Source organism: Pseudomonas sp. MG-9 (assembly GCF_018729515.1).
Taxonomy (GTDB): domain Bacteria; phylum Pseudomonadota; class Gammaproteobacteria; order Pseudomonadales; family Pseudomonadaceae; genus Aquipseudomonas; species Aquipseudomonas serboccidentalis.
The window spans coordinates 336,486-391,741 of the sequence record NZ_JAHHZH010000005.1; the positions used below are offsets into that span (position 1 = coordinate 336,486).

The window sequence follows — 55,256 nt, forward strand, 5'->3', positions numbered from 1 at the left end:
TGTCGTTGGCCCAGGTCATGCTGCCGTCGCAGTCTTCGAACTCCAGTTCGCTGACCTTGTCGTTGGCCAGTTCCTTGACGAACAGCGTGTAGATCTCGTCGCCCGAAGCGTCGACGCTGTACGCCAGGCGCTGGTGATCGGGGCTGATGCTGAACGCGCCGAGGGAGAAAAAGCCGCCATTGGCCAGCACGTTCGGGTCGAGCAGCAGTTGCTCGCGGCTCTCGTCGAGGGTCAGGCTGTCGTCAGCCGGACGCGGGCAGCGGTAATGCCGGGCGTATTCGTCGCCAGCGGTGGTGCGTGTGTAATAGAGATACGGGCCCCACGGCGAGGGCAGGGACAGGTCGGTTTCGAGGATCCGGCCCTTGATCTCCTCGAACAGGCTTTCGCGCAGGCCGGCCTGATCGGCGGTCTGTGCTTCCTGATAAGCGTTTTCGGCCTTGAGGTAGTCGAGCACCGCGTCGGTGTCGCGTTCCTGCAGCCAGGCATACGGGTCGGCACCGGCAGCCTTGCGGGCGATCGGGGCACTGATGACGTGGGCGGTTTGGGGCATGGAAGGCTCTCGGACAATGTTCGGAAATGGGTTTTTCGCAGATCTTGAAACCGCTGCGTTCCCCTGTAGGAGCGAGCCTGCTCGCGAAAGCGGTGGGTCAGACAACAATGTTTCAACTGACAGTCCGTATTCGCGAGCAGGCTCACTCCTACAGGTTGTGTGTCTATTGGGACAAGCCTGGCGGGCGAAAAGTCGTTACTATAAGCGCCTCTTTGCCTGCCTTGCCATGGACACCATGACCGAGAACGACTATCTGATCGCCTGGGGCCTCTACGCCTTTGCCGCTGTGGGCTGCCTGTTGGTATGGATGCGCCTGACCCGCTGGATGTGGCGCTGGCTGCGCGAGCCGCTGCGAGTGCTGATGGCAGTGTTGCTGTTCAGCCCGACCATCATTGACCCGGTGAAAGCCAAGGTTGCACCGTCCATCGCCATCACCGCGCTGGATCTGGCCTTCAAGGTCGGCAACAACGCCTGGCGGGCGATTTCCGACCTGTTCATGTACGGCATGATCGCCTTCGGCATCTACCTGATCTTCGTGTTGATCCGCTTCCCGATCGAACGCGCTTCCCGCGCCCGTCGCGAGCAGGCCGAAGCCGCCAAGGCGGCGGCCCGTGCCGATGACCGTGACGACGATCAGCCGTTCGGCGCTGCCGGCGATGACCGCTATGGACGCCCGCCAGTGCCGAATAATCCGCAGCGCATGCGGGTCGAGCCGCGTCTGTAATCCCGAGAGTCCGCACATGTGTGAATTACTGGGCATGAGTGCCAACGTGCCGACCGATATCGTGTTCAGCTTCACCGGCCTGATGCAGCGCGGCGGGCGTACCGGCCCGCACCGCGACGGCTGGGGCATCGCCTTCTATGAAGGTCGCGGCTTGCGCCTGTTTCAGGACCCGGCCGCCAGCAGCGAGTCGGAAGTCGCCAATCTGGTGCAGCGCTATCCGATCAAGAGCGAAGTGGTCATCGGCCATATCCGCCAGGCCAACGTCGGCAAGGTCTGCCTGTCCAACACCCACCCGTTCGTTCGCGAACTGTGGGGTCGCAACTGGTGCTTCGCGCACAACGGCCAGCTCGCCGATTTCACCCCGATCAAGAGTTTCTACCGCCCGGTCGGCGACACCGACAGCGAAGCGGCGTTCTGCGATTTGCTCAACCGCGTGCGTGCAGCCTTCCCGGAACCGGTCGATATAGAAGTGCTGCTGCCGGATCTGGTCGCCGCGTGCGCCGAATACCGCAGCAAAGGCGTGTTCAACTGCCTGCTCAGCGACGGCGACTGGCTGTTCTGCTATTGCTCGACCAAACTGGCACAGATCACCCGGCGCGCACCGTTCGGTCCGGCGCGGCTCAAGGATGTCGATGTGATCGTCGATTTCCAGGCGGAAACCACGCCCAACGATGTGGTCACGGTGATCGCCACCGAGCCTTTGACCGAAAATGAAACCTGGACCCGTTACCAACCGGGCCAATGGAGCCTGTGGCGACGCGGTGAATGCGTCAGCCAGGGCACGACCGAATAAAGGATCTTTCCTCGATGTTGCTCAGTTATCTACGGCTGGTGTTGTTTGCGGCGGGCCTGTTGATCGGTGTTCAGGTACCGGGTTTCATCAACGATTACGCCAAACGCGTCGAAGCCCATCTGATCGAAGCGCAGACCGGTCTGCGTGGTTTCCAGGGTACGGCCGAGCAGTTCTTCAAGGGCGACCTGCAGGCACTGGTCGCGCATTACCGCGCCAGCGAAGACCCGGTGTTTCGCAGCGATGCCGACAGCCTGAGCACCTTGCTCAACCGGCAGATTGCGCTGGATAAACAGTTCCAGGCCATGCAGGGCCCGTGGTACATCCGCTTCCTGCAAGTGGTGCTGGCCGCCGACCCGGACATTCGCAAGGAAACCTGGAACGGCTACAGCTACCAGATCCTGCTGACCCCGGAAGCGATGATCTGGGGCATGAGCGGCGCGCTGCTGCTGTCGTTCGGCATCGAGTGCCTGATTCGCCTGATCGACTGGGTGGTGCTGGGCGGCCGGCGTTTGCGCCAGAGCCGGCCGATTGAAGACCGCGACGTGCGCGGCCTTTAAAAGCTCAAGAGCAAAAGATCGCAGCCTTCGGCTGCTCCTGCATTGATCTCTGTAGGAGCTGCCGAAGGCTGCGATCTTTTGCTGTTCAGTTACTCAAGACGATGTAATTCTCACCCACCTTGCGCGCATATTCCCCCAGCACCTGCTGACACAACGTCACAATCTCCTCGACCCATTCCACACCAACCCGCCAAGACACCACCACCTGCAGGTTCGGCGGCCGCTGGTCGATGTCGAGCAAGGTCAGTTCGCCTCGTGCCAGTTCCTCGGCCACCAGCACCGGCGGCAGGACGCCGATGCCAAAGCCATCGCGCAGCAGCCGGGTAATCGCCGACACCGAGTTCACGCAGTTCAAGCGCGGCGCCAGCACACCGTTGGCCTGCATCAGTGCCAGCAGATCCTGGTGCGGTCGGGAGTTTTTCGAGTAAGTGATGATCCGCTCCTGCGCCAGTTCGCCGAGGTCGGCGTAATCGCGGTTGTAGATCGATTGGCTGGCGACGATCCAGCCCAGCGGATGGCTGGCCAGTTCCAGGCTGCGCACGCTCTCGTGGCGCACCAGATCGGTTTGCAGGATCAGATCGAGAAAGCCTTTTTGCAACTGATCGCAGAGGTTGAGCGACGTATCGGCCACCAGCTCGATTTCCACGCGTGGATACAGATCGGTCATCTGCGCCACCAACGGGCTGAGCCAGGTGTGAATCACCGTGTCCATCACGCCGATGCGTACCCGGCCGACCTTGCTTGAGCGGGTCTCGATCGATTGCTTCAGCGCCTGCATGGTGTCGAGCATCTGCTCGGCATAATCCAGCACTTTCAGGCCTTCGGGCGTCAGGCTGACACCGCGTGAATCGCGCAGAAACAGCTTCACCCCCAGTTCGCCTTCGAGCACCGCGATGCGGCTGGAAATCGAGGCCTGGGTGGTGAACAGCTTGTCCGCGGTCAGGCGAAAACTCTTCAGCCGGGCGACCCAGACAAAGGTCTCGAGAAACTTCAGGTTCATGGCAACGGCTCGAGTGACAAATTTTTCTTATGCCTAAGGCGGGTTTTTATTCGTTGGACGCAGCAGGGCGGCGCGCCCAAAAATCGGCGCATCCGGTTCCCACGATAGGCGTCGTCGGGGCTACGAACAAGACCAATAAAAAACCTGCGGAGATAAGCCATGAGTGCTCCCGACACCCTAGAAGCATCCACGGCAACGGCGCGTCCGGGGCCGTTCGACTGGTATCGCAACATCAATCAACAGGAGCGCCGCACGTTCTGGAGCTGCAAGATCGGCTACGGTCTGGACGGCATGGACACGCAGATGCTCAGCTTCGTGGTGCCGACCCTGATTGCCATGTGGGGTATCACCACCGGGCAGGCCGGGCTGATTCACACCAGCACCCTGATCGCCTCGGCCATCGGCGGCTGGGTGGCGGGGATACTCTCCGACCGCATCGGCCGCGTGCGCACCCTGCAACTGACGGTGCTGTGGTTCGCCTTCTTCACCTTCCTCTGCGGCTTCGCCCAGAACTACGAACAGCTGTTGATTGCTCGCACCCTGATGGGCTTCGGTTTCGGCGGCGAATGGACCGCCGGCGCGGTGCTGATCGGTGAGGTGATCCGCGCCAAGGACCGCGGTAAAGCGGTGGGCATGGTGCAATCCGGCTGGGCGCTGGGTTGGGGCCTGACGGCGATTCTGTATGCGCTGCTGTTCTCGGTGTTGCCACCGGAAGACGCCTGGCGTGCGCTGTTCATTCTCGGCATCGTCCCGGCGATCTTCGTGATTTTCGTCCGTCGGCTGGTGAAAGACCCGGAGATCTATCGCGAAGCCAAGGCTGCGCAAACCCCGCAGAACCCGGCGAAGTTCTACGAGATCTTCGCTCCCGGCATGCTCTTCACCACGTTCCGCGCCTCCTTGCTGACCACCGGCGCACTGGGCGGGTATTACGCGATCACCTCGTGGCTGCCGACCTTTCTCAAGAACGAACGTGGTTTGAGTGTGCTTGGCACCGGCGGTTATCTGGCGATGGTGATCGTCGGCTCCTATGTCGGCTATGTGATCAGCGCTTATCTCACCGACCTGCTGGGACGTAAAAAGAACTTCATCCTGTTCGCGGTCGGCTCGTTCACTATCGTGCTGCTGTACACGCAGATGCCGGTCAGCAACGGCGTGATGCTGTGGCTGGGCTTTCCGCTGGGCTTCTTCGCCTCGGGGATTTTCAGCGGCATGGGCGCGTTTCTTACCGAGCTGTTTCCGACGCGGATTCGCGGTTCGGGCCAGGGCTTCTGCTACAACATCGGGCGGGCGCTGGCGGCGCTGTTTCCATTGCTGATCGGCCTGCTCAGCCAGACAGTGCCGTTGAGCGTGGGCATCGGCGCGTTTGCTGCGGTGTCTTACGGGGTGGTGATTCTCGCGGCGTTGAGCCTGCCGGAAACCCGTGGCAAGCAACTGGATGCGCAGTAACTGATAACCTGCGGGGGCAGTGCCCAACGGGCATTTGTCCTACGGATAGAAAGACAAGAAGCTACAGGAGTGTTTACCGTGAGCCGCCTGTTATTGAATTGCGACATTGGCGAGAGTTTCGGCAGCTGGACCATGGGTCTGGACGCCGAGGTCATGCCCTTCATCGATTGCGCCAATGTGGCCTGCGGGTTCCACGCCGGCGACCCGAGCATCATGCGCAAAACCGTGAGCCTGGCCCTGAGCCATGGCGTGCAGATCGGTGCGCATCCGGCCTATCAGGATCTGGTCGGCTTCGGTCGTCGTTCCATGGCCTATTCCGCGCAAGAGCTGCAAGACATCCTGCATTACCAGATCGGCGCGCTCGACGGCATTTGCCGGGCGCAGGGTGGGCGGGTCAGCTACGTCAAACCCCACGGCGCGATGTACAACGACATGATGGCCAACCCGGCGCAGTTGCGCGCGGTAATTCAGGCCGTGGCTGCCTACGATCGCACGTTGCCGCTGATGCTGATGGCCACCCGCGACAACGCGGCGGCGCAACAGCTCGGTGACGAATACGGTGTGACCCTGTGGTTCGAAGCCTTCGCCGACCGCGCCTACGACAGCGCCGGTAAACTGCTGTCGCGGCAACTGCCGGGCGCGGTGCATCACGATGCGCAAACCATCATCGAACAGGCCCTGACCATCGCCCGTGGCGGCGACCTCGTCGCCAGCGACGGCAGCGCGCTGCATCTGCAGGCCAACACCCTCTGCGTACACGGCGACAACGCCAGTTCGGTGGCCGCTGTGCAACGCATTCGCGAGGCCCTGAATCAGCAGAGTGCGCCATGAACCCACGCATTGAAGTGGTGGCCCTGGACTGCCTGATGCTGCGCCTGTTCGATGAAATCGCCGAAGCCAACATGCCGTGGATGCTCGCCGCCAGTGAGCGCCTGCGCTCAGTGTTTGGCGCGCAATTGATTGATCTGGTGCCGTCCTACACCACGCTGATGGTGCATTACGACCTGACCACGCTGAGCCCGAACCAGGCCCGTGAATTGATCGCCGAAGCGTTAATTGACCTGTCGCCAAATGCGCGCACCGGTGGTCAGTGTCATGTGTTGCCGGTCTGGTACGACCTCAGTGTCGGCCCCGAATTGAGTTTGTTGGCACAACGCAGCGGCTTGTCTGTGGAGGAGGTGATCCGCCGCCACAGCGCTCGCGAATACCAGGTGTTCGCTCTCGGCTTTGCCCCGGGGTTCGCCTTCATGGGACTGGTGGAAGAGGTGCTGGCAGCGCCGCGTCTGGACACCCCGCGCAAGAAAGTCGCTGCCGGCAGCGTCGGCATCGCCGAACGACAGACCGCCGCTTACCCGGTGGTATCCCCCGGCGGCTGGAACCTGATCGGCCGCACCCCGGCGAAACTGTTCGACCGCCATCGCGACGGCTACAGCCTGATGCAACCGGGCGACACAGTTCGATTCGAAGCGGTCAGTCATGCCGAGTTCATCAATCTGGGTGGCGATGACACGCCACTGGAGGCGCAGGCATGAGCCGACTGATGATCGAAGCAAGTACACCGCTGTGTTTATTGCAGGATGCCGGACGCTTCGGCGTTCGCCATTTGGGCGTGACCCAGGGCGGCGCGGCGGATGGGTGTTCGATGAGCTGGGCCAACTGGTTGCTCGGCAATGCGCTGGATGTACCGGTGATTGAGGTCACGCTTGGCGGGTTTGCCGTAATCGCTGAAGACGATTGCTTGCTGGCGCTGGCCGGCGCGGATCTCGGTGCGCAGATCGATGGGCAGGCGCTGGCGCCGTGGCGCAGTTTCAAACTGGGCAAGGGGCAGAAATTGCAGTTCACCCAACCGTTGCTCGGGGCCCGGGCCTATCTGGCGGCCCCCGGTGGTTTTGACGCGCCGAAGGTGCTCGGCAGCAGCGCTACGGTGGTGCGTGAAGAGCTCGGTGGGCTAGATGGTATGGGGTTGCCGTTGGCCAAAGGGGCGACGCTGAGTTACCACGGTGAAGTCCTGCAGATGCGTGAAGTGCCGCTGGAGCATCGACCTGATTTTCGGCTGAATACGCCGCTGGATCTGGTGCTTGGTGCACAGATCGGCCAGTTCAGCGGGCAGAGTCTGTTTGATGTGTTCAACAGTCCATGGACACTCGACAGTCGCGCTGACCGCATGGGCATTCGGTTATTGGGCAAGGCGCTGCAGTATCAGGGCCGGCCGATGATTTCCGAGGGGATTCCGTTGGGTGCGGTGCAGGTTCCGCCGGACGGGCAGCCGATTGTGCTGCTCAATGATCGGCAGACCATTGGCGGCTATCCGCGGTTGGGGGCGTTGACGCCGGTGGCACTGGCGCGGCTGGCGCAGTGTCTGCCGGGGGCGCAGGTGCGGTTGCGGCCGGTGGTGCAGGAAGTGGCACACCGTGAGCATGTCGAATATTTGCAGCGTTTTGGTTGAAGATCAAAAGATCGCAGCGTGCGGCAGCTCCTACAGAAAGTTTCGCGTTTCCCTGTAGGCGCTGCGGCACGCTGCGATCTTTTGCTTTTATTTGGACAGAAACCGCATCCCTTCTTCCAATCCACGAAGGGTCAGCGGATACATCTGATCCTCGATCAAATCGCGCACGATATTGGTCGATGAGGTGTAGCCCCACGTGTCCTTCGGATACGGATTGATCCAGATGAGCTTCTTGTACTTCTCCATGAAACGCTGCATCCACACGTAACCCGGCTCTTCGTTCCAGTGCTCGACGCTGCCGCCAGCCTGGGTGATTTCGTAGGGCGCCATGGCGGCGTCGCCGATGAAGATCACTTTGTAGTCGGCGCCGTACTTGTGCAGCAGGTCCTGGGTTGAGGTGCGCTCGGAGGTACGGCGCATGTTGTTCTTCCACACCGATTCATAAATGAAGTTGTGGAAGTAGAAATACTCCAGATGCTTGAACTCGGTCTTGCAGGCCGAGAACAGCTCCTCGCAGATCTTCACGTGCGCATCCATCGAGCCGCCGATGTCGAACAGCAGCAACAGCTTGACCGTGTTACGCCGCTCCGGGCGCATCTGGATGTTCAGCAGGCCGGCGTCCTTGGCGGTGTGGTCGATGGTGCCGTCGATGTCCAGCTCTTCCGCTGCACCCTGACGAGCGAATTTGCGCAGGCGGCGCAGGGCGACCTTGATGTTGCGCGTGCCCAGCTCCACCGAGTCGTCGAGGTTCTTGTACTCGCGTTGATCCCAGACTTTCACCGCTTTGCCCTGACGCTTGCCGGCATCGCCAACCCGGATGCCTTCCGGGTTGAACCCGCCGGAGCCGAACGGGCTGGTGCCGCCGGTGCCGATCCATTTGTTACCGCCGGCGTGGCGTTCCTTCTGTTCTTCCAGACGCTTCTTGAACTCTTCGATCAGCTTGTCGAGGCCACCGAGCGACTGGATCTGCGCGCGTTCCTCGTCAGTCAGCGAGCGCTCGAATTCCTTGCGCAACCAGTCTTCGGGAATCAGCGCCTGCAGGTGATCGTCGAGTTTTTCCAGGCCATTGAAGTAGGCACCGAACGCACGGTCGAACTTGTCGAAATGCCGTTCGTCCTTCACCAGAATTGCCCGCGACAAGTAGTAGAACTCGTCCATGTCGGCGAAGGTCACGCGCTGTTTCAGCGCGTTGATCAGGTCGAGCAGCTCGCGCACCGACACCGGCACCTTGGCTGCACGCATTTCATTGAACAGGTTGAGCAGCATGGCATCAGCCTCTTAGCGAGAGCCGCGACGGCTCATGAACGCCAGACGCTCAAGCAACTGCACGTCCTGCTCGTTCTTCACCAGGGCACCGGCCAGCGGCGGAATGGCTTTGGTCGGATCGCGCTCGCGCAGCACCGCTTCGCCGATGTTGTCGGCCATCAGCAGCTTCAGCCAGTCCACCAGTTCCGAGGTCGACGGCTTCTTCTTCAGGCCCGGCACCTTGCGCACATCGAAGAACACGTCCAGCGCCTCGCTGACCAGATCCTTCTTGATGTCCGGGTAGTGCACGTCGACGATTTTCTGCAGGGTGGTGCGGTCCGGGAAGGCGATGTAGTGGAAGAAGCAACGGCGCAGGAAGGCGTCCGGCAGCTCTTTCTCGTTGTTCGAGGTAATGATGATGATCGGGCGCTTCTTGGCCTTGATGGTCTCGTCGATCTCGTAAACGTAGAACTCCATCTTGTCGAGTTCTTGCAGCAGGTCATTCGGGAATTCGATGTCGGCCTTGTCGATCTCGTCGATCAGCAGAATGACGCGTTCTTCTGACTCGAACGCCTCCCAGAGCTTGCCTTTCTTCAGGTAGTTGCGCACATCGTGGACTTTTTCGTTGCCCAGCTGCGAGTCGCGCAGACGGCTGACCGCGTCGTACTCGTACAGGCCCTGATGGGCCTTGGTGGTGGACTTGATGTGCCAGGTGATCAACTTGGCGCCGAACGATTCGGCCAGTTGCTCGGCGAGCATGGTCTTGCCGGTGCCCGGTTCGCCCTTGACCAGCAGCGGCCGCTCCAGGGTGATGGCGGCGTTGACCGCCAGCTTCAGGTCATCGGTGGCGACGTAGGCCTGGGTGCCTTCGAACTTCATCTGCTAATCCTCGAACGGTAACGCCGACCTGCACGGGCAGGGCGGGGGCGAAAAAACGGATGCCCCGACTATAACGCGCAGCCCGGTCGACTGTGAACGCAGACGGCTTATTCAGTCTCTGAATGGGGCGTCACATGTTGACTCGGTTTCGGCCCAGGGCCAGCATTCAGGTATCGCCGATTTGGCGATAGCCTTTCGGGCATGACGACTAAATACCGATTTCGCGACAAATACCGCATTCAGTTGCGTGAGAAGGATCATCCTCCGCCCCATGTTCACCCGACCGGTGGTGGTGTGGACGTGATGCTGAGCCTGGAAACCATTGAGGTCATGATAGGCAAGGCTCGGCCGCTGATTATCAAGGAAGCGCAGGCCTCGTCTGTCGGCTGTGCAGGCACTGTCAGATTTTCGATTGAAACTGACTTTTATTGACGTACCGGACTCTCTCTGAATCAGGCAGCCGAGGCGCTGGGTATCAGTGCCCGCAGCATCAGCCGCTACAGTAGCGGGCGGGAGGCGGTGCCAAGGTCATTGGCCTTGGCTTGTCTTGGTTGGGACTCATTGCAGCAAAGATCCACGCGAGCAGCTGAAGAGTCTGGTCGATATATCGTTAATCGTAAGTCTTAGCCCGCATCCGGCTTCGGCCGCTCATACCGAGCATTGAAGGCCTGGATGAAGCCATTGCGCAAAATCTGCAAAAACGCTTCGAACGCGCTGATATTTTGCTGATGCACGCTGCCGCTGAGCTCGACCCGGGTGGCGAACTGGTTTTTGGCCTGGTTCTTCAGCACGGTTTCCGTGCCGCCCACCAACGCCTCCCAGACCGAGCGGAAGATGCTCTTGTTCTTGTTTTCCACGTCCTGCTGCCAGTTGAACACTTCGACGTCGCGCAGCAGTGGCTTGATGTAACCACTGACCTGGGCTTTTTTCGCCTGGGCTTCGATCACGACATCACCGTGGCCGGCGTTGAAGTCGAACTTGCCGTAGGCCGAGGCGAAGTCGTTCATGCTCTTGAGTTCGATGTCACGGGCGCGCAGGCGGAACTGGAAATCTTCGAAATTGCTCAGCGGATCAAAGGTCGCGCTGGTTTCCAGGGGCGCATGCCCCAGCAGCAGGGCCTTGCCTTCGAAGCGGGCATCGCGTTTGCCCTGTTTGTCGACCACGTTGGTCAGGTTGTAGATGCTGGCCTCGACCTGGGTGGCATTCATATTCACCGGTGGATGGGAGCTGAAGTTGCGGAAGCTGATCTTGCCGTCGTGAATCTGTACCTCGTCGAGGGTGATCGGCAGCAGTTTACTGAGCTGCGCGCGCCAGTCGGTGCCTTTACCGGTCTGGGAGTTCTGCTTGTTGGCCCCGCCATCGACGAAGTTGACCTCGGGATTGAGGAACTGCACCTGCGCCACCACCGCATGGTCGTACCACAGCGAGTGCCAACTGACCGACAGATCGATCAGCGGTGCGTTGACGAACGGCACCGGTACCTTGCCATCGACCTTTACGATTTTCAGTCCGTTGATTTTGTAAGCGCCGCGCCACAGGGCCAGATCGACGTCGGTGATCTGGCCCCGGTAATCGCCCATGTCCGCCAGTTTGTTGTTCAGGTAGTCGCGCACCATGTAGGGCAGGGCAATGTGCAGCGCGATCAGCAACACAACGACGACGGCGAAAATCCCGAGTGGCCAACTGTAGCGACGCTTCATGACGGCAATTCCTTGACGATGTAAGCGATTGACTGTTGTGTAACGCAGACGTTCGACCTGACTGGACTGCGCCAGGCAACAGGCATACCTTGAAAGGCTGAATTCAACGCTGCATAAGGACCCAGCCATGAGCCGCATTTTCGCTGACAACGCCCATTCCATCGGCAATACGCCACTGGTGCAGATCAACCGCATCGCGCCGCGTGGCGTGACCATTCTGGCCAAGATCGAGGGGCGCAACCCCGGTTATTCGGTCAAGTGCCGGATCGGCGCGAACATGATCTGGGATGCCGAAAGCAGCGGCAAACTCAAACCGGGCATGACCATCGTCGAGCCGACCTCCGGCAATACCGGCATTGGCCTGGCTTTTGTCGCGGCGGCACGCGGTTACAAGTTGATGCTGACCATGCCGGCCTCGATGAGTATCGAGCGCCGCAAGGTGCTCAAGGCGCTGGGTGCAGAGTTGGTCCTGACCGAACCGGCCAAGGGCATGAAAGGCGCGATCGAGAAGGCCGCTGAGATTGTTGCCAGCGATGCCGACAAGTACTTCATGCCGTCGCAGTTCGACAATCCGGCGAACCCGGCGATTCACGAGAAAACCACCGGTCCGGAAATCTGGAACGACACCGATGGTGCCGTGGATGTACTGGTGGCTGGCGTCGGCACCGGCGGAACCATCACCGGCGTTTCGCGGTATATCAAGAATACCCAGGGCAAACCGATCCTGTCGGTGGCGGTGGAACCGGTGTCCTCGCCGGTGATCAGCCAGACGCTGGCGGGCGAAGAGATCAAGCCGAGCCCCCACAAGATTCAGGGCATTGGCGCCGGTTTCGTGCCGAAGAACCTCGACTTGTCGATCGTCGACCGGGTGGAACAGGTCACCGACGACGAATCCAAGGCCATGGCGCTGCGATTGATGCAGGAAGAAGGGATCTTGTGCGGTATCTCTTGCGGCGCGGCCATGGCGGTTGCGGTGCGACTGGCAGAGACCCCGGAGATGCAGGGCAAGACCATCGTGGTGATCCTGCCGGACTCCGGCGAGCGCTATCTGTCGAGCATGTTGTTCAGCGATCTGTTCACCGAGCAGGAGAATCAGCAGTAAGCGAATTGATTCAGATCAGCCGGGGTTCAGGATCGTTATGCTAATAAATGCTTTGTTGCGCAATTCTTAACACTGAATCTTGGGTGGTGCGGGTTTTTCCCGAGGCCGGTAGTGTTTATCATGGCCGGCTGCCATGCCGGGTAAAGGGCATTGCGCAGCGTTGTCTTTATTCAAGGAGTCGTTGATGACCTTTTCGTTAGCCGCCAAGGTGTTGGTGTTGCTGCTGTTTGTGGGCAGCATCCTCTATGTGCATTTGCGCGGCAAGGCGCGTTTGCCGGTCCTGCGTCAGTTCGTCAACCACTCGGCGCTGTTCGCTCCTTATAACGCTCTGATGTACCTGTTCTCCGGCGTGCCATCCAAGCCGTATCTGGATCGCAGCAAGTTTCCGGAGCTGGATGTGCTGCGCGACAACTGGGAAACCATTCGCGACGAGGCCATGCACCTGTTCGACGAGGGCTACATCCGCGCCGCCGAGAAGAACAATGACGCCGGTTTCGGCTCGTTCTTCAAGAAGGGCTGGAAGCGTTTCTACCTCAAGTGGTACGACAAACCGTTGCCGTCGGCCGAAACCCTGTGCCCGAAAACCGTGGCGCTGGTCAGTGCGATTCCCAACGTCAAAGGCGCAATGTTTGCGCTGTTGCCGGGTGGCAGCCACCTGAACCCGCACCGTGATCCGTTTGCCGGCTCCCTGCGTTATCACCTGGGTCTGTCGACGCCGAACTCCGACGATTGCCGGATCTTCGTGGACGGTCAGGTCTACGCTTGGCGCGACGGTGAAGACGTGATGTTCGACGAGACCTACGTGCACTGGGTCAAGAACGAAACCGAACAGACCCGCGTCATCCTGTTCTGCGACGTCGAACGTCCGCTGAGCAACCGCCTGATGACCCGCATCAACCGCGCCATCAGTGCCTGGCTGGGCCGTGCCACCGCGCCGCAGAACCTTGACGACGAACGTGTCGGCGGGATCAACCAGGCCTATGCCTGGAGCAAGCACTTCAGCGACAAATTCAGTGGCGTGGTCAAACAGTGGAAGCGTCGCAATCCCAAGGCCTACCGCATCATGCGCCCGGTTTTGGCGGTGGTGGTGCTGACATTGCTGGGGTATTGGCTGTTTGGTTGAGGCTGGATGTTGTAATGAAAAAACCGCTCCTTGTGAGCGGTTTTTTTTGTCTGTAGATAAGTCTACAGTCGGCCAGCGGCGAGTACGTTTGGCTCTTCGGTTTCAGTGCCCGTTATAAGTAACTGCAGCAGACGCCTCTGACTCGCGGTGAGCGTTACCTCGCCGGATTTTCTCCCGCGAGAAAGTATGTCTTTTCTGGAGGAAGGCTTCTTTGTTGATTTGCTCATTTTTCCACCAGTGTTGATCGTTAATTGAACAGTTTTCACGATACTAGGTTCTCCAAGGTTTTGACAAGGCGGCACCCAGCGTCGAAGCCGAAACCAAGCTCTTGATAGTGGGAAATTGCGCCCCTTAAAGGTTCTTGAATCTCGAGAACCTTGCTGCCAATGAGCTGGGCGTATTGTTCAATCACAATCATCGCCAGTGCCCCGATACGTTTTTTTAACGGATGGGGTTCGTAGGGACGTCCCTCCAAACGCACAATTCGTATTCTGTTTTTGCTGGCATTTGGATTTGCGAAACACAGCCCGCAAAGTTCTTCTTCAAACCAGATAGCGATGTCCAGAGATGAGGGCTCCCGACCCTTCCACTCAATGACCTCGTTCCAGCAAAAGTGCTGGTCTCTCCAGAGAGTAGATGCTTGCAGTGCTTGCTGGTCGATAGGTTCGAAACGAACTTTCGATAAATCGATGGCAGCAGGACCATAGCGTTCCAGTTGAAGCTGAAGTTGGTGGGTGACGATAGCCGCCCGCTTCCTCGCCGCTGACCGATACAACTGATACCGCAAATTTGTCCGTTCCCTTGGCATGTGATCTCGAGCATTCCCTGTCTCCCCATCAATGGGCCTATCCGTTGCTCGTCAGCCTATGCGCCAGCCATCGACCTTGTCCCTGCTGGCCCTTTGTCCAAATCATTGCAATCCATGTCCCGCGCTGGTTATAGTCGGCGCTCGTGAATCAGGCGATTCACTTCCAAGTCCCTCAAAAAAGATCAGCCCCAATGCCTGCATCCCTCATCAACGCGGTAGTCGATTCAGCGGTCAACGCTGGCGTCGTGCCGTGCGGGAATCAGCAGCCTGGGCAGATCAGTCATTACCCTCCACCTGTCAGTAGCACGCCGGTGTGCGCAGTCGTATCACCGCCGGGCGTTGGCGTTTCGGGCTGATCGGCATTTTTTGCTGACCCCTGCGCCCGCCAGAAAAACCTACTGAATTTCAGCCTCGGCTGAGTTGGCTATGTGCCTGACTACAGGTGGTATTCATGTTTGTCCTTTCGAAAAAAACCGCGCTCGCGGCGACGTCCACGAGCCTGTTCGTTCTGCTGTGGAGCAGCGGGGCGATTTTCTCCAAATGGGGCCTGGCCCACGCTTCGCCCTTTGCCTTTCTGCTGATTCGCTTTGTGATCGCCCTCTGCGGGCTGTTGCTGTTGGCGCCATTGCTCAAATTGAAGCTGCCCAAGGGCGGCAGGCCGATGCTGTATGCGATCGCCACCGGCGTGGTGCTGTTGGGGGCTTATCAGATTTTCTATCTGCTGGCGCTCAACACCCGAATCACCCCCGGCGTGATGGCGACCATTATGGGCGTGCAGCCGATCCTCACTGTGGTCTTGATGGAGCGTCAGCGCTCGGTGAGCCGGATGTTCGGTCTGGCTCTGGGCCTGGCCGGTCTGGTCATGGTGGTTTATCAGGGGATCGGTCTGGCGGGGATGTCCTGGGCGGGCATGTTGTTTGGCCTGCTCGCGTTGGCGAGCATGACCCTCGGGTCGATCATGCAGAAACGCATCACCGAAAATCCCCTCGGCACGCTGCCGGTGCAATACCTGGCCGGGCTGTTGTTGTGCGGGATCTTCGTGCCGTTTCAACCGTTCCACTTTGAACACAGCGCAGGTTTCATCGTGCCGGTGTTGTGGATGGGGCTGGTGGTGTCGGTGCTGGCGACGCTGTTGCTGTACCGCCTGATCGCCCGGGGCAATCTGGTGAATGTCACCAGCCTGTTCTATCTGGTGCCGGCGGTGACGGCGGTGATGGACTATCTGATTTTCGGCAATCGTCTGGCGGTATTGAGCGTGCTGGGGATGCTGTTGATCATTGTTGGTCTGGCGTTTGTGTTCCGTAAATCTGCGGGATAACCGCAAGCCGGGCCAGGCATTTTCGGTGTCTGGTCCGGCCTCTTCACGAGCAGGCTCGCTCCCTTCAAGTACCGGCATACAAGCGGGCTCGCTCGCGAATACGGCCTTATTAACGCCGCAAAATCATCGAACGGCCGCGGCAGAAGGCTTCACCACCGCAGGCTTCAACACCAGCCACAACGCCAGCGCAATCAACACCCCGCCATACAGATGCGCCATCGACAACGGCTCATCCAGCAACAACGCGCCCCACAGCACGCCGAATGCCGGGATCAAGAACGTCACGGTCATCGATTTGACCGGGCCGATGGAGCTGAGCAGGCGGAAATAGATGATGTAGGCGAACGCTGTGCAGCCCAGACCCAGACCCAGCAGCGACAGCCAGACATTCCATCCGCCCCAGCTTGCCGGTGGAGCGGTGATCACGCTGTAGCCGAACAGTGGCAAGAGAAACAGCGAGGCGCCGAGCATGCTGCCCACGGCCGAGAGGCGACTGTCGAGCCCACCGCTGTGATCCAGCCAGCGTCGCGTGAGAAATCCGGCGAAACCATAGCAAGTGGTAGCGAGCAGGCAGGCGAGGGCGCCCATCAGCAATTGCAGATCGAAGGCCACCGGCCCAGCGCGCGTCAGCACACCGACACCGAGCAAGCCGAGAAACACCCCCGTCAGTTTGGCGACCGTGAGTTTTTCACTGAAAAACAGCCCGCCAATCAATACACCCATCAACGGCGTGGTGGCATTGAAGATTGCGGAATAACCGGCCGGCAACACTTGCGCCGCGACTGAATACAGCGTCGCCGGAATCCCCGAGTTGATCACGCCCAGCAGCATCACGGTTTTCAGTTTGCCCTTGAAATCCCAGCTGATGCGCATCAACCCGAGAATCACCAGCAGCCCGACGGCAGCAATCGACACCCGAAAGAACGCGGTCGGAATGGTGCCGATCACCGGCGCAATAATGCGCATGAACAGGAAACTTGCGCCCCAGATGGCTGCCAGCGACAGCATGCGGAAAATATCGACAGCGCTCACGATGGCACTCCTTCCTTGATCGGGACGAGAGTGTTGCCGAGCCTCCGGACGATGGCAACCGCTAATCGGGCATTTAAGTGCGCGAACTGCTCTGCACAGGAAAAACTCCAGCGCCGGACGCCTGCGCTTGGTTTTTGGCAGAAATTGCACTTCACCTGCGCCCGGTTCCGTGGCTAAGCTCTGGCACAGATTTCCACTTGCACGCCGAGGTCTCATCTATGCCGCAGCAATGGCCAGCCACCGACATCGCCCGCATGATCCTCGATGGCTTTGACGATTACCGCGAGCACTTCCGGCAGATCACCGACGGCGCGCGCGAGCGCTTCGAGCAGGCGCGCTGGCAGGAGACGCAGACCGCATCGGCCGCGCGGATCAATCTCTACGAGGAAAAGGTCGGCGAAACCATCGCCCGGCTGCGCGAGCAGTTCGACGACGAGACGCTGATGAATGTCAGCAGTTGGCCGTTGGTGAAAAGCGCCTACATCAGCGTGATCGACCTGCGCTTTGACGATGAACTGTCCGAGACCTGGTACAACTCGATCTTCTGCGGGCTGTTCAGCCATGACCTGATCAGCGACGGCTGCATGTTCATCCACACCACCCGGCCCAGCCTGCGCCGCGCCCGGGCTGCGCAAACCCGCACCTACAAACCGCAAGGCCAGCTGTCGTCGATGCTCGCCAGCATCTTTGCCGATTACCGCTTCAGCGAGGATTACGCCGACCTGCCCGGCGACCTGCAACGCCTCGAGGCGCAGCTGCGCGAGAACCTGCCGGACTGGGTGTGCAAGGACCCGGAACTGAGCGTCGAGCTGTTTTCCTCGGTGCTGTACCGCAACAAAGGCGCGTACCTGGTCGGGCGCATCTACACCCGCGACGAGCAGTGGCCGCTGGTGATTCCACTGTTGCACCGCGAGGGTCGCGGGATTCAGATCGATGCGCTGATCACCGACGAAGCCGATGTGTCGATCATCTTTTCCTTCACCCGTTCGTATTTCATGGTCGATGTGCCGGTGCCGGCGGAATTCATCGGGTTCCTGCGGCGTATCCTGCCGGGCAAGCACATCGCCGAGCTGTACACCTCGATCGGTTTCTACAAGCACGGCAAATCCGAGTTCTACCGTGCGCTGATCAATCACCTGGCCAACACCGACGACCAGTTCATCATGGCCCCGGGCGTGCGAGGCATGGTCATGAGCGTGTTCACCCTGCCGGGTTTCAATACCGTGTTCAAGATCATCAAGGACCGCTTCTCGCCGTCGAAAAACGTCGACCGGGCGACGGTGATCGAGAAGTATCGGCTGGTGAAAAGCGTCGACCGGGTCGGGCGCATGGCCGATACCCAGGAGTTCGCCGATTTCCGTTTTCCGCTGAGCAAGTTCGATCCGGCGTGCCTTGAAGAACTGCTGGAAGTGGCGCCGTCCACGGTCTCGGTCGAAGGTGACACGGTGCTGATCCGCCACTGCTGGACCGAGCGCCGGATGACCCCGCTCAACCTCTACCTGGAAAACGCCAATGACGCGCAGGTGCGCGAGGCGCTGGAGGATTATGGGCTGGCGATCAAGCAGTTGGCGGCGGCCAACATCTTTCCCGGCGACATGTTGCTGAAGAATTTCGGTGTCACTCGACACGGGCGGGTGGTGTTCTACGACTATGACGAAATCTGTTTCCTGACCGAAGCCAACTTCCGCCACATCCCCGCGCCGCGTACCCCCGAGGACGAAATGGCTTCCGAGCCGTGGTACTCGATCGGGCCGCTGGATGTGTTCCCGGAAGAGTTTCCACCGTTCCTGTTCGCCGATGCCGGGCAGCGCAAGCTGTTCGATCAACTGCATGGCGAGCTGTACAACGCCGATTACTGGAAGGGTTTGCAGGAGGCGATTCGGGCGGGGAAGGTCATCGACGTGTTCCCGTATCGGCGCAAGGGCCTGGATAACGAATAACAGCAGCTGAAAGTACCAAGCTGCAAGCTACAAGTGAGAAGCCGCTTTGAACTTGCGGCTTGTAGCTTGCCGCTTGTAGCTGCTTTTCTGCGACAATCGGCCCCCTGCATAAACAGACGACCGAATTGCGTACCCGATGACCGACGAATCGCCCTCCATCGACAAACTGCTGAAAAACCTCGATCACGCCATGCTTGCCGACCGTCACCGGCTGCGGCGGCAGTTGCTTGAGCTGCGCAAGAAACCCGACGAGGCCAAGCTGGCCCAGTGGGTAGCGCGCATGCAGGCATCCTGTGATCAGGTGCTGGCGCGCAAGGCCAGCCTGCCGGTGATTCGTTACGACGACAGCCTGCCGATCGCCGCCAAGCGCGATGAAATCAAAGCTGCGCTCGAGAAGCATCAGGTGCTGATCATCGCCGGCGAAACCGGTTCGGGTAAAACCACCCAGTTGCCGAAAATCTGTCTGGAAATCGGTCGCGGCCAGCACGGTCTGATCGGCCACACGCAGCCGCGCCGAATCGCTGCGCGCAGCGTCGCCAGCCGGGTTGCCGAAGAACTCGGTACGCCGCTCGGTTCGCTGGTCGGCTATCAGGTGCGCTTCGAAGATCAGAGCGATGCCAACACCCTGATCAAACTGATGACCGACGGCATCCTGCTGGCGGAAACCCAGAACGACCGCTACCTCGAACGCTACGACACGATCATCGTCGACGAAGCCCACGAACGCAGCCTCAACATCGACTTCCTGCTCGGTTATTTGAAAACCCTGCTGCCGCGTCGTCCGGACCTGAAAGTCATCATCACCTCGGCGACCATCGATCTGGAACGCTTCTCCAAGCACTTCGACGATGCGCCGATTGTCGAAGTCTCCGGCCGGACCTTCCCGGTAGAGACCTGGTATCGCCCGCTGACGCTTGAGCAGGACGAAGAGGGTAACCGCGTCGAGGACGACTTGACCGTGGATCAGGCGATCCTCGCCACCCTCGACGAAATCGCCGCCTACGAGCGCAGCGAACGCCGCAGCCCTGGCGATGTGCTGGTGTTCCTGCCCGGCGAGCGCGAGATTCGCGACGCTGCCGACATGCTGCGCAAGGCGCAACTCAAACACACCGAAATCCTGCCGCTGTACGCACGTCTGTCGCCGGCCGAACAGCAGCGGATTTTCCAGTCGCACCCGGGCCGGCGTGTGGTGCTGGCGACCAACGTCGCCGAAACCTCGCTGACCGTGCCGGGCATCCGTTACGTGATCGACAGCGGCACCGCGCGCATCAGCCGTTACAGCTACCGCGCCAAGGTCCAGCGTCTGCCGATCGAGGCGATTTCCCAGGCCAGCGCCAATCAGCGTAAAGGTCGTTGCGGCCGGGTCGAGCCGGGCATTTGTGTGCGCTTGTACAGCGAGGAAGATTTCCTCGGTCGCCCGGAGTTCACCGATCCGGAGATTCTGCGCACCAACCTTGCCGCCGTTATCTTGCAGATGCTGCACCTGCGCCTCGGCGAGATTACCGCGTTCCCGTTCATCGAGCCGCCGGATGGCAAGGCGATCAGCGACGGTTTCAACCTGCTGCAAGAACTCTCGGCGGTGGATCGCAACAGCCAGTTGACCCCGCTGGGCCGGCAGTTGGCGCGCCTGCCGGTGGACCCGCGGATGGGCCGCATGCTGCTCGAAGCGGCGAAACTCGGCAGCTTGCAGGAAGTGCTGATCGTCGCCAGTGCGATGTCGATTCAGGACCCGCGCGAGCGTCCGCCGGAGCGTCAGCAAGCGGCGGATCAGGCCCACGCGCAATGGAAGGACAGCGATTCGGACTTTGCCGGGCTGGTCAATCTGTGGCGTGGTTTTGAAGAGCAGCGCCAGGCGCTGACCGCTAGCCCGTTGCGCAACTGGTGTCGCAAGAACTTCCTGAATTATCTGCGCCTGCGTGAATGGCGCGATTCCCACCGCCAGTTGAGCCTGATCTGCCGCGACATGCAGTTGAGCCTGAACAAAGAACCGGCGGATTACCCGAAATTGCACAAAGCGGTGCTGGTCGGCCTGCTCAGCCAGATCGGCCAGAAAACCGAGGATGGCGATTACCTCGGCGCCCGTCAGCGACGTTTCTGGATTCACCCGTCGTCGGGGATCGGCAAGAAGCGTCCGCAATGGCTGATGACCGCCGAGCTGGTGGAAACCACCAAGCTCTATGCGCGCATGGTCGCCAAGATCGATGCCGACTGGATCGAGCCGCTGGCCGGGCACCTGATCAAGAAGAACCACTTCGAACCGCACTGGGAGAAGAAGCGTGGCCAGGTCGTGGCCTACGAGCAGATCACTCTGTTCGGGCTGATCGTGGTCGGCCGCCGCCCGGTGCATTACGGTCCGGTGGATCCGGTGGTCTCCCGCGAGCTGTTCATCCGCGAAGGCCTGGTGCGTGGCGAGATTCAGTCGAAAGCCAAGTGCCTGACGGCCAACCAACAGTTGCTCGAACAACTCGACGAACTGGAAGCCAAGGCCCGTCGCCGCGACATTCTCGCCGACGAAGAAACCCTCTACGCGTTCTACGATGCGCGCTTGCCGGCGGAGATTCACCAGACCGCGACCTTCGACAGCTGGTACCGGGTCAACAGCCAGAAGAACCCGCAACTGCTGATCATGCGCGAGGAAGACGTGCTGGCCCGCGAGGCCAGTGAAGTCACCGCGCGGGACTACCCGGACACGCTGCACATCGGCGATCTGGAACTGGCGCTCAGTTACCACTTTGAACCCAATCACCCGCGCGACGGCGTGACCCTGCGCGTGCCGGCACCGCTGCTGCCGATGCTGCCGCCGGAGCGCCTCGAATGGCTGGTGCCGGGGCTGATCGAGGTCAAGTGCATTGCTCTGGTGCGCAACCTGCCAAAAGCCTTGCGCAAGAACTTCGTGCCGGTGCCGGACTTCATCAAGGCGGCGTTGCAGCGCATGACGTTCGCTGAAGGTTCGTTGCCGCAGGCACTCGGTCGCGAGCTGTTGCGCATGACCGGCGCGCGGGTCAGCGATGAAGCATGGGCGGAAGCGGCGCAGCAGGTCGAAGGGCATCTGCGGATGAACCTGGAAATCGTCGATGGCCAGGGCAAGTTCCTCGGCGAAGGACGTGATCTGGCCGAACTGACTGCACGCTTCGCTGAGGCTAGTCAGGCTGCGTTGGCGGTGCCGCAAAGTGCGAAAAGTCAGCAACCGGTGGAGGCCAAGGTCTTCGCTCCGGTGGCGGAAAAGACTCAACAGAAGATCGCCGGGCTGTCGATGACGGTGTATCCGGCGCTGGTGGAGGAGGGCGGTACGGTCAAGGAGGGGCGTTTCTCAACCCCGGCCGAAGCCGAATTCCAGCATCGCCGCGCCTTGCAACGGCTGCTGATGCAGCAACTGGCCGAACCGGCGAAGTTCCTGCGCGGCAAACTGCCGGGGCAGACAGAACTGGGCCTGCTCTACCGCGAGCTGGGTCGGGTCGATGCACTGGTCGAAGACATTTTGCTGGCCAGCCTCGACAGCTGCATTCTGGAAGGCGAAGAGCCGTTGCCCCGTGACGGCGCCGGGCTGGCAGCCTTGGCCGAACGCAAACGCGGCAACTGGACCGAACACGCCGAGCGTGTGGCACGGCTGACGCTGGAGATCCTCAAGCTGTGGCACGGTCTGCAAAAGCGCTTCAAGGGCAAGATCGATCTGGCCCAGGCCGTGGCGCTGAATGACATCAAGCAACAAATCAACAATCTGGTTTATCCGGGTTTTGTCCGGGAAACGCCGATGCAATGGCTCAAAGAGCTGCCGCGTTATCTGAAGGCGGTCGAGCAGCGTTTCGAGAAACTGGGCGCGCAGGTGCAGAAGGACCGGGTCTGGAGCGGCGAACTGGCCGGCCTCTGGAGCCAATACCAGACCCGCGCCGCCAAACATGCCCAGGAAGGCAAGCGCGATCCGCAGCTTGAGCTGTACCGCTGGTGGCTGGAGGAATACCGGGTGTCGCTGTTCGCCCAGCAGTTGGGGACGAAAGCGCCGATCTCGGACAAGCGCTTGAACAAGCAGTGGACCCAGGTTGAACCCTGATCCCACGACTTGCAACGATCCTGTAGGAGCTGCCGCAGGCTGCGATCTTTTGATCTTGATCTTTTACAAAGCAAAATCAAAAGATCGCAGCCTGCGGCAGCTCCTACAGGGGGGGCGTTTAGCGGGAGAAGGCGCCAAAAGCCAAGGTTTATGGCAAACTTCGCGACCATAAACCCCGGTTTCGCGACCCAGAGCCCTCGGCCGTGTCGCGCGACGGAATAAAGCGATGCCAGGTTTGCGTCCCCCGGATGGGAATAGACCCTTTGTGTGTTGGTACGTCGGTGCCAGCGCTTTCTGCCTGAACAGATTAGAGAAACGACCATGCATAACGTCGTCATCAGTGGCACCGGCCTGTACACCCCGGCCAACAGCATCTCCAACGAAGAGCTGGTGCAGTCTTTCAATACCTACGTCGCGCAGTTCAACGCCGACAACGCCGAAGCCATCGCCAGCGGTGAAGTGCAGGCGCTGACCGAATCCAGCGCTGCGTTCATCGAGAAGGCCTCGGGCATCAAGAGCCGCTTTGTCATGGACAAGGACGGCATCCTCGACCCGCAACGCATGGCCCCGCGTCTGCCGGAGCGTTCCAATGACGAATGGTCGGTGCTCTGCCAGATGGCTATCGGCGCCGCCGAACAGGCCCTGCAACGTGCCGGCAAAACCGCCGCTGACATCGACGGCGTGATCGTCGCTTGCTCCAACCTGCAGCGCGCCTACCCGGCCATCGCCATTGAAGTCCAGGAAGCGCTGGGCATTCAGGGTTTCGGTTTCGACATGAACGTGGCCTGCTCCTCGGCGACCTTCGGCATTCAGGCCGCAGCCAACAGCGTGCAACTGGGCCAGGCCCGGGCGATCCTGATGGTCAACCCGGAGGTCTGCACCGGCCACCTGAACTTCCGCGACCGTGACAGCCACTTCATCTTCGGTGACGCCGCCACGGCCGTGATCATCGAGCGCGCCGATCTGGCAACTTCCAAGTATCAGTTCGACGTGGTCAGCACCAAACTGCTGACCAAGTTCTCCAACAACATCCGCAACAACTTCGGCTTCCTCAACCGCGCTGCGGAAGAGGGTATTGGCGCCCGCGACAAACTGTTCGTGCAGGAAGGCCGCAAGGTGTTCAAGGACGTCTGCCCGATGGTCGCCGAGCTGATCGGTGAGCACCTGGAAGAGAACAAACTCAACGTCGGCGACGTCAAGCGCTTCTGGCTGCACCAGGCCAACTTGAGCATGAATCACCTGATCGTGCGCAAGCTGCTGGGGCGCGAAGCCACTGAAGAAGAGGCGCCGGTGATTCTCGACACCTACGCCAACACCAGCTCCGCAGGTTCCGTGATTGCTTTCCACAAACATCAGGATGATCTGGCCGCCGGTTCGCTGGCCGTGCTGAGCTCGTTCGGCGCCGGTTACTCGATCGGCAGCGTGATTCTGCGCAAGCGCTGAGTCCACTTTAAAAGATCGCAGCCTGCGGCAGCTCCTACACGGTCGGTATGAAATCCGCTCTTGTAGGAGCTGCCGCAGGCTGCGATCTTTTGCTTACAACGTTTGGCAAAGAGGCGCCAATGGCCGCAACGGACGACACCCAACTGCTCGAACGCCTGTTGGCGGGCGAGCAAAAAGCTTTCAAGGAACTGGTCAGCACCTACCAGAGCGCCATGCGCGCCGTGGCGTATGCCATTGTCGGCCAGCGCCATGTCGAAGAAGTGGTGCAGGACGCCTGGCTGTCGGTGGTGCGCCATATCGGCGGCTTTGAGGGCCGTTCCAGTCTCAAGACCTGGTTGCTGACTATCACCGCCAACTCGGCCAAGAGCCGTTACAAGCAGAATCGCCGCGAAGTCTTGATGGATGACCTGCCATCGCCCCACGGCACCATCGATGACGATCGTTTTTCCCCCGGTGACGGTCATTGGCTGGTGGCGCCGTTTGCCTGGCATCAGGACACGCCGGAAGCCTTGCTGACCGAAAGCGAGTTGCGTGACTGCCTGGAACACACCCTGCTTGGTTTGTCGGAGCTGCAAAGCAGCGTTCTGCTGCTGCGCGAGCGTCAGGGCCTGGAACTGGAAGAGATCTGTAATCTTCTGGAGATCTCGCTCTCCAATGTGCGTGTGCTGCTGCATCGGGCGCGGCTGAAAGTCTTCGCCACGGTGGAGCATTTTGAGGAGACCGGCGAATGCTGACCTGTAAGGAACAAGTGGCACGCTCCAGCGATTATCTCGATGGCCAGTTGAGCTTTCGCGAAAAGCTGATGGTGCGCCATCACCTGATGTTCTGCCCCAACTGCCGGCGCTTCATCCGCCAGATGCGTTTGATGCAGGCCACGCTGAGGGCGATGCCGGAGAAACCGGAAGAAGGCGTGGATGCGCTGGCTGAGCGTCTGGCCGAGCAGCGCCGCAAAGAAAAATAGAAACTCCCCTGTAGGAGCTGCCGAAGGCTGCGATCTTTTGATCTTGTTTTTGAGGATCAAAAGATCGCAGCCTTCGGCAACTCCTGCAGTTTTTTTGCATCCTGCAGAAATAGCCCGGCGCGGGGCGAAACGAACGGATGATGGGGATCGCCCCGCCCGCGCCAGGCTATAAGGTGATGCGTTTTAGAACTTCGCTTCCGCATCCAGCTGCAGGGTGTTGGTGTCTGCGTCACGCTGGGTACGGCTGGAGAAGTCGGCTTTGGTCAGGAAGTACGTGGCGCCGATGGCGAAGTTCTTGTCGATGTCGTAACCGACCTTGAACTTGTGCCCACGGGAACCGGTGGTGCCGTTGGCGAAGTCGGAGTCGGTGAAGGCGCCAACCACGGCGTCGCGCTGCACGTCACGATAGTTGTAGTCCAGGTTCAGACCGAACACTTTCGACTTGGCGCCGACCAGCCACGCGGTGTCCGCGTCGGTCACGGCATCGTTGTTCTTCACGTACTGGCCGTAGAACGACAGCGGCATCGGCAAGCCACCGATATCGATCTGGCTGAAGCCTTCGTACAGACGGAATTCATTGTTGGCCGAGTTGCCGTTGACCGCCAGCGCGCACGGGGTGGAAGTCCCGGTGCAGCGGCTGTTTTCGTCGTTCTGGTAGGCGTAGACGCTGCCGCCCAGGGTCAGTTTCAGGTTGTCGGTGATCGCGAAGCGGCTACCCAACTGGCCGGCAGTCAGGCGCAGGTCGTGGCGAAATTGCACGCCTTCACCGTCGACGTTGTCCTTGAGGTTGTAGTTGCCCAGGCTGCCGAACAGTTCGGCGCTGCTGCCCAGTGGATACTTGTAGGTAACGGCCAGACCTTCCGGGTTGATATCGCTGTCCCAGATCACGTCGCCCATGCTGACCCACGGTTGCAGCATCTTGCCGCCGATCACGTGCAGGTTCTTGATCGCATCCGGGTGGTAGTCGATGTAGCCCAGGTCCAGCCAGATCTGCTTCTTGTCGAAGTAGTTGTCCATGTCCTGGTTGGTCGAACGGGCGTCGTCGCCGCCGCCGGTGGCGATACGGATGCCGGTGTCGACTTGCGGGTTGATCTCGGTGTAGGCACCCAGACGGGCGCGGATACGCTGGCGATCCTTGTCACGGCCGCCGTTGTTGGATTCGCCGTCGATCTTGACGGTTTCCTGGCGAATACGTACGTCGCCCTTGAACTGGGTCTTGGCGGCCCAGGCGAGTTTCTGGTCGAAGGAACTCAGCTCATTGGTTTTCTTCGCGGTCGCCGCGATTTGCTCGTTGGTCTCTTGCTGCGCCTGCTGCGCGATTTGCTGAGCCTTCTGATCCTTGGCCAGTTCAGTCTGCAGTTCAATGTACTGCGCCTGGGAAATAGAACCGTTGGCCTTGAGCATGTCGAGCAGTTTGGCGTCGACTGCAGCGCTGGCCGGAACGCTCATGGCCAGCAACAGGCCACCGCACAGGGCCGCCGCAGTTTTCGTGGAAGCAAGACGCATAGCAATCTCCGAAGATGAGAGGGATGGCTGAACCATCCTGGGCACACCGACGCGGACGTCGGAAAACAATGTCCGGGTAGAACCCGGCGCTCTAAAAACAGGAGCGAGTATCGCGATGGTTTATGACAGAGCGGTGGCTAAGTGATGTCATGTCGATGACGATACAAAGCACGCGTGAACTATTGAGCTAGAGCGCTGTCGCCCGAATGAGCGTGTGCAATGGATGCCGATCGGCGATACTCGCGGGGCTTTGACGCCAAGATGTGGAGAGCCAGTTGATGCCGTTGCAACGTCTGCAAAACCTGTCAGAAGTCGCCCCGACGACATGGGATGCGCTGGTGCCCGAGAATCAGCCGTTCTTGCGCCATGCGTTCCTGAGCGCGCTGGAAGACAGCGGCAGCGTCGGCCCCCATACCGGCTGGCAACCCGAGCATCTGCTGCACGTTGAAGACGACCGGTTGATCGCGGCGCTGCCCAGTTATCGCAAGTGGCATTCCTACGGCGAGTACGTCTTCGATCACGGTTGGGCCGATGCCTGCGCCCGGGCCGGCATTGATTACTACCCCAAGCTGTTGACGGCGGTGCCGTTCAGTCCGGTCAGTGGCCCGCGACTGTTGGCGGCGAACGTCGAGGACGGCTACGAACTGCTCAAGAGCTTGCCGGGTTATCTGGAAATCGAAGGGCTTTCCAGCGCGCACATCAATTTCACCGACCCGTTCACCGACGCCGCCATGGCCGAGCAACCGGGCTGGCTGCAGCGCATTGGCTGTCAGTACCACTGGCAGAATCGCGGTTATCGGGACTTCCAGGACTTTCTTGACGTGCTCAGTTCGCGCAAGCGCAAGCAGATGCGCAAGGAGCGCGAGCAAGTGGCGGGGCAGGGCTTCGAATTCGAATGGCTGCAGGGGCGCGAGCTGGACGAGTCGCAATGGGATTTTGTCTACGCCTGCTATGCCAACACCTACGCGGTGCGTCGGCAGGCACCGTATCTGACCCGCGAGTTCTTCAGCTTGCTGGCCGAATGGATGCCGGAGTCGATTCGGGTCGTCTTCGCCAAACAGGGCTCACGTCCGGTGGCGATGGCCTTCAGCCTAGTGGGTGGTGACAGTTTTTACGGACGCTATTGGGGCTGTCTCGCCGAGTTCGATCGGCTGCATTTCGAGACCTGTTTTTATCAGGGCATGGATTACGCGATCGCCCAGGGTTATCAGCGCTTTGATGCGGGTGCCCAAGGCGAGCACAAGTTGATTCGGGGTTTTGAACCGGTGATCACCCATTCGTGGCATTACCTGCGTCATCCCGGGTTGAAGGCTGCGGTCAAAGACTTCCTGCAGCAGGAGCGCGCCGGGGTATTGGCTTACGCCGAGGAAGCCAGAACGGCCTTGCCCTACCGCCAAACCTAGATCCCCTGTAGGAGCTGCCGAAGGCTGCGATCTTTTGATCTTGCTTTCAAAAATCAAAAGATCGCAGCCTTCGGCAGCTCCTACAACGGGATTTCCGTGGTTTCAGGTGTCCTCTTTACCCAGCCAGCGATAGATTCCGCCGCCCACCACCGCGCCCAACAGCGGCGCGACCCAGAACATCCACAATTGCGCGATCGCCCAGCCGCCGACCATCAGCGCCGGCCCGGTACTGCGCGCCGGGTTGACCGAGGTATTGGTGACCGGGATCGAAATCAGGTGAATCAGCGTCAGGCCCAGGCCGATGGCAATCGGTGCGAGGCCCGCCGGGGCGCGTTTGTCGGTGGCGCCAAGGATGATGATCACGAACATCCCGGTCATCACCAGCTCGGTGACAAAGCCTGCGGCCATCGAATACTTGCCCGGTGAATGTTCGCCATAACCGTTGGAAGCCAGGCCGGCAGCGATGTCGAAACCCTCCTTGCCGCTGGCAATGTGCGCAATCAGCGCCGCTGCGAGAATCGCCCCCAGCACCTGGGCGATGATGTAGGCGGGCAGCTCTTTGGCCGGAAACCGACCGCCGACGAACAAACCGACCGACACCGCGGGATTGAGGTGGCAGCCGCTGATGTGGCCGATGGCGAACGCCATGGTCAGCACCGTCAGACCAAACGCCAGGGCCACCCCCAGCACCCCGATACCCAAAGGCGAAGACGCTGCGATTACTGCGCTGCCGCAACCACCCAGAACCAGCCAGAACGTACCCAACAACTCAGTGACTGAACGTTTGAACAGAGACATGAGAGTGTCCTTGATAGGCATGCTATCGATACTGTATCGAGTTGTGCTTCCTTGCAGAATTACGACAGGTTCATCTCCAGAACCTTGGCTGAGTACAGCAGGCTTTGGACGGATTTCCAGCAGGCGCAAAAAAACCGCCAGAGCCCTTGGGTGGCGGGCTGGGGCGGTTCTCAGTCGTTCAGGATCACTACGAGCCCTGTGGGAGCGAGCCTGTTTGCGAAAGCGGCATGTCTGACAACAATGATGGTGTTTGACACTCCGCCTTCGCGAGCAGGCTCGCTCCCACATTGGAATTGCGTGACCCAATGATCAATCGATCCCGACAAACCCTCCGGTCTGATGCGCCCACAACCGCGCATACAGCCCGCGATGCGCCAGCAGTTCGGCGTGGGTGCCGCTCTCGGCGATTTTGCCGTTTTCCAGTACGACCAATCGATCCATACGCGCGATGGTCGAGAGGCGATGGGCGATGGCGATCACGGTTTTGCCCTGCATCAGGGTTTCCAGACTTTCCTGGATCGCCGCCTCGACTTCCGAGTCCAGTGCCGAGGTCGCTTCGTCCATGATCAGGATCGGCGCGTCCTTGAGCAGCACCCGAGCGATGGCGATGCGCTGGCGCTGACCGCCGGACAGTTTCACCCCGCGTTCACCGACGTGGGCATCGAAACCGGTGCGGCCTTCGGCGTCCGACAGCAACGGAATGAATTCATCGGCGCGGGCCTTGTGCACCGCATCCCACAGCTCTGCGTCAGTGGCATCAGGTTTGCCATAGAGCAGGTTGTCGCGGATCGAGCGGTGCAGCAGCGAAGTGTCCTGAGTGATCATGCCGATCCGCGCGCGCAGGCTTTCCTGGCCGACTTCGGCGATGTTCTGCCCGTCGATCAGGATCCGTCCGCCTTCGACGTCGTACAGGCGCAGCAGCAGGTTGACCAGGGTCGACTTGCCGGCGCCGGACGGGCCGATCAGGCCAATTTTTTCACCGGGTTTGATGGTCAGGTTGAGGTCGCCGATGATGCCTTTCTTCTTGCCGTAGTGAAAATCCACATGCTCGAAACGCACTTCGCCGCGAGCCACGGCCAGCGGTTTGGCCTGTTCGCGATCGGTGACGCTGACCGGTTGCGAGATGGTCTGCAGTCCGTCCTGAACCATGCCGATGTTTTCGAAGATGCCGGTGACCACCCACATGATCCAGCCGGACATGTTGACGATGCGGATCACCAGACCGGTCGCCAGGGCAATCGCGCCGACGCTGATCAGCGACTGCGTCCACAGCCACAGAGCGAGGCCGGTGGTACCGACGATCAGCAAGCCGTTCATGGTGGTGATGGCGATGTCCATGCTGGTGACCACGCGGCCGGCCAGTTGGGCTTTTTCGGTTTGTTCTTCGATGGCCTCGCGGGCGTATTGCTGTTCGAAGTTGGTGTGGGCGAACAGCTTCAGGGTGGTGATGTTGGTGTAGCCGTCGACGATCCGTCCCATCAGTTTGGAGCGCGCATCGGAGGACACCACCGAGCGTTCCTTGACCCGAGGCACGAAGTAGTAGAGCGCGCCGATGTAGGCGGCGATCCACGTCAGCAGCGGGATCATCAGGCGCCAGTCGGCCTCGGCGAACAGCACCAGCGAGCTGATCGCATAGATCAACACATGCCACAACGCGTCCACCGCTTGCACGGCGGAATCACGCAGCGAGTTGCCGGTCTGCATGATGCGCTGGGCAATACGTCCGGCGAAGTCGTTCTGGAAGAAATTCAGGCTCTGCTTGAGCACGTAACTGTGGTTCTGCCAGCGAATCAGGCTGGTCATGCTCGGGCTCAGGGTCTGATGCACCAGCAAATCGTGCAGACCGACGAACACCGGGCGCAGGATCAGCGCGACCACCGCCATCCAGGCCAGCTCGAGGCCGTGCTCCTTGAAAAAGTCGGGATTCGGTCCGCCCTGGGCCAGGTCGATGATGCGGCTGAGGTAGCTGAACAGCGCCACTTCGATCAAGGCGCCGAACAGACCGACGGTCAGCAGCGCAGCAAAGCTCGGCCAGACCTGCTTGAGGTAATAGGTATAGAAGGGCAGCACGCGGTCCGGCGGGGACGCCGTCGGGGCTTCGCGGAACACGTCGATCAGTTGTTCAAAACGGCGATAGAGCATCAGATAACCGCCCGGAGTACGGGCTCTCCTTTTATCGGTGTGAGCGGCGTGAGATCGAACTCACACCGCTCGAAATGCCCTGTACAGCTTAGTCGATGACTTTGGCCGACTTGATGATCACAGGGTCGACAGGCACGTTTTGCATGCCGCTTTTGGTGGTGGTTTGCGAGTTGACGATGATGTCGACGACATCCATGCCCTTGACGACTTTGGCGAACACCGCGTAACCGGCATCCCGGCCCGGGTCGAGGAACGCGTTGTCAGCCACGTTGATGAAGAACTGGCTGGTGGCCGAGTCAGGGTTGGAAGTACGCGCCATCGACAAGGTGCCGCGAACGTTGTGCAGGCCATTGCTGGCTTCGTTCTTGATCGGTGCCTTGGTGTCTTTCTGCTGCATCTGCTGGGTGAAGCCACCGCCCTGAGCCATGAAGCCCGGGATCACACGGTGGAAAATGGTGTTGGTGTAAAAGCCGCTGTTGACGTAATCCAGAAAGTTCTTGGTACTGATCGGCGCCTTGACCGGGTCCAGCTCGATTTCGATCTGACCGTTGGTGGTGTCCAGCAGCACGTGCGGTGCTTTGGCCGGAGTAGCAGCCATCAGGTTGGCAGCAAACAGCACGGTGCCGGCGGCGAGGGCGAGTTTTTTCAGCATGGGTCAGTGATCCTGAGATTGAGTATCGGCTGCGGCGAGAAACTCCAGCAGCGTTTGGTTGAAGCGTTCGGGTTGATCGAGCGGGGTGGCGTGGCGCGAGTCGGCGATCACCACCAGCCGCGCATCGGGCAGCAGTTTTACATAGGTTTCTTTCAGCGCCACCGGTGTGTAGTCACGGTCGGCGCTGACGATGAGGGTTGGACAGGTCACTCGGGAAAGTCGTTCCTGAACGCCCCAGCCAACAATCGCATCGAAGCTGGCGAGATAAGCACGTTTGTCGTTTCTTGCCCAGCGCTCGGACATTTTTTGCCGCAGATCGGCCTGCTCGGGTTTCGGGAACAGTTTGCCGCCCAGCGCTTTGCCGATGGTCGCCAGACTGAGCACACGCATCAGGCTCCAGCGCTTGAACCACTGCCAATAATCGTCGCGGCTGCGGAGTTTGACTTCGGGGGCGCTGTTGACGATGGTCAGGCTTTTCAGCCTCTGTGGCTGATCGACGGCGAACTGAAAGCCGATCATCCCGCCCATCGACAGACCGACGTAGTGCACCGGGCCGAGGTTCAGGTGTTCGATCAACGCCAGCAGATCGGCACTGAAACCGGCGATGCTGTAGCGCTCGCGCGGTTTGTCCGAGCGACCGTGACCGCGTATGTCCGGGACGATCACCCGGTAGTGTGCCGACAGTGCCGGGATCTGCATTTCCCAGTCCAGGGTGCTCGAGCCGAGCCCGTGAACCAGCAGCAACGGCGTGCCGTGGCCATATTCCTCGTAGTGCAGGTTGCAACCTTCATGTTCGAAATAGGCCATCGGTGAACTCCGTGTCAGGCTTGTTCGGGGGCGGCGTACGGCGCATCCAGAGGCAACGTATCGAAGGTGCGCAGCAGTTCGATAAGGATTTGTGTGGCCGGGCCCAAGGGTTTGTCCTTGTTCGAATACAGATAGAAGCTGGAGTTGCGGTTGCCGCCCCTGTCCAACGGTAGCAGCTTGAGCGAGCCATCTTTCAGTTCCCGCTCGATCATGTGCCGCGGCAGCCAGGCAAAACCGAGGCCGCTGCTGACAAAGGTCGCGGCGGTGGCGAGGCTGCCGACGGTCCAGCGCTGTTCGGCGCCAAGCCAGCCGACGTCCCGTGGTTGCTGGCGACCGGAGTCGCGGATGACCACTTGCATCTGGGTTTCGAGGTCCTGGAAGCTCAGTTCGCGATTGAGCCGATGCAAGGCGTGATCCGGGTGGGCGACGGCAACGAACTCGACATCGCTCAATTCCGCGCCGAGGTAGCCGGGGATGCTCAGGCCGGTGATCGCCAGATCGGCCACGCCTTCGAGCAGCACTTCCTCTACGCCCGACAGCACTTCCTCGCGCAGGCGCACCCGGCAGCCGCGACTCTGCGGCATGAATGCGGTCAGCGCCCTGACGATGCGTGCGCTCGGGTAAGCGGCATCGACCACCAGCCGCACCTCGGCCTCCCAGCCTTGCTCCATGTGGTGAGCGAGGTCTTCCAGCTGGCTGGCCTGTTTCACCAGTTGGCGCGAGCGGCGCAGCAGCACGCCGCCGGCTTCGGTAAGTACCGCTTTACGTCCATCGATGCGCAGTAACGGCACGCCGAGCTGGTCCTGCATGCGGGCGACGGTGTAACTCACCGACGATTGCGAACGGTGCAGAACCTCGGCGGCCTGGGCGAATCCGCCGTGGTCGACCACGGCCTGCAATGTTCGCCATTGATCAAGGGTCACGCGGGGCGCTTTCATCAATAGCTCCTCTTGTCCTAAGCTGGCCGTCCCTCATGGAGACTGGCGAATGAAAAAATTCTGTTGTGTGGTGCTCGCGTTGCTGCCGCTGACTGCGTTTGCTTACCCGATCGATGTGCAGAAGAACCTCAATGGCTTGAAGATCGACTACGAAACCTTCGATACCGACAAAGACATCGGCTCCATCCGGGTCGCCAACTACGGCGATGTCGACGCGCTGTGCAAGGCCGTGTTCAGCAATGGCCCGGAAGCACCGCGTACGCGCAACATCGAAGTACCGGCCGGCAAACACAAAAACGCCACGGCCAAGTTTTCCCGCGAGATCATCAGGCTGCGCATCGAACTGAGCTGCAGCCCGAAATAACGGTCGCTCCCTGTTCTGTAGGAGTGAGTCTGCTCGCGATAGCGGTGTAACCGTCGACATCGATCCATCTGACACACCGCTATCGCGAGCAAGCCCGCTCCCACAGGGTATAGGTACATCTAAACGAATTATTCGATGCTTTGCAGCAATTATTTGCGCTTTTTCATCGAAGCAACCCTGTTTAACCTTCACTCCATCGACCTACAACATTCTCGGATGGAGACTACACATCATGTCCCGCGTTCTGATCATCGAAAGCAGCGCCCGCCAGCAAGACTCGGTTTCCCGTCAACTGACCCAGACCTTCATCGGTCAATGGAAAGCGGCGCATCCCAACGATCAGATCACTGTGCGTGACCTCGCCGTGAACCCGGTGCCACACCTGGACGCCAACCTGCTGGGCGGCTGGATGAAGTCCGCTGAGCAGCGCAACGCCAACGAACAATCGTCGCTGGACCGTTCCAACGAATTGACCGATGAGTTATTGGCCGCCGACGTGCTGGTGATGGCCGCGCCGATGTACAACTTCGCGATCCCGAGCACCCTCAAGGCGTGGCTCGACCACGTGCTGCGTGCCGGCGTGACCTTCAAGTACACCGAAACCGGCCCGCAAGGCCTGCTCAGCGGCAAGCGTGCCTACGTGCTGACCGCTCGCGGCGGCATCTACGCCGGCGGCCCGGCGGATCATCAGGAACCGTACCTGCGTCAGGTCATGGGCTTCATCGGCATCCATGACGTGACCTTCATTCACGCCGAAGGCATGAACCTGGGCGGCGACTTCCAGGAGAAGGGCCTGAATCAGGCCAACGCCAAACTGTCCCAGGTCGCTTGATATGTTAATCGCCAGATAATCGCCGATTGTTTTAGTGACCTGGCGCAACCCCTTCAAGGCTCTACGCGCATCGAACCTCCCTTTGCACTTGTTGCTCCTGAGTGCTGTAGCCCGATTGAACGCATTAGCGAGATCGGGCTTTTTTTTGCCTGAGATTTTTCTGGTTAAAACAATCCCTCTGTAGAAGCTGCCGCAGGCTGCGATCTTTTGATTTTAAAAAACAGGATCAAAAGATCGCAGCCTGCGGCGGCTCCTACAGGAGGATTTTGTGTTGGTTGCAGAATCCAAAACCCGCTATCGTCGCCGCCATTCGAAACAGAGGCGACCATGGGCTATCTACTTTTTGTCACGCTGATCCAGGCGTTTTCCTTCAGTCTGATCGGCGAATACCTGGCCGGGCACGTCGACAGCTACTTCGCGGTGCTGGTGCGCGTGGTGCTGGCCGGGCTGGTGTTCATTCCGTTGACCCGCTGGCGTTCGGTGGAGCCTGCGTTCATGCGCGGCATGCTCTTGATCGGCGCGTTGCAGTTCGGCATCACCTATGTCTGTCTGTACCTGAGCTTCCGTGTGCTGACGGTGCCGGAGGTGCTGCTGTTCACCATTCTCACGCCGCTGCACGTAACGCTGATCGAAGATGCGCTGAACCGGCGCTTCAACCCATGGGCGCTGGTGGCCGCGTTGGTTGCCGTGGGGGGGGCGGCGGTGATTCGCTTTGACCGGATCAACCCGGACTTCTTCATGGGCTTTTTGCTGCTGCAACTGGCCAACTTCACCTACGCCGCCGGGCAGGTGCTGTACAAGCATCTGGTGGCGAAACACCCCAGCGACCTGCCGCATTACCGGCGTTTCGGCTTCTTCTACCTCGGGGCACTGGCGGTGGTATTGCCGGCGTTTCTGCTGTTCGGCAAAGCCAACTTCCTGCCTGAAGCACCGCTGCAGTGGGGCGTGTTGCTGTTCCTCGGGCTCGTCTCGACGGCGCTGGGGATGTACTGGTGGAATAAAGGCGCGTGCATGGTCAATGGCGGCACACTGGCGGTGATGAACAACCTGCATGTGCCGGTGGGTTTGCTGCTGAATCTGCTGATCTGGAATCAGCATGAGGAGCTGGGAAGGCTGTTGCTCGGCGGGAGTGTGATTCTGGCGGCGGTGTGGATCAGCCGGTTGGGCATCAAACGCACCGCATGACCCCCTGAGAATTTTGTTGTCAGCGCAGGGCCAGTTGCGCCACCAGGAACTCAATAAATGCCCGGGTCTTTTGCGGCACTCGCCGCGCCGAGGAATACACCGCGTTGATGCTGATCGCCGGCGCCTGCCATTCGCAGAGCACCGGCACCAGTCGACCTGCGGCCAAGGCTTCTTCGACGATAAAGTCCGGCAGCAGTGCAATCCCCATCCCGGCCTCGGCTGCCTGAGCGAGCAAGTCGCCATTGTTGGCGTGCAGCGGTCCGGTCACGTTGACCCGCTGGGTCTCGTTGCCATTGCACAGTTGCAGACTCACGCCGCTTTGCAGATAGCCGTAGTTCAGGCATTTGTGCGCGCGCAGATCCTGCGGAGTCTGCGGAATGCCGGCACGTTCGAGGTAGGCCGGGGAGGCGACCATGATCCGCGGTGCCGGCGCCAGTTGCCGGGCGATCATGGTCGAGTCGGGCATGCTCGCAATGCGGATAGTCACGTCAAAACCACCCCGCACCGGATCAACCTGTTGATCGCTGAGCACCAGTTGCAGCTCGATGTTCGGGTGTTGCTCATGGAACAGCGGAATCAGTTTGCCCAAACGCCGCAGGCCGAACGACATCGGCGCATTGACGCGCAACACGCCGCGTAACTCGCCAATGCCATCGCGCGCGCGCTGCTCGGCCTCGTCCAGTGCGGCAATGACCTCGCGCGCCGCCTCAAAATACTCGGCGCCTGCCTCGGTCAGGTGCAGGCTGCGGGTGGTGCGTTGCAGCAGTTGCACGCCGATGGCTTCTTCCAGTGCCTGGATCTGTTTGCTGACTTTCGAGCGCGGCACATCCATGGCGCGCGCGGCAGCGGCGAAGCCGTTCTCGCCCACCGTCACCACGAAGGCGCGCATGCATTCGATGCGATCCATAATTGTCCCTTTTTTAGAATCAATGATTCTCGATTTTAGGGAATTGTCCCTTTATTCGCTAGCCCCTAAAGTGACATCCAAGCCGACAACAACGCCGAACACGGCAAGTCGACCAACCCTTACTGACCCGACATCATCGACATTAAAAGGAACGCGCCATGTCTATTCGTGAACTGCTCAACCCAACCAACTCCGCTCTGATCCTGATTGACCACCAGCCACAAATGGCCTTCGGCGTGCAGTCGATCGACCGTCAGACCCTGAAGAACAACACCGTGGGTCTGGCCAAAGCGGCGAAGATCTTCAACGTGCCGACGATCTACACCTCGGTGGAAACCGAGAGCTTCAGTGGTTACATCTGGCCTGAGCTACTGGCGGTTCATCCTGAGCAGAAGCCGATCGAGCGCACCTCGATGAACTCCTGGGAGGACAAGGCGCTGGTGGATGCGGTGAAAGCCACCGGGCGCAAGAAGCTGATCATTGCTGCGCTGTGGACCGAGGTCTGCCTGACGTTCCCGGCCCTGGAAGCCCTGGCTGAAGGTTTTGAGGTGTATATCGTCACCGACGCCTCTGGCGGCACCAGCAAAGAAGCCCACGACATGTCGGTGCAACGCATGATTCAGGCCGGCGCCGTGCCGGTGACCTGGCAGCAAGTGCTGCTCGAGTTCCAGCGTGACTGGGCACACAAAGAGACTTATGAAGCGGTGATGGAGCTGGTGCTGGAACACAGCGGCGCGTATGGCATGGGTGTCGATTACGCCTACACCATGGTGCACAAGGCACCGCAACGGCAGGCCAAATAACCCTGGGTAGAAACAAGAAACGCAACTTCGGTTGCGTTTCTTGTATGTACACAATCCCGTAGGAGCTGCCGAAGGCTGCGATCTTTTGACTTTGATGTTTGAAGATCAAAAGATCGCAGCCTTCGGCAGCTCCTACACGAAATTGTGGGTTACATGAGGTGTTTCTGGGTTTGCGGAATGTGAGCCGAGCCGAGCCGAGCACTGCCGGCAACAACCCCGAACGCAAATCCCCGCCACTCGGCTGCTGATACAGACTCAACCCAAACTCCGGCAGCACCGCCAGCAGGTAATCGAAAATATCCCCCTGAATCCGCTCGTAATCGGCCCACGCCGTGGTGCTGGTAAAGCAGTAGATCTCCAGCGGAATGCCCTGCGCGGTGGTCTGCATCTGGCGGACCATGCAGGTCATGTTCGGCTGCACTTCCGGGTGGCTCTTCAGATAGGCCAAGGCGTAAGCGCGGAAGGTACCGATATTGGTCATGCGCCGGCGGTTGGCCGACATCGCAGCAACATTGCCCTGCGCCTCGTTCCACGCCTTGAGCTCGGCTTTCTTGCGGCCCATGTAGTCGGTCAGCAGGTGCACCTGGGAGAGCTTTTCTTCTTCGTCGTCACGGATGAAGCGCACACCGCTGGCATCGATGAACAGACTGCGCTTGATCCGCCGACCGCCGGACTGCTGCATGCCGCGCCAGTTTCGAAACGACTCGGACATCAGGCGCCAGGTCGGGATCGAGACGATGGTCTTGTCGAAATTCTGCACCTTGACCGTGTGCAAAGTGATGTCGACCACGTCGCCATCGGCGCCGACTTGCGGCATTTCGATCCAGTCGCCGACCCGCAGCATGTCGTTGCTGGTCAGTTGCACGCTGGCGACGAACGACAGCAGGGTGTCCTTGTAGACCAACAGAATCACCGCCGACATCGCACCCAGGCCGGAGAGCAGCAACAGCGGCGAACGGTCGATCAGGGTGGCGACGATGATGATCGCGCCAAACACGTACAAGACCATTTTCGCCAACTGCACGTAACCCTTGATTGAGCGGGTACGGGCGTGTTCGGTACGCGCGTAGATGTCCAGCAGCGCATTGAGCAGGGCGCTGACCGCCAGCAGCAGGAACAGGATGGTGAACGCCAGCGCGACGTTGCCGAGAAACGTCATGGCGGTTTTGCTCAGTTCCGGCACCAGGTGCAGACCGAACTGGATCACCAGCGACGGCGTCATTTGCGCCAGGCGCTGGAACACCTTGTTGTGGCGAAAGTCGTTGATCCAGTGCAGGGCCGGCTGGCGACCGAGCATGCGGCTGGCGTGCAGGATCAGGTAGCGCGCCACTCGTCCGAGGACCAGCGCGATCACCAATAGCAGCATCAGCGCCAGGCCGGATTGCAGGAACGGGTGCTGTTCGAGGGCACCCCAGAGGTCTTGGGCGTTGAGCCAGAGCTGTTTGAAATCCATGTGAGCAACGATTCTTCTGTAAGACGCGATGGGCGATTAGAGCATTTAAGACGCTGTGTATTACCGTTGAAGACAAATCGAGCAACAAAAAAGCCACTGATTACGCCCGTTTGTATAAAGAAACTCGGCCTGAGCGCTCGAAACCGGTAACCTATGCAGCTGTTTTTTTGCATATCTTCGAGGTAGCACCCGTGTTTTCCCAATTCGCCCTGCACGAACGCCTGCTCAAAGCCGTGGCCGAGCTGAAATTTGTCGAGCCAACGCCTGTGCAAGCAGCGGCCATTCCGCTGGCGCTCCAGGGGCGTGACCTGCGGGTGACGGCGCAAACCGGTAGCGGCAAGACCGCCGCTTTTGTCCTGCCGATCCTCAACCGCCTGATCGGCCCGGCGAAGATTCGCGTCAGCATCAAGACCCTGATCCTGCTGCCGACCCGCGAACTGGCCCAGCAGACCCTGAAGGAAGTCGAGCGCTTCTCGCAGTTCACTTTCATCAAGTCCGGCCTGATCACCGGCGGTGAAGACTTCAAGGTCCAGGCTGCCATGCTGCGCAAGGTGCCGGACATCCTGATCGGCACTCCGGGGCGGATGATCGAGCAACTCAACGCTGGCAACCTCGACCTGAAAGAAGTCGAAGTGCTGGTGCTCGATGAAGCCGACCGCATGCTCGACATGGGTTTTGCCGAAGACGTACAGCGTCTGGTCGACGAATGCCCGAATCGCCAGCAGACCATGCTGTTCTCCGCCACCACCGGCGGTTCCGGCCTGCGCGAGATGATCGCCAAGGTGCTGAACAACCCTGAGCACCTGCAGCTCAACGCGGTCAGCCAGCTGAACTCGACCACCCGTCAGCAGATCATCACCGCCGACCACAACCAGCACAAAGAACAGATCGTGAACTGGTTGCTGGCCAACGAGACCTACCAGAAGGCCATCGTCTTCACCAACACCCGCGCCATGGCCGACCGCATCTATGGCCGCCTCGTGGCCCAGGAATACAAGGCGTTCGTGCTGCACGGCGAGAAAGACCAGAAGGATCGCAAACTGGCGATCGATCGTCTGAAGCAGGGCGGCGTGAAGATTCTGGTCGCCACCGACGTGGCGGCCCGTGGTCTGGACGTTGATGGTCTGGATCTGGTGATCAACTTCGACATGCCACGCAGCGGCGACGAATACGTACACCGTATCGGTCGTACCGGCCGCGCCGGCAACGACGGCCTGGCGATTTCGCTGATCTGCCACGGCGACTGGAACCTGATGTCGAGCATCGAGCGCTACCTGAAGCAGAGCTTCGAGCGCCGCACCATCAAGGAAGTCAAAGGCACCTACGGCGGACCGAAAAAGGTCAAGGCCTCGGGCAAAGCTGTCGGCGTGAAGAAGAAAAAGACCGACGCCAAGGGCGACAAGAAGAAAACCGCCGCCAAGACCCCGACCAAGCGCAAGAGCGCCAACCGTCCGAAGCCGGATTCTCTGGTGAGCAGCGACGGCATGGCCCCGCTCAAGCGCCGCAAGCCAGCCGAGCCTGCGGCTGAATAAGCCGTTTCGCAGGCCAATAAAAAACCCGGACAGTGTCCGGGTTTTTTTATGCGCAGCGTTTGTCAGCTGCCCAGTTGTCCACTGGTGTCCGCGTCAAAACGTTGTTTGGCGCGATCCGCCGCCGGTTTCAACAGTGCGAGCAGGGCCGCTTCGCTGTACAGTCGCGAGGCGCCCAGCGCTTTTGGCGTCGGCTCGATCGGGATCAGTACATCTTCACCATCCGCATGCAGCCAGATCGCCACGACGTGCAGTGCCGAAACAAACAGCACGCGCAATTCGACGGTTTTACCCTGCAGTTGCGGCGCCTGTTCCGCCAGTTTCAACGCGCCCACGGTGTCGGCGGCCCGAGTGCCGTGGTTCAACGAAGAAAACTCGACATGGCCACGAACCTCCGCCAGTTGCGCATCGGCGATGGTCACACCGTCGGCAAACACCAGGTAATGCCAGTCGCCGATGCGCGCGTCCTGCAGACCTTTGCCCTGGCTCAGGTCGTCCAGCGTCAGCGAGTAGCCGCGATAGGCCTCGCTCAGGCTGATCTTCGCCGGTACTGCGCTGGCGAATTGGCGGTTGATGCCAAAGCCTTGGGTTTGCAGCGCGGCTTGTAACGCCGGACGCAGTGTCTGAACGCCGTTGGAAGGCGCCTTTGGATAAGTCAGTTGCATGATGTCGCCCTCCTAGTTTTTTGCGGTGAAGTAAGTGTGGGTCCAGTTGCCGCCGCCGTTGTACGAACCGGGAAACGCGTTCAGTGCACGGGTCGAGTAACCGTAGATCGAGTCGGCGACCAGCACGTAGTTGCCATTGGTGCCGTAGATCGCCAGGAAATGCGCACCGCCGCCGTACCAGGCGCAGCGCAGGCCAACCGGGCGGCCCATGTTGATCTGCTTCTGAATGGCCGACATCTGCAGCGAGCCCTGATTCATGCCGTTATAGCTACGAGTGGTTTGCAGGGCCGAATCCAGATAGCCGTAGACGTTGCAGGGGCCCGGCTGACTGCAGCAATTGCGGTCCAGTTGGGTGCTGGCGACACCGCACTGAGTCCAGGAACCAGTGCCGTAATAGTTGCCGACCGAGGCGGAAACAGCTGCCCAGCACCAGTTGGTCTGGGTCTGTTTCTGCATCGTGAAGTTGAGGTTGGCGGCGGCCAGTGCAGCGGTTTGTGCAGCGGCTTCGACCTCGACCAGTTGCGGGTCGAGCAGATGGCCGACGAGGCACCCTGGCAGGGTCTCGCCGGTGAACGATGTTGCTTGAGTGGTTAACATTTTTCAGTCCTCCATGAATGAAAACAAGCGTCCAGCTTGTGGTTGTGTTGCGGTGTTGCCGAGCGATCGGCGGTTAACGGTTTTCATCTGCGATGAACGGTGCCGATCTCCTTGCTCGAGGTAACCTTAGTTCGAGTATGCGTTTATGCAAATAAATAAATGCATTGATGCATTGTCAGGGTCAAAAGATCGCAGCCTTCGGCAGCTCCTACAGGGATCGGTGTAGGTGCTGCCGAAGGCTGCGATCTTTTGATTCGTGCTTTTATTAGCCTTCGGTTTTCTTCTCGGCCGAGTTCAGCTCTTTCAATCGCTGATCAATCAACTGGCACTTGTCCGGCAGATCGGCACTGGCGGTACCGAGGTCCATCTTCTGCAACTCATCGTTGATCTCCTTGGCCTTGGCCGGATTCTGTTCGGTCAGCCTGGAGACTTCCTTGGCCAGTTGTTCTCGTTTGGCAGTGGCTTCCTCGGGCGTGCAGGCCCACACGGGCAGGGCGCAGGCGAGGGTGGCGGCGAGGGTGAGCTTGAGCAGGGTTTTCATGGGGCGGGCCTCCGTTCCGGTTAAGGCGGGTTAACCGGTGGAGGCCGCGGGACGGTGAAAAGTTCAGTCAGGCTCGCTGCGAGCGGCTGCTATTCGCCGCCATGGCAGCAGCTGGAGCGAGTGGCCCCTTCATAGCGATCATGATGCCGCACCCATTCCATGATCTCGTCTTCATTACGGCCCTTAGGCGTCAGGTCGAGGTAGTTGTAGGCTCCGACCAGCATGTCCAGCCCACGGGCGTAGGTGGAATAAGTGTGGAAAATCTCTCCGGCCGGATTGCGATAAAACACGCTCAGCCCCGGCATTTCTTCTTCGGCACTGTCAGTCTTTTCGTAGTTATACGTCGCCTTTCCTGCCTCGGCGTCTTCGGCCCGGGCGCATACGCCGAAGTCGTAGTTGAAATCGGAACCGTCTGACGATACCCAGTCGAATTTCCAGCCCATACGCCGTTTAAAGGCCTGAAACTGCTCGAACGGTGCGTGAGAGACCGCGACCACGGCGATGTCGTGGTGGGCCAGATGTTGATTGGCGCCGTCGATGTGGTCGGACAGGAACGAGCAGCCCTGGCAGCCTTCTTCCCAGTCCTTGGCGAACATGAAGTGGTAAACGATCAGTTGGCTGTGTTTGCCGAACAGGTCGGCCAGTTTCAGCTCACCGTTCGAACCGTGAAAGCGGTAGTCCTTGTCGACCTTGACCCACGGCAATGCGCGGCGCCTGGCGCTGAGGCGGTCGCGCTCCCGGGTGAAGGCCTTTTCCTCGAGCAGATGTTGTTTGCGTGCGGCAAGCCATTCTTCGCGCGACACCACCGGATGATTCTCAACGTTCATGATGATTTCTCCTGGGGGGGTTGAAACCGTCTTTGTCAGACTAGTCGTTTAACCCTCGGCCAAATCGACAGACCGCCAGTCGGTCGAGGCGTGAAATGCGGCTGAACGGCTACGACTGGCACCGGTCACAACCTATGAACGCGCCATTAATTACGCGCACCGGAGGTTGAATCAGGATGACGACTTATAACTGGGATTTGATTGAACGCTTGCTGCACGAAGTGCAGAACAGCGCCGGCCACAGCTTCGCGCCTCGGGCTTATGCCGAGGACTATGCGGCGGAGAAAGCCAGCGCGGGCGAGTCGATCGAGAATCTGGATCACCTGAAAACGCTGGCCTGTGAGTACGAGAAGTTGCTGCTGGACCGCGGATACATCGAACCGCGTCCGGATCATGAGGGCAGTACCGGCAACAATTTTATTCTGACGCCACGCGGATCAAGCCTGTTGAGCCTGATCGACAGCAGCATTCCCGGCAATGATCATCCTCGCCAGGTGCTGGATGAGCAGGAAGACGCGCTGGATGAAGCAACGTTTGATGTGGTGGCTTCCAAGGCGCAGATTGCCTGAAGCTGACCATTACCCCTGTAGGAGTGAGCCTGCTCGCGATAGCAGTGTGTCAATCAACATCAATGGCACTGAAACACCGCTATCGCGAGCAGGCTCACTCCTGCAGGGCTTTGTATCGGCTTCAAGGTTTTTGCGCGGCCTTGAGGCACTTCAGATCATTGAAGTCCTTGCGCACCCCCCCGATCTTCTTCAACAGGCGCTGACGTTGCTGCGGCGTGCTCTGCGCCATCAGATCAACCGCCAGGGCACGAGCCTGGGCTTCGGTGTTGGCGTAGGCTTTCTGGTAGTCCGCTGTCCATAAACGCTCACGATTGACCAGAAGCGTCTCGATCCGTTGTGGGAATTCGGGACTGTTACGCTGGGCAACGGCCGCGCTGAATTGCTGCTGCCAGTGCGCGCGGTTGGCGATCCACTGGGTGTTCTGATCGCCCAGTGCGGTCGACCAGGCCATCACCCGTTGTTCCTGGGTGACGCTCAACGGACCCAGCCAATCGGTCAGGCGCTTGTCCATGCGGGCGCCGCGTTCGGCGATCTGTTGGGCTAACGGCGGTTTGACGTATTCCTTTTCACGTTTGCGCAGATCCTTGGCGAACGCGTCGTTCATTTCGGCGACCTGTTTGTCGTCCAGCCCTTGCAGCAATTCGATGGCCGAAGGCGTGATCTGCCGGGCGGTGTCAGCGATGGCTTGTTTCGCTTCTACGGTTCGCGCCTGCAGCGCCGCGTCGGTTATCTGATTGGTTTCGACCATGCTCTGCAGGCGATCCAGCCAATCGAGGTAGCCCGGCAATTGCGTGGTGCAGTGCCAGTTCAGGTGTTCCCTGAGGCGCTCGTTGAACCAGTCCTTTTGCTCGCCGTTCATGTCCAGGTAATCGCTGAGCGACCACGGAATGATCACGTCGAGGTTGCGGTAGGCCAGGCCGACGCGGCTGCAGGCGCCGAGGGCGAGGGTGAGGATCAGCAGGGTGGCGAGGTGCTTGAACCAGCGAGACATGGGCGAATCCTTGCAAGGCCTGGCGTCTGATTCTCATGTGAACGCAGGAGGCTCCCGGCAGTTCAGCCAATCAATAGAATGCGCGCTCGGCCTTGAGCGTGACCAGTCCGTCGCATTCACTGTTGTGGCCCGAGTAGGCCGAGCAATCACTACCGCTGAGGTTGGAGTTGCTGTAGATCAGGTCAAGGTCGACGCCCATGAACGGTCGGGAAAATTTCACCGACCAATCGGTAAAACTGCTGACGTAGCCACCGTCCACCGAGACCGGCGAATTCAACTGATGAGTGGTGTATTTCATGCTGATCCCGATGCCGAATGGCTGATTGCCGCCAAGGTCGGCGAACAGGGTGTTGTTCTGTTTGTCCGGGTCATTGCTGAAGGCTACGCCGAAGCGGCTGCCGAGCAGGGTCAGGCCGCCGAACAGCTCCTGGCTGTCGAGGGTGTCCACTTTGGGATAGCTGTAGTGGATCATCCCGACTTCGTAGCCGAGGGTCTGATCGAAAGGTTGCTTAAAGCCGACGTAAGAGTCGATTTCGAGGTTCTTGCCCGGCGTGAGACCCATGCTTGGCGCGTACTGGCCCACATACAGACCACTGTCGTGACTGAGGTCGAGGCCGCCATGGAAGGAGCCGGCCGCCGAAGGCTTGACCAGCCCTTGGGCCATGCTGCGGCTGGGGGTGGTACCGAGTTTGAGGTCGAAGTCGCCGAGCTCGCGCTGGAAAATCTGCGCGTGCGCGGATGAGCAGGCCAGCAGGCCTACAAGCAATAAACAGGAAAATTTGCGCATGCGTCACTCCATGAGCAGCGAGCGCAGGGCGTCGAGCCTGCTGAAACGCTTGATCTAGACGCGTGAAAGGATACCGGCGAATCATCGTTGTCGATGGCCGTTCGTCGATTTTTGCGGATTAATTAAACAGAAGGGGAGTGGTGCGGGTGCCAGTCCAGACGCTTCGAAGCTCAAAGCGTCTCAGGACGGGTGTATTACCGGGTATTACTTCTTGCCCAGGCTGATCTGCTTGGACGGGCCGAACGTCTGGCCGCTGACGCCTTTGGCAATTTGCTGGATTTCGCCGCCGGACTTGAGGAACGCTGCGATCTGATCGTTGATCGATTCGCTGGTTTCAACGGCTGGAGCTGGCTTTGCTTTGCTGGTGGATGCTTTTACACGCATGGCGGCCATTAACCTGTAGAAAAGTAACTCGGCCAGGCATCGTACAGGAATAACTTGACAATTGCTTGATAAATATCCCCCGGAATAACTGAGCGCGTGGGTGGATTATTCTCGACTAATTATTCGAAATAGCCCCCTAAGCTACTGTTTTAAATAAGAACGTTTATTCGTCATTAGTGAAAATATCCTGAGTGAAACGGCGCAGCAGGCTTCGCGTTGGCCAGACGAATGGCGAGCCGCCCGCGCCAAACCAAGGAAAATCAAGGCGTCCTGGCGATTTTCTCGAGCAGGGTGCTCCGCCAGCGAACGAGACGGGCAAAACCGGGTAGAATGCCGCCACGCAATGAGGGTTTTGGAAAATGGCTTTAGTCGGGCGTTACAACAGTTTGCAAGTGGTTAAACACACTAACTTCGGTTTATATCTGGATGGCGGTGCCGACGGCGAAATTCTTTTGCCCAACCGTTATATCCCTAAAGATATTCCCAGCGAAGATGAAGACTGGCTCAACGTATTTATTTATCTGGACAGCGAAGACAAACTTCTCGCGACCACTGAAAAACCAAAAGTTCAGGTCGGTGAATTTGCGAGTCTGAAAGTAGTTGAAGTCAACAGCATCGGTGTGTTCCTCGATTGGGGTCTGCCGAAAGATCTGTTGCTGCCGTACTCCGAAGAAAAACGTCAGATGACCGCGGGCGAATACTGCGTGGTGCACGTCTATCTCGACAAACACACACGTCGCATCACCGCCACCGCGCGGCTGGATCGCTACCTCGACAAGACCCCGGCCAACTACAGCGCCGGCCAGGAAGTTGATCTGCTGGTTGCCGAAGCCACTGACATGGGTTTCAAGGCGATCATCAACAACAAGCACTGGGGCTTGATCCACAAGAACGAAATCTTCAAGTTCATGCGTTCCGGCATGCGCGAGAAGGGTTTCATCAAGGAAGTGCGCGCCGACGGCAAGATCAGCCTCAGCCTGCAACCGGTGGGTCAGGAAGCGGCCAGCAGCCTGAGTTCGAAGATTCTCGCCAGGTTGCGCGAAAGCAACGGTTCTCTGGCCGTCAGCGACAAGAGCGATCCGGCGCTGATCAGCAGCCTGTTCGGCGTCAGCAAGGGCAACTTCAAGAAGGCCATCGGTTCGTTGTACAAGGAAGGCAAGATCGTCATTCATGCGGATCGCATTGAACTAACCTGAGTGACCGCCGGCCCCATGTAGACGCTGCCGCAGGCTGCGATCTTTTGATCTTCCAAAGGCAAAAAGATCGCAGCCTGCGGCAGCGCCTGCATGAGGATTCGCCAATGAAGAAAGCGCTGATAGCTTACATCGCCACCCTGCTGGCGTTTCTGTTGCTCGACGGCATCTGGCTCGGCGTATTGATGGCGCCGACCTATCGCGAACTGCTCGGTTCGCTGATGCTCGAAAAACCGCTGCTGTTGCCGGCAGCGGTTTTTTATTGCCTGTACGTTTTCGGCTGTGTGCTGTTTGTGGTGTTGCCGGCGGCCAATTTGCAGTGGGCCGCGAAGCGGGGTGCTTTGCTGGGGCTGGTGGCGTATGGCACGTATGACCTGACCAATTGGGCGACGTTGCGCGGCTGGTCGGTGCAGGTAACGGTGATGGATTGGGCGTGGGGCACGTTTGCCACTGCCGTTGCCTGCACGGTTGGCTTTCTGGTGGCGAAGCGGTTGTGAGGTCAGATCATAAAGAATTTTGATTGAACCGATGTCATCGCGAGCAGGCTCACTCCTACAGAGGGAATGCGGTCCATTGTGTGCGAGCCTGCTCGCAAATGGCGGCGTTGCCGACGGCCATTCACCGCTGACGCAACAGACAAACTAAATGTCTTTTCCAGACGGCTTTTTCTGCCCGGCTGATTGATAATCCCCGACACAGATTTTTGACCATTGGATGGCTGCCATGTTGTGTGTGCTCGGGGTGTTGCAATGAGTGTCGAGCGGCGCAATGCCGACGGTTTTGCCTTGCAGGTGATGATCGGGCTGTGCGTGATCTGGGGCGTGCAGCAAGTGATGATCAAATGGGCCGCACCGGACATCGCACCGGTGATGCAGGCCGCCGGGCGTTCGGGGATTTCCGCGTTGCTGGTCGGCCTGCTGCTGTGCTGGAAGGGCGGCTGGGATCAGGTGGGTAGCACCTGGCGCGGCGGATTGCTGGCCGGTGCGCTGTTCGGTCTGGAGTTCTTCTTCATCGCCGAAGGCCTGCAGCTGACCACCGCCGCGCACATGTCGGTGTTCCTCTACACCGCGCCGATTTTCACCGCGCTCGGTGTGCATTTTCTGCTGGCCAGCGAGCGGTTGCGGCCAGTGCAGTGGCTGGGGATCTTCCTCGCCTTCATCGGCATCGCCATTGCCTTTGCCGGCGGCGTGTCGTGGGACAACCTCGACCGGCGCATGCTGCTGGGCGACGCGTTCGGTGTGCTGGCCGGGGCCTGCTGGGGCGCGACCACCGTGGTGGTGCGCGCCTCGCGACTGTCGGAAGCACCGGTGACGTTGACCCTGTTCTATCAACTGCTCGTCGGCTTCGTCGGACTGCTGTTGATCGCGTTGTTCAGCGGCCAGATCACCCACGTCAGCCTGACCACCGTGGCGGTCGCCAGCGTGTTGTTTCAGGGGCTGGTGGTGTCGTTCTTCAGTTACCTGACCTGGTTCTGGCTGCTGCGCCGTTACCTGGCGGCCAACCTGGCGGTGTTTTCGTTCATGACGCCGTTGTTCGGCGTCACTTTCGGCGTGGTGTTGCTCGGTGAACAACTGAGCGTGAATTTCGTCATCGGCGCCGTGCTGGTGTTGCTCGGCATCACCTTTGTCAGCGCTGAGCAGTGGGTGCGTCGGCGTTTGCGCAAAGTGCTCGGCCAGCAGTAGACGATTGCAGGGCCAACCCGCCGGCAATCAGCAAACCGCTGCCGGCGATTACCAGGGCTGGTTGCAGGCCGCCGCTGAAATGGCTGCTCAGCGCCGCCAGTAACGGGCCGCTGAGCTGGCCGACGGCGAAGCAGGCGGTCAGCAGGCCAGCGTTGCGCTGGGTGGTGTGGGGTGCCAGTTCCCGCGAACGCTGCATCACCAGTTGCATGCAGGCCAGGAACGGCATGCCGCACAAAATAACCCCCAGCGCCAGGCCATAACCGCTGCCCAGCAGACAGGCGAAGACCCCGAGCGCCTGCAACCACAAGGTGGCTGTCAGCCAGTGCCGCGTGGTGTTCGGGTCGTGGCGACGCAGGCTCACCAGCAACACGCCAATGGCCGCGCCAAGGCCGAAGCACGGCCAAAACAGATCGGCCTGCCATTGCCCGTGAAACTGCGCATTGGCCATTTGCGAGAGGAACGTGGCCGGGATGATGTAACCCACGCCATACAGCGCATACACCGCCGCCAGTCGTGGGATGCCGCGATTCGAGGGGCTGACATTGAGGGTGGCGACCGGTGTATGGACGCCCGGTTGCGGCAGGATCCGCACGATCCCCAGCAACATCAGCAACGCCACGCCGGCATAGATCAGCCACAGCGTGGCAGACGTCTGCTGCAGCAGATGTGAGACCAGCGCCAGCAACCCTGTCAGAAAAATCCCCAGCCCCGGTCCGGCAAAGACCAGCGCGCCCAACCGTGGTCGACCCGCCGCAGCCGCCAGTGGCAGACTCAGCGCGGTGATCATCACCAGCACCCAGGCGCTCGCCACCCCGGTGCCAAAACGCAGTAACAGATGCGCCCAGAAGCCGTTGGCCCAGAACGACGCCAGGGTCAGCAACACACACAACCACAAGCCACCATACAAGCGCCGCTGCACTTGCTGCGGACGATGGGCGAACATCGCGTCCACCGCGCCCAGCAGGTAGCCGAGGTAGTTGGCCGCCGCAATCAGACCGGCGGCGGTCAGGTCGACCTGACCTTCGCTGAGCAGGTGCGGCATTTGCGGGGTGAGGGCGAAACGTCCGATGCCCATGGCCATCATCAGGGCGACGAAACAGGCGGATAAGCGAATCAGCGGTGACATGGTCTGGGTTCCTTTGAAGGAGCAATGACCGTCAGGCTAGAACCGATTGACTTTCTTTAAAATTGAATAATAGTGAGCAACTTGTTCTGTTATGGAGAAGGTGTTGTGGAGTTCAGCCAATTGCGGATCTTTCAAGCGGTGGCAGAAGAGGGGTCGATCACCCGCGCCGCCGAGCGCCTGCACCGGGTGCCGTCAAACCTGTCGACCCGGCTCAAGCAACTGGAAGAGCAATTGGGCGTCGAACTGTTCGTCCGCGAGCGTCAGCGGTTGCAGTTGTCGCCTGCGGGAAAAGTCCTGTTGGACTACACCGGCAAGCTCTTCGCCCTGCGCGATCAGGCCAGTGCCGCGGTGATGGGCGGGCAACCGGCCGGGGATTTTGTCCTCGGTACGCTGTACAGCACGGCGGCGATCCATTTGCCGGCGTTGTTGGCGCGTTATCACAAGCAATACCCGGCGGTGAACCTGCAAGTGCAATCGGGCCCCAGCGGCGAGTTGCTCGAAGGCCTGGTGTCCGGGCGCCTCGATGCGGCGCTGGTGGACGGTCCGCCGCAACTGGCGGGCATCGACGGCGTGCCGTTGTGCGATGAGCGTCTGGTGCTGATCAGCGAGGCCGATCATCCGCCAATCCGCAGCGCCAAGGAGGTCGAGGGCAGGGCGGTGTTCACTTTCCGTCATGGCTGCGCCTACCGCGCACGGCTGGAGGCGTGGTTTGTCCATTATCAGGCGGCGATGGGCCGGGCGATGGAGATCGAGTCCTATCAAGGCATGCTTGCCTGCGTGATTGCCGGCAGTGGCGTGGCGCTCATGTCGGAGTCGATGCTCGCCAGCCTGCCGGGCCGCGAAAGCGTCGCGGTGCACCCGTTGGCCGAGCCGTTTGCCAGTGCGACAACGTGGCTCATGTGGCGCAAGGGCATGGTCGGGGCCAACCTCAATGCCTGGATTGAACAGCAGCAAGCGCTCTATCCCGTGGCATCGAATGAAAACCGGCAGACCGCGTGAACCAACCGATCCGAATTCTGTTCAATTCAGTAACAGATCATTGCGGATTTGGCCGAGCATTGCGTAGGACTTCGGACTATTATCAGTACGAAGCGGCCTCAGAATTCCGGCCGCTCAGCACTACCCTGAAGGGGGCATGACGATGAAAGAGAAAATTCAGAACTGGCTGCACGATTTGGGTGTTGCCCTCGGCTTGATCGAACCGCCTCTGCAACCTGTTCCGATCCGCACCGATGACGAACAGCGCCGGCGCCAGCCTCGTCGGCGGTAGTGCTCGATTAATAGATCAAGAGATCGCAGCCTTCGGCAGCTCCCACAGATAATGGTGTAGGAGCTGCCGAAGGCTGCGATCTTTTGCTTTCAGTGCCGCCCGATCGCAATCAAAAACCGGCTCAAATCATTCGCCGTCCTGGCGTTCTTGAGCATGTGATCCTCTTCGGCGGTAAACGCCGTCAGTCCGAATTCATCTTCCAGATGGAAGATCAGATCCTCGATATCCGCTTTCTCCAGCCCTAATTGCACCAGGCTGGTGTTGTCGTTGAATTCGCGGGATTCCAGCAGGCGCCGAATGTATCGGTGCACCGCAGCGCGCACGGCAGTTCTTCTCATGGCAGATCGTTCTGAGGGTGGGGGCTGGCTTGAGTACAGCAGGCCTTACGCGTGCCCGCGCAACCATTGGTCAATCATCGAGCGCAAATGCCCGCCGGAGAAACTGCCGAAATGCCCACCGTGCACGGTGCGGATCGGCAACGCCTGCAAACGCCGCAGACTGGCGGCGTAATCTTGCAGGTTGGAGTGGTAGGCGTCTTCGATCAGCGGTCCGTCGTAGATGATGTCGCCGCTGAACAACGTTTCGGTGGCCGCTTCATACAGGCTGATACCGCCTGGCGAATGCCCCGGCGTGTGCAGCACTTGCAGGGTGCGGTTGCCCAGATCCAGCACGTCGCCATCCTCGACAAAACCGGTGGCCGGCGCAGCCTTGACCCGGTATTCGGCGTAGCACAGCGGGCAGTCCGGATGCGCCTCGAACATGTCGTCGCCGACGAAGGCACGGCTCAAGTCGTTCTCGCCATCTGGCGCGGCGAGGATGTCGGCCTCGGCGCGATGCACCAGACGTTCGGCGAATTCGTGATGCCCGGCAATGTGGTCGAAGTGGCAATGACTGGCCACCGCCACCAGCGGCCGCTCGGTGATCCACGGCAACTGCTCGCGCAGGCTGACCAATCCCGAACCGCTGTCCAGCAACAAGTCTTTGTCGCGGCCCTGAACGTGCCAAAGGTTGCAGCGATAGAACGGGCGAATGTACGGCTCATGGATCAGCCGGATGCCATCGCTCAACGTCTGCACTTCAAACCATTGATCGCGGGGAACGATCTTCATATTCACTGTTTCTCCAGACCAAAAAAAACGGGTGTGGCAACCGACGCCACACCCGTCGAAGAAAGCATCAAGTCGTTACATCAAAGCTTAGATCGCACTCACCACGGTTGCCGGGCGAGGGGAGACCAGGCTGACCACCACAAAACTCACCAGACCCACAGCCAGGCTGTAGTAGATCGGCGTGTTCGCATCCAGACCGTCCTTGAACATGAACAGCAGCGCGGTGGCAAAGCCCAGGCCCATGCTGGCGATGGCGCCGGCGGTGGTCGCGCGTTTCCAGAAGATCGCACCGATCAGCGGGACCAGCATGCCGCCCACCAACAGGTTGTACGCCAGCGTCAGGGCACTGATCACGTCATTCACCACCAGGGCGATACCCAGCACCACGACACCGGTCAGCAGGGTGAACAGGCGGTTGACGCCCAGGCTCGACTGTTTGCCGCCACGCAGTTTCGGCAGCAGGTCTTCAGTCAGGGTGGTGGCCGCCGCGAGCAGGCCGGCACTGGCAGTGGACATCATCGCGGCCAGTGCCGCAGCGATCACCAGACCGCGGATGCCGTCCGGCAGCGACAGTTTGACGATGGCGGCGAAGGCGTTGTTGACGTTGTCCAGATCCGGGATCAGCACGTGCGCGGCCATGCCGATCAGCGCGCAGGCCAGACCGTAGAGGATGCAGTAGATGCCCGCGATGCTGCCGGCGTATTGCGCGACTTTGGCGGTCTTGACGGTGAACACCCGTTGCCAGATGTCCTGACCGATCAGGATGCCGAAGAAGTAGATCATGAAGTAGGTGATGATCGTGTCCCAGCCGATGGTGGTGAAGCTGAAGGCGGTCGCCGGCAGTTTCAGCACCAGTTCGTCCCAACCGCCGACGCGGTACAGGCAGATCGGCAGCAGGATGAACATCAGGCCGACGGTCTTGATGATGAACTGGACGATGTCGGTCAGGGTCAGCGACCACATGCCGCCGATGGCCGAGTAGATCACCACCACGCCACCGCCGAGCAGCACCGAGATCCAGAACGGCAGCCCGAACAGCACTTGCAGCACGGTGCCGATGGCGAGGATCGAGGTCACGCCGATCATCAGTGCATAGGCCAGCATGATCGCCGCGCTCGCCGAGCGGGCCATCGGGTTGTAGCGTTTTTCCAGGACCTGGGTAACGGTGTAGATCTTCAGTTTCAGCAGCGGTTTGGCGAGGAACAGGTTCAGCGCGACGATGCCGCAACCGAGTGCCGCGCACAGCCAGAAACCGGAGATGCCGTGCACGTAGCCCAGACGTACGGTGCCGACAGTGGACGCGCCACCCAAGACGGTCGCGGCCATGGTGCCCATGTACAGGCTCGGGCCCAGGTTACGCCCGGCGACCAGAAAGTCCTCGTTGGTCTTGGCTTTGCGCATGCCGAAGTAGCCGAGCAAGAGCATGCCGGCGGCGTAGATGAGGACGACGAATAAATCCAAAGCCATGATGGCGTGTCTCCGATTGTCTTTTTTATGTTGAGGCTGAATTCGATTCCCTTGTAGGAGTGAGCCTGCTCGCGATTGCGGTCCGTCCGTCACATCAATGTTGGATGTGGTGCAGTCATCGCGAGCAGGCTCACTCCTACAGGGGGACTGCGTCAGGCGGCCTGACGCAGTTCAGGTTTTTCTGAGGCTTGGCTGCGGGCATCCTTGGGGCCGAACACTTCCCGCGGTTCCGGGAACAGGCTCAGCAGCGTCAGGTACACCACCGAAGCGAGGCCCAGCGTCACCGGCAAGCTGATGTCGATGCCACCGGCCATCTCGCCCAGCGGGCCGACGAATTGCCCCGGCAGGTTGACGAAGCACAGGCCGACCGCCGCGCTCGGGATCCATGCGCCCAGGCCACGCCAGTTCCAGCCGTGGTTGAACCAATAGCGTCCGCCCTGTTCACCACGGGTGAACACTTGCAGGTCATCCGGGCAATAGAAGCCGCGACGTACCAGCAGGCCGATGATCATGATCACCATCCATGGGGTGGTGCAGGTGATGATCAGCACGGCGAAGGTCGACACGCTCTGCACCAGGTTCGCCGCGAAGCGCCCGATGAAGATGAAGGCAATCGACAGCACGCCGATCAGCAGCGTCGCCTTGACCCGCGACAGTACCCGCGGGAACACGCTGGACATGTCCAGCCCGGTGCCATACAGCGAGGTGGTGCCGGTGGACATGCCGCCGATCACCGCAATCAGGCACACCGGCAGGAAGAACCAGCTCGGCGATACCGCCAGCAGACCGCCCACATAATTGTTCGCCGCGATGTAGTCCGGCGCCTTGATCGCGACGATGGTCGCGGTGGTCAGGCCGAACAGGAACGGGATGAACGTGGCGATCTGCGACAGCACCACCGCCGCCATGATCCGTTGCTTGGAGGTGTCACGCGGGATGTAGCGCGACCAGTCGCCGAGGAACGCGCCGAAGGAGATCGGGTTGCTCATCGCGACCAGCGCGGCGCCGATGAACGCGGCCCAAAAGCCTGGCTGACCGAGGTTTACGGTGCCGGCGTAGTTCACATCGAAAGGACCGGCGAAGGCGAAGATGCCCAGCAGGAACAACAGGCTGGCGCTCCACACCGCGATCTTGTTCACCCACAGCAAAAAGCGGAAGCCGTAGATGCACACGGTCAGCACCAGAATCGCGAACAGACCGTAGGCCAGGCCCAGGGTCAGGTCGGTTTCCGGCAGGCCGATCAGGCGTTTCGCACCACCGATCAGCGCATCCCCCGAACTCCACACCGAGAGCGAGAAAAACGCGATAGCGGTCAACAGCGACAGGAACGAACCGACGATCCGCCCGTGCACGCCGAAGTGTGCGCCGGACGACACGGCATTGTTGGTGCCGTTGAGCGGGCCGAACAGGCCCATCGGTGCGAGGATCAGCGAGCCCAGCAGCACGCCCGACACAATCGCCCAGACACCAGCCTGAAACGACAGGCCGAACAGCACCGGGAAACTGCCGAGCACGGCGGTGGCAAAGGTGTTCGAACCCCCGAAGATCATCCGGAACAAGTCCGTCGGGCCTGCGGTGCGTTCGTGGTCCGGGATCTGCTCGACCCCGTGGGTT

54 protein-coding genes and 2 pseudogenes (2 of these 56 cut by a window edge) are annotated in these 55,256 nt (G+C 60.1%); 29 read left to right on the forward strand and 27 right to left on the reverse strand.

From position 1 onward, the window contains the following. A protein-coding gene (locus KKQ10_RS15395) for a S9 family peptidase (RefSeq protein ID WP_215501583.1) crosses the window boundary here: on the reverse strand, positions 1-550 show its 5' portion. Its footprint begins 1,505 nt before the window's first position; the window shows 550 of its 2,055 coding nt (coding positions 1-550); the start codon lies at positions 548-550; the stop codon falls past the left edge of the window. A gap of 226 nt (positions 551-776) precedes the next feature. Between KKQ10_RS15395 and KKQ10_RS15400 the strand changes: the two genes are divergently transcribed. From KKQ10_RS15400 to KKQ10_RS15410, 3 genes are read left to right on the forward strand one after another with little or no spacing between them, the layout of a single operon-like run. Continuing rightward, positions 777-1,274 (forward strand): hypothetical protein, encoded by a 498-nt coding sequence (locus KKQ10_RS15400; protein WP_064586450.1) that lies wholly within the window; start codon positions 777-779, stop codon positions 1,272-1,274. A 16-nt stretch (positions 1,275-1,290) separates the two neighbouring features. Then, positions 1,291-2,067, forward strand: a complete 777-nt coding sequence (locus KKQ10_RS15405; RefSeq protein WP_007969599.1) for a class II glutamine amidotransferase — start codon at positions 1,291-1,293, stop codon at positions 2,065-2,067. A 14-nt stretch (positions 2,068-2,081) separates the two neighbouring features. Continuing rightward, the gene (locus KKQ10_RS15410; RefSeq protein WP_047598153.1) at positions 2,082-2,624 is read left to right on the forward strand and encodes a DUF2937 family protein; all 543 of its coding nucleotides are present in this window, start codon (positions 2,082-2,084) and stop codon (positions 2,622-2,624) included. Positions 2,625-2,709: 85 nt separating this feature from the next. Here the strand turns inward: KKQ10_RS15410 and KKQ10_RS15415 are convergent, their stop codons facing one another. Further along, positions 2,710-3,624, reverse strand: a complete 915-nt coding sequence (locus tag KKQ10_RS15415; protein ID WP_215501584.1) for a LysR family transcriptional regulator — start codon at positions 3,622-3,624, stop codon at positions 2,710-2,712. A gap of 159 nt (positions 3,625-3,783) precedes the next feature. Here KKQ10_RS15415 and KKQ10_RS15420 point away from each other — a divergent pair, with 159 nt between their 5' ends. From KKQ10_RS15420 to KKQ10_RS15435, 4 genes are all read left to right on the forward strand, one after another. Further along, positions 3,784-5,070 (forward strand): MFS transporter, encoded by a 1,287-nt coding sequence (locus KKQ10_RS15420; protein WP_127649771.1) that lies wholly within the window; start codon positions 3,784-3,786, stop codon positions 5,068-5,070. 78 nt (positions 5,071-5,148) lie between these two features. Next, on the forward strand, positions 5,149-5,901 hold the full coding sequence (locus KKQ10_RS15425) for a 5-oxoprolinase subunit PxpA (RefSeq protein ID WP_215501585.1): 753 nt from the start codon (positions 5,149-5,151) through the stop codon (positions 5,899-5,901). Further along, positions 5,898-6,602, forward strand: a complete 705-nt coding sequence (gene pxpB / locus KKQ10_RS15430) for a 5-oxoprolinase subunit PxpB (RefSeq protein ID WP_215501586.1) — start codon at positions 5,898-5,900, stop codon at positions 6,600-6,602. Before KKQ10_RS15425 ends, pxpB begins: the two co-directional genes overlap by 4 nt. Beyond that, positions 6,599-7,516, forward strand: coding sequence for a 5-oxoprolinase subunit C family protein (locus KKQ10_RS15435; RefSeq protein ID WP_215501587.1), 918 nt, complete (start codon positions 6,599-6,601; stop codon positions 7,514-7,516). Before pxpB ends, KKQ10_RS15435 begins: the two co-directional genes overlap by 4 nt. A gap of 87 nt (positions 7,517-7,603) precedes the next feature. On the opposite strand, the gene KKQ10_RS15440 is transcribed toward KKQ10_RS15435, so the two are convergent. After that, positions 7,604-8,782, reverse strand: a complete 1,179-nt coding sequence (locus KKQ10_RS15440) for a vWA domain-containing protein (protein ID WP_007956512.1) — start codon at positions 8,780-8,782, stop codon at positions 7,604-7,606. Positions 8,783-8,794: 12 nt separating this feature from the next. Beyond that, positions 8,795-9,640, reverse strand: coding sequence for an AAA family ATPase (locus tag KKQ10_RS15445; RefSeq protein WP_025110627.1), 846 nt, complete (start codon positions 9,638-9,640; stop codon positions 8,795-8,797). Between the two features lie 201 nt (positions 9,641-9,841). On the opposite strand from KKQ10_RS15445, the gene KKQ10_RS15450 reads away from it, so the two are divergent. Together KKQ10_RS15450 and KKQ10_RS28420 are read left to right on the forward strand one after the other, a co-directional pair. Next, complete coding sequence (locus KKQ10_RS15450) at positions 9,842-10,072, forward strand: DUF4160 domain-containing protein (protein ID WP_252191624.1); 231 nt, start codon at positions 9,842-9,844, stop codon at positions 10,070-10,072. Next, positions 10,073-10,267, forward strand: a pseudogene (locus KKQ10_RS28420) (helix-turn-helix domain-containing protein); the annotation flags it as partial. Here KKQ10_RS28420 and KKQ10_RS15455 read toward each other — a convergent pair. Then, entirely contained in the window at positions 10,264-11,340 is a 1,077-nt protein-coding gene (locus KKQ10_RS15455; protein WP_215501588.1) for a DUF748 domain-containing protein, read from the reverse strand. The pseudogene KKQ10_RS28420 and the gene KKQ10_RS15455 sit on opposite strands and share 4 nt — an antisense overlap. A gap of 127 nt (positions 11,341-11,467) precedes the next feature. Here KKQ10_RS15455 and cysK point away from each other — a divergent pair, with 127 nt between their 5' ends. Continuing rightward, positions 11,468-12,442: a cysteine synthase A gene (cysK, locus tag KKQ10_RS15460; protein WP_215501589.1), complete on the forward strand. Its 975-nt coding sequence runs from the start codon at positions 11,468-11,470 to the stop codon at positions 12,440-12,442. Between the two features lie 184 nt (positions 12,443-12,626). Further along, on the forward strand, positions 12,627-13,565 hold the full coding sequence (locus tag KKQ10_RS15465) for an aspartyl/asparaginyl beta-hydroxylase domain-containing protein (RefSeq protein ID WP_127649778.1): 939 nt from the start codon (positions 12,627-12,629) through the stop codon (positions 13,563-13,565). A gap of 262 nt (positions 13,566-13,827) precedes the next feature. Here KKQ10_RS15465 and KKQ10_RS15470 read toward each other — a convergent pair whose 3' ends face one another. After that, positions 13,828-14,352 (reverse strand): hypothetical protein, encoded by a 525-nt coding sequence (locus tag KKQ10_RS15470; RefSeq protein WP_353844746.1) that lies wholly within the window; start codon positions 14,350-14,352, stop codon positions 13,828-13,830. Between the two features lie 472 nt (positions 14,353-14,824). On the opposite strand from KKQ10_RS15470, the gene KKQ10_RS15475 reads away from it, so the two are divergent. Then, the gene (locus tag KKQ10_RS15475) at positions 14,825-15,691 is read left to right on the forward strand and encodes a DMT family transporter (RefSeq protein ID WP_215501591.1); all 867 of its coding nucleotides are present in this window, start codon (positions 14,825-14,827) and stop codon (positions 15,689-15,691) included. Positions 15,692-15,814: 123 nt separating this feature from the next. On the opposite strand, the gene KKQ10_RS15480 is transcribed toward KKQ10_RS15475, so the two are convergent. Further along, positions 15,815-16,723, reverse strand: a complete 909-nt coding sequence (locus tag KKQ10_RS15480; protein ID WP_215501592.1) for a DMT family transporter — start codon at positions 16,721-16,723, stop codon at positions 15,815-15,817. Positions 16,724-16,941: 218 nt separating this feature from the next. Here KKQ10_RS15480 and aceK point away from each other — a divergent pair, with 218 nt between their 5' ends. From aceK to KKQ10_RS15505, 5 genes are all read left to right on the forward strand, one after another. Next, positions 16,942-18,663 (forward strand): bifunctional isocitrate dehydrogenase kinase/phosphatase, encoded by a 1,722-nt coding sequence (gene aceK, locus KKQ10_RS15485; RefSeq protein WP_127649783.1) that lies wholly within the window; start codon positions 16,942-16,944, stop codon positions 18,661-18,663. Positions 18,664-18,799: 136 nt separating this feature from the next. Beyond that, positions 18,800-22,711, forward strand: coding sequence for an ATP-dependent RNA helicase HrpA (gene hrpA / locus KKQ10_RS15490; protein WP_127649784.1), 3,912 nt, complete (start codon positions 18,800-18,802; stop codon positions 22,709-22,711). A gap of 321 nt (positions 22,712-23,032) precedes the next feature. Then, positions 23,033-24,154: a beta-ketoacyl-ACP synthase III gene (locus tag KKQ10_RS15495; RefSeq protein ID WP_127649785.1), complete on the forward strand. Its 1,122-nt coding sequence runs from the start codon at positions 23,033-23,035 to the stop codon at positions 24,152-24,154. Positions 24,155-24,273: 119 nt separating this feature from the next. Further along, a complete protein-coding gene (locus tag KKQ10_RS15500) occupies positions 24,274-24,888 on the forward strand; it encodes an RNA polymerase sigma factor (protein WP_127649786.1) in 615 nt (204 codons plus the stop codon). Next, positions 24,882-25,115, forward strand: a complete 234-nt coding sequence (locus KKQ10_RS15505) for an anti-sigma factor family protein (protein WP_215501593.1) — start codon at positions 24,882-24,884, stop codon at positions 25,113-25,115. The genes KKQ10_RS15500 and KKQ10_RS15505 overlap by 7 nt, the downstream gene beginning before the upstream one ends. 183 nt (positions 25,116-25,298) lie before the next feature. Here KKQ10_RS15505 and KKQ10_RS15510 read toward each other — a convergent pair whose 3' ends face one another. Next, positions 25,299-26,621: a putative porin gene (locus KKQ10_RS15510; protein ID WP_127649788.1), complete on the reverse strand. Its 1,323-nt coding sequence runs from the start codon at positions 26,619-26,621 to the stop codon at positions 25,299-25,301. Positions 26,622-26,899: 278 nt separating this feature from the next. Here KKQ10_RS15510 and KKQ10_RS15515 point away from each other — a divergent pair, with 278 nt between their 5' ends. Continuing rightward, entirely contained in the window at positions 26,900-28,024 is a 1,125-nt protein-coding gene (locus KKQ10_RS15515; RefSeq protein ID WP_215501594.1) for a GNAT family N-acetyltransferase, read from the forward strand. A gap of 102 nt (positions 28,025-28,126) precedes the next feature. Here the strand turns inward: KKQ10_RS15515 and aqpZ are convergent, their stop codons facing one another. The 5 genes from aqpZ to KKQ10_RS15540 all read right to left on the reverse strand — a co-directional run bounded on the left by aqpZ (position 28,127) and on the right by KKQ10_RS15540 (position 33,361). After that, complete coding sequence (gene aqpZ, locus KKQ10_RS15520; RefSeq protein WP_215501595.1) at positions 28,127-28,822, reverse strand: aquaporin Z; 696 nt, start codon at positions 28,820-28,822, stop codon at positions 28,127-28,129. A 309-nt stretch (positions 28,823-29,131) separates the two neighbouring features. Beyond that, positions 29,132-30,964: an ABC transporter ATP-binding protein gene (locus KKQ10_RS15525; protein WP_127649791.1), complete on the reverse strand. Its 1,833-nt coding sequence runs from the start codon at positions 30,962-30,964 to the stop codon at positions 29,132-29,134. Between the two features lie 88 nt (positions 30,965-31,052). Continuing rightward, a complete protein-coding gene (locus tag KKQ10_RS15530) occupies positions 31,053-31,616 on the reverse strand; it encodes a peptidylprolyl isomerase (RefSeq protein ID WP_122608913.1) in 564 nt (187 codons plus the stop codon). A gap of 3 nt (positions 31,617-31,619) precedes the next feature. After that, positions 31,620-32,423 (reverse strand): alpha/beta fold hydrolase, encoded by an 804-nt coding sequence (locus KKQ10_RS15535; RefSeq protein ID WP_215501596.1) that lies wholly within the window; start codon positions 32,421-32,423, stop codon positions 31,620-31,622. A 14-nt stretch (positions 32,424-32,437) separates the two neighbouring features. Continuing rightward, positions 32,438-33,361, reverse strand: a complete 924-nt coding sequence (locus tag KKQ10_RS15540; RefSeq protein ID WP_127649793.1) for a PA3225 family LysR-type transcriptional regulator — start codon at positions 33,359-33,361, stop codon at positions 32,438-32,440. 49 nt (positions 33,362-33,410) lie between these two features. Between KKQ10_RS15540 and KKQ10_RS15545 the strand changes: the two genes are divergently transcribed. The 3 genes from KKQ10_RS15545 (at position 33,411) to KKQ10_RS15555 (ending at position 35,742) form a co-directional block, all read left to right on the forward strand. Continuing rightward, a complete protein-coding gene (locus KKQ10_RS15545) occupies positions 33,411-33,725 on the forward strand; it encodes a 3-phosphoglycerate kinase (protein ID WP_127649794.1) in 315 nt (104 codons plus the stop codon). 232 nt (positions 33,726-33,957) lie between these two features. Then, positions 33,958-34,557, forward strand: a complete 600-nt coding sequence (locus tag KKQ10_RS15550) for an FMN-dependent NADH-azoreductase (RefSeq protein WP_127649795.1) — start codon at positions 33,958-33,960, stop codon at positions 34,555-34,557. A 327-nt stretch (positions 34,558-34,884) separates the two neighbouring features. Then, a complete protein-coding gene (locus tag KKQ10_RS15555; protein ID WP_215501597.1) occupies positions 34,885-35,742 on the forward strand; it encodes a carboxylate/amino acid/amine transporter in 858 nt (285 codons plus the stop codon). Between the two features lie 19 nt (positions 35,743-35,761). On the opposite strand, the gene KKQ10_RS15560 is transcribed toward KKQ10_RS15555, so the two are convergent. Next, positions 35,762-36,649, reverse strand: a complete 888-nt coding sequence (locus tag KKQ10_RS15560; RefSeq protein ID WP_215501598.1) for a LysR family transcriptional regulator — start codon at positions 36,647-36,649, stop codon at positions 35,762-35,764. 158 nt (positions 36,650-36,807) lie between these two features. On the opposite strand from KKQ10_RS15560, the gene KKQ10_RS15565 reads away from it, so the two are divergent. Next, a complete protein-coding gene (locus KKQ10_RS15565) occupies positions 36,808-37,452 on the forward strand; it encodes a hydrolase (RefSeq protein ID WP_127649798.1) in 645 nt (214 codons plus the stop codon). A gap of 149 nt (positions 37,453-37,601) precedes the next feature. Here the strand turns inward: KKQ10_RS15565 and KKQ10_RS15570 are convergent. Continuing rightward, a pseudogene (locus KKQ10_RS15570) lies at positions 37,602-38,905 on the reverse strand (mechanosensitive ion channel family protein). Between the two features lie 191 nt (positions 38,906-39,096). On the opposite strand from KKQ10_RS15570, the gene KKQ10_RS15575 reads away from it, so the two are divergent. Then, positions 39,097-40,437, forward strand: coding sequence for a DEAD/DEAH box helicase (locus tag KKQ10_RS15575; protein WP_041070247.1), 1,341 nt, complete (start codon positions 39,097-39,099; stop codon positions 40,435-40,437). A gap of 62 nt (positions 40,438-40,499) precedes the next feature. On the opposite strand, the gene KKQ10_RS15580 is transcribed toward KKQ10_RS15575, so the two are convergent. From KKQ10_RS15580 to KKQ10_RS15595, 4 genes are all read right to left on the reverse strand, one after another. Beyond that, the gene (locus KKQ10_RS15580) at positions 40,500-41,099 is read right to left on the reverse strand and encodes a hypothetical protein (RefSeq protein WP_215501599.1); all 600 of its coding nucleotides are present in this window, start codon (positions 41,097-41,099) and stop codon (positions 40,500-40,502) included. Positions 41,100-41,111: 12 nt separating this feature from the next. Continuing rightward, positions 41,112-41,696, reverse strand: coding sequence for a papain-like cysteine protease family protein (locus tag KKQ10_RS15585; RefSeq protein WP_215501600.1), 585 nt, complete (start codon positions 41,694-41,696; stop codon positions 41,112-41,114). Positions 41,697-41,961: 265 nt separating this feature from the next. Next, positions 41,962-42,237: a hypothetical protein gene (locus KKQ10_RS15590; protein WP_127649802.1), complete on the reverse strand. Its 276-nt coding sequence runs from the start codon at positions 42,235-42,237 to the stop codon at positions 41,962-41,964. A gap of 89 nt (positions 42,238-42,326) precedes the next feature. After that, positions 42,327-43,064 (reverse strand): DUF899 domain-containing protein, encoded by a 738-nt coding sequence (locus tag KKQ10_RS15595; RefSeq protein WP_215501601.1) that lies wholly within the window; start codon positions 43,062-43,064, stop codon positions 42,327-42,329. 176 nt (positions 43,065-43,240) lie between these two features. Between KKQ10_RS15595 and KKQ10_RS15600 the strand changes: the two genes are divergently transcribed. Next, a complete protein-coding gene (locus KKQ10_RS15600; protein WP_215501602.1) occupies positions 43,241-43,633 on the forward strand; it encodes a transcriptional regulator in 393 nt (130 codons plus the stop codon). Between the two features lie 121 nt (positions 43,634-43,754). Here KKQ10_RS15600 and KKQ10_RS15605 read toward each other — a convergent pair whose 3' ends face one another. From KKQ10_RS15605 to KKQ10_RS15615, 3 genes are all read right to left on the reverse strand, one after another. After that, positions 43,755-44,624, reverse strand: coding sequence for a DUF6279 family lipoprotein (locus tag KKQ10_RS15605; RefSeq protein WP_215501603.1), 870 nt, complete (start codon positions 44,622-44,624; stop codon positions 43,755-43,757). Between the two features lie 70 nt (positions 44,625-44,694). Next, the gene (locus KKQ10_RS15610; RefSeq protein WP_215501604.1) at positions 44,695-45,411 is read right to left on the reverse strand and encodes a TorF family putative porin; all 717 of its coding nucleotides are present in this window, start codon (positions 45,409-45,411) and stop codon (positions 44,695-44,697) included. Positions 45,412-45,615: 204 nt separating this feature from the next. Next, positions 45,616-45,804 carry a PFL_1563 family small protein gene (locus KKQ10_RS15615; RefSeq protein WP_016985943.1) on the reverse strand — a complete coding sequence of 63 codons (189 nt, stop codon included), beginning with the start codon at positions 45,802-45,804 and terminating at the stop codon, positions 45,616-45,618. Positions 45,805-46,154: 350 nt separating this feature from the next. Here KKQ10_RS15615 and KKQ10_RS15620 point away from each other — a divergent pair, with 350 nt between their 5' ends. The 3 genes from KKQ10_RS15620 (at position 46,155) to KKQ10_RS15630 (ending at position 48,670) form a co-directional block, all read left to right on the forward strand. After that, positions 46,155-46,991, forward strand: coding sequence for a CvfB family protein (locus tag KKQ10_RS15620; RefSeq protein ID WP_127649807.1), 837 nt, complete (start codon positions 46,155-46,157; stop codon positions 46,989-46,991). A 104-nt stretch (positions 46,992-47,095) separates the two neighbouring features. Then, entirely contained in the window at positions 47,096-47,485 is a 390-nt protein-coding gene (locus tag KKQ10_RS15625; RefSeq protein WP_215501605.1) for a DUF2177 family protein, read from the forward strand. Positions 47,486-47,737: 252 nt separating this feature from the next. Continuing rightward, positions 47,738-48,670 carry a DMT family transporter gene (locus tag KKQ10_RS15630; RefSeq protein WP_215501606.1) on the forward strand — a complete coding sequence of 311 codons (933 nt, stop codon included), beginning with the start codon at positions 47,738-47,740 and terminating at the stop codon, positions 48,668-48,670. Here the strand turns inward: KKQ10_RS15630 and KKQ10_RS15635 are convergent. After that, positions 48,615-49,796, reverse strand: a complete 1,182-nt coding sequence (locus KKQ10_RS15635) for an MFS transporter (protein ID WP_215501607.1) — start codon at positions 49,794-49,796, stop codon at positions 48,615-48,617. The two genes, KKQ10_RS15630 and KKQ10_RS15635, sit on opposite strands and share 56 nt — an antisense overlap. A gap of 105 nt (positions 49,797-49,901) precedes the next feature. Between KKQ10_RS15635 and ptrR the strand changes: the two genes are divergently transcribed. Then, positions 49,902-50,795 carry a putrescine utilization regulator PtrR gene (gene ptrR, locus KKQ10_RS15640; protein ID WP_127649811.1) on the forward strand — a complete coding sequence of 298 codons (894 nt, stop codon included), beginning with the start codon at positions 49,902-49,904 and terminating at the stop codon, positions 50,793-50,795. Positions 50,796-50,937: 142 nt separating this feature from the next. Continuing rightward, complete coding sequence (locus tag KKQ10_RS28570; protein WP_003184145.1) at positions 50,938-51,066, forward strand: PA1414 family protein; 129 nt, start codon at positions 50,938-50,940, stop codon at positions 51,064-51,066. 89 nt (positions 51,067-51,155) lie between these two features. On the opposite strand, the gene KKQ10_RS15645 is transcribed toward KKQ10_RS28570, so the two are convergent. From KKQ10_RS15645 to KKQ10_RS15660, 4 genes are all read right to left on the reverse strand, one after another. Continuing rightward, positions 51,156-51,404 (reverse strand): acyl carrier protein, encoded by a 249-nt coding sequence (locus KKQ10_RS15645; RefSeq protein ID WP_215501608.1) that lies wholly within the window; start codon positions 51,402-51,404, stop codon positions 51,156-51,158. Positions 51,405-51,449: 45 nt separating this feature from the next. Beyond that, positions 51,450-52,175: an MBL fold metallo-hydrolase gene (locus KKQ10_RS15650; RefSeq protein WP_127649813.1), complete on the reverse strand. Its 726-nt coding sequence runs from the start codon at positions 52,173-52,175 to the stop codon at positions 51,450-51,452. Between the two features lie 87 nt (positions 52,176-52,262). Then, complete coding sequence (locus tag KKQ10_RS15655) at positions 52,263-53,642, reverse strand: sodium:solute symporter family protein (protein WP_215501609.1); 1,380 nt, start codon at positions 53,640-53,642, stop codon at positions 52,263-52,265. A 152-nt stretch (positions 53,643-53,794) separates the two neighbouring features. Further along, positions 53,795-55,256, reverse strand: partial view of a purine-cytosine permease family protein gene (locus KKQ10_RS15660; RefSeq protein WP_215501610.1) — the 3' portion only. The gene runs 41 nt beyond the window's last position; only the last 1,462 of its 1,503 coding nucleotides appear in the window; its start codon lies beyond the right edge, outside the window; it ends in the stop codon at positions 53,795-53,797.

Bases quoted from the DNA above. Each gene is read 5' to 3' on its own strand.
- KKQ10_RS15400 (WP_064586450.1), top strand. From the start codon at position 777: ATGGACACCATGACCGAGAACGACTATCTGATCGCCTGGGGCCTCTAC.
- KKQ10_RS15405 (WP_007969599.1), top strand. From the start codon at position 1,291: ATGTGTGAATTACTGGGCATGAGTGCCAACGTGCCGACCGATATCGTG.
- KKQ10_RS15410 (WP_047598153.1), top strand. From the start codon at position 2,082: ATGTTGCTCAGTTATCTACGGCTGGTGTTGTTTGCGGCGGGCCTGTTG.
- KKQ10_RS15415 (WP_215501584.1), bottom strand. From the start codon at position 3,624: ATGAACCTGAAGTTTCTCGAGACCTTTGTCTGGGTCGCCCGGCTGAAG.
- KKQ10_RS15420 (WP_127649771.1), top strand. From the start codon at position 3,784: ATGAGTGCTCCCGACACCCTAGAAGCATCCACGGCAACGGCGCGTCCG.
- pxpB (WP_215501586.1), top strand. From the start codon at position 5,898: ATGAACCCACGCATTGAAGTGGTGGCCCTGGACTGCCTGATGCTGCGC.
- KKQ10_RS15435 (WP_215501587.1), top strand. From the start codon at position 6,599: ATGAGCCGACTGATGATCGAAGCAAGTACACCGCTGTGTTTATTGCAG.
- KKQ10_RS15440 (WP_007956512.1), bottom strand. From the start codon at position 8,782: ATGCTGCTCAACCTGTTCAATGAAATGCGTGCAGCCAAGGTGCCGGTG.
- KKQ10_RS15445 (WP_025110627.1), bottom strand. From the start codon at position 9,640: ATGAAGTTCGAAGGCACCCAGGCCTACGTCGCCACCGATGACCTGAAG.
- KKQ10_RS15450 (WP_252191624.1), top strand. From the start codon at position 9,842: ATGACGACTAAATACCGATTTCGCGACAAATACCGCATTCAGTTGCGT.
- KKQ10_RS15455 (WP_215501588.1), bottom strand. From the start codon at position 11,340: ATGAAGCGTCGCTACAGTTGGCCACTCGGGATTTTCGCCGTCGTCGTT.
- cysK (WP_215501589.1), top strand. From the start codon at position 11,468: ATGAGCCGCATTTTCGCTGACAACGCCCATTCCATCGGCAATACGCCA.
- KKQ10_RS15465 (WP_127649778.1), top strand. From the start codon at position 12,627: ATGACCTTTTCGTTAGCCGCCAAGGTGTTGGTGTTGCTGCTGTTTGTG.
- KKQ10_RS15475 (WP_215501591.1), top strand. From the start codon at position 14,825: ATGTTTGTCCTTTCGAAAAAAACCGCGCTCGCGGCGACGTCCACGAGC.
- aceK (WP_127649783.1), top strand. From the start codon at position 16,942: ATGCCGCAGCAATGGCCAGCCACCGACATCGCCCGCATGATCCTCGAT.
- hrpA (WP_127649784.1), top strand. From the start codon at position 18,800: ATGACCGACGAATCGCCCTCCATCGACAAACTGCTGAAAAACCTCGAT.
- KKQ10_RS15495 (WP_127649785.1), top strand. From the start codon at position 23,033: ATGCATAACGTCGTCATCAGTGGCACCGGCCTGTACACCCCGGCCAAC.
- KKQ10_RS15500 (WP_127649786.1), top strand. From the start codon at position 24,274: ATGGCCGCAACGGACGACACCCAACTGCTCGAACGCCTGTTGGCGGGC.
- KKQ10_RS15505 (WP_215501593.1), top strand. From the start codon at position 24,882: ATGCTGACCTGTAAGGAACAAGTGGCACGCTCCAGCGATTATCTCGAT.
- KKQ10_RS15510 (WP_127649788.1), bottom strand. From the start codon at position 26,621: ATGCGTCTTGCTTCCACGAAAACTGCGGCGGCCCTGTGCGGTGGCCTG.
- KKQ10_RS15515 (WP_215501594.1), top strand. From the start codon at position 26,900: ATGCCGTTGCAACGTCTGCAAAACCTGTCAGAAGTCGCCCCGACGACA.
- aqpZ (WP_215501595.1), bottom strand. From the start codon at position 28,822: ATGTCTCTGTTCAAACGTTCAGTCACTGAGTTGTTGGGTACGTTCTGG.
- KKQ10_RS15525 (WP_127649791.1), bottom strand. From the start codon at position 30,964: ATGCTCTATCGCCGTTTTGAACAACTGATCGACGTGTTCCGCGAAGCC.
- KKQ10_RS15530 (WP_122608913.1), bottom strand. From the start codon at position 31,616: ATGCTGAAAAAACTCGCCCTCGCCGCCGGCACCGTGCTGTTTGCTGCC.
- KKQ10_RS15535 (WP_215501596.1), bottom strand. From the start codon at position 32,423: ATGGCCTATTTCGAACATGAAGGTTGCAACCTGCACTACGAGGAATAT.
- KKQ10_RS15540 (WP_127649793.1), bottom strand. From the start codon at position 33,361: ATGAAAGCGCCCCGCGTGACCCTTGATCAATGGCGAACATTGCAGGCC.
- KKQ10_RS15545 (WP_127649794.1), top strand. From the start codon at position 33,411: ATGAAAAAATTCTGTTGTGTGGTGCTCGCGTTGCTGCCGCTGACTGCG.
- KKQ10_RS15550 (WP_127649795.1), top strand. From the start codon at position 33,958: ATGTCCCGCGTTCTGATCATCGAAAGCAGCGCCCGCCAGCAAGACTCG.
- KKQ10_RS15555 (WP_215501597.1), top strand. From the start codon at position 34,885: ATGGGCTATCTACTTTTTGTCACGCTGATCCAGGCGTTTTCCTTCAGT.
- KKQ10_RS15560 (WP_215501598.1), bottom strand. From the start codon at position 36,649: ATGGATCGCATCGAATGCATGCGCGCCTTCGTGGTGACGGTGGGCGAG.
- KKQ10_RS15565 (WP_127649798.1), top strand. From the start codon at position 36,808: ATGTCTATTCGTGAACTGCTCAACCCAACCAACTCCGCTCTGATCCTG.
- KKQ10_RS15580 (WP_215501599.1), bottom strand. From the start codon at position 41,099: ATGCAACTGACTTATCCAAAGGCGCCTTCCAACGGCGTTCAGACACTG.
- KKQ10_RS15585 (WP_215501600.1), bottom strand. From the start codon at position 41,696: ATGTTAACCACTCAAGCAACATCGTTCACCGGCGAGACCCTGCCAGGG.
- KKQ10_RS15590 (WP_127649802.1), bottom strand. From the start codon at position 42,237: ATGAAAACCCTGCTCAAGCTCACCCTCGCCGCCACCCTCGCCTGCGCC.
- KKQ10_RS15595 (WP_215501601.1), bottom strand. From the start codon at position 43,064: ATGAACGTTGAGAATCATCCGGTGGTGTCGCGCGAAGAATGGCTTGCC.
- KKQ10_RS15600 (WP_215501602.1), top strand. From the start codon at position 43,241: ATGACGACTTATAACTGGGATTTGATTGAACGCTTGCTGCACGAAGTG.
- KKQ10_RS15605 (WP_215501603.1), bottom strand. From the start codon at position 44,624: ATGTCTCGCTGGTTCAAGCACCTCGCCACCCTGCTGATCCTCACCCTC.
- KKQ10_RS15610 (WP_215501604.1), bottom strand. From the start codon at position 45,411: ATGCGCAAATTTTCCTGTTTATTGCTTGTAGGCCTGCTGGCCTGCTCA.
- KKQ10_RS15615 (WP_016985943.1), bottom strand. From the start codon at position 45,804: ATGGCCGCCATGCGTGTAAAAGCATCCACCAGCAAAGCAAAGCCAGCT.
- KKQ10_RS15620 (WP_127649807.1), top strand. From the start codon at position 46,155: ATGGCTTTAGTCGGGCGTTACAACAGTTTGCAAGTGGTTAAACACACT.
- KKQ10_RS15625 (WP_215501605.1), top strand. From the start codon at position 47,096: ATGAAGAAAGCGCTGATAGCTTACATCGCCACCCTGCTGGCGTTTCTG.
- KKQ10_RS15630 (WP_215501606.1), top strand. From the start codon at position 47,738: ATGAGTGTCGAGCGGCGCAATGCCGACGGTTTTGCCTTGCAGGTGATG.
- KKQ10_RS15635 (WP_215501607.1), bottom strand. From the start codon at position 49,796: ATGTCACCGCTGATTCGCTTATCCGCCTGTTTCGTCGCCCTGATGATG.
- KKQ10_RS28570 (WP_003184145.1), top strand. From the start codon at position 50,938: ATGAAAGAGAAAATTCAGAACTGGCTGCACGATTTGGGTGTTGCCCTC.
- KKQ10_RS15645 (WP_215501608.1), bottom strand. From the start codon at position 51,404: ATGAGAAGAACTGCCGTGCGCGCTGCGGTGCACCGATACATTCGGCGC.
- KKQ10_RS15650 (WP_127649813.1), bottom strand. From the start codon at position 52,175: ATGAAGATCGTTCCCCGCGATCAATGGTTTGAAGTGCAGACGTTGAGC.
- KKQ10_RS15655 (WP_215501609.1), bottom strand. From the start codon at position 53,642: ATGGCTTTGGATTTATTCGTCGTCCTCATCTACGCCGCCGGCATGCTC.